Annotated in this window: 51 protein-coding genes (1 of these 51 running past the window's edge); 21 read left to right on the top strand and 30 right to left on the bottom strand. The window is 71.6% G+C overall.

Annotated features, from left to right (window positions below; all coding sequences use genetic code 11):
* Positions 1 to 247: the 3' portion of a (d)CMP kinase gene (gene cmk / locus AB0F88_RS01240; protein WP_362677885.1), read on the top strand. 389 nt of this gene lie to the left of the window's left edge; 247 of the gene's 636 nt are visible here — the last part of the coding sequence; its start codon lies beyond the left edge, outside the window; the stop codon is at positions 245 to 247.
* A complete protein-coding gene (gene der, locus AB0F88_RS01235) occupies positions 244 to 1,671 on the top strand; it encodes a ribosome biogenesis GTPase Der (RefSeq protein ID WP_362676084.1) in 1,428 nt (475 codons plus the stop codon). Before cmk ends, der begins: the two co-directional genes overlap by 4 nt.
* A gap of 142 nt (positions 1,672 to 1,813) precedes the next feature.
* Here der and AB0F88_RS01230 read toward each other — a convergent pair whose 3' ends face one another.
* Positions 1,814 to 2,482: a response regulator transcription factor gene (locus tag AB0F88_RS01230; protein WP_362676082.1), complete on the bottom strand. Its 669-nt coding sequence runs from the start codon at positions 2,480 to 2,482 to the stop codon at positions 1,814 to 1,816.
* 14 nt (positions 2,483 to 2,496) lie between these two features.
* Complete coding sequence (locus AB0F88_RS01225; protein ID WP_362676080.1) at positions 2,497 to 3,498, bottom strand: histidine kinase; 1,002 nt, start codon at positions 3,496 to 3,498, stop codon at positions 2,497 to 2,499.
* A 173-nt stretch (positions 3,499 to 3,671) separates the two neighbouring features.
* Here AB0F88_RS01225 and AB0F88_RS01220 point away from each other — a divergent pair, with 173 nt between their 5' ends.
* The 3 genes from AB0F88_RS01220 to AB0F88_RS01210 all read left to right on the top strand — a co-directional run bounded on the left by AB0F88_RS01220 (position 3,672) and on the right by AB0F88_RS01210 (position 5,939).
* The gene (locus AB0F88_RS01220; protein ID WP_362676078.1) at positions 3,672 to 4,016 is read left to right on the top strand and encodes a hypothetical protein; all 345 of its coding nucleotides are present in this window, start codon (positions 3,672 to 3,674) and stop codon (positions 4,014 to 4,016) included.
* 178 nt (positions 4,017 to 4,194) lie between these two features.
* On the top strand, positions 4,195 to 4,656 hold the full coding sequence (locus tag AB0F88_RS01215; RefSeq protein ID WP_362676076.1) for a CBS domain-containing protein: 462 nt from the start codon (positions 4,195 to 4,197) through the stop codon (positions 4,654 to 4,656).
* Entirely contained in the window at positions 4,653 to 5,939 is a 1,287-nt protein-coding gene (locus AB0F88_RS01210) for an ArsB/NhaD family transporter (RefSeq protein ID WP_362676074.1), read from the top strand. The genes AB0F88_RS01215 and AB0F88_RS01210 overlap by 4 nt, the downstream gene beginning before the upstream one ends.
* Positions 5,940 to 5,975: 36 nt before the next feature.
* On the opposite strand, the gene AB0F88_RS01205 is transcribed toward AB0F88_RS01210, so the two are convergent.
* The 9 genes from AB0F88_RS01205 to AB0F88_RS01165 form a co-directional block, all read right to left on the bottom strand.
* Positions 5,976 to 7,532 (bottom strand): MFS transporter, encoded by a 1,557-nt coding sequence (locus AB0F88_RS01205; RefSeq protein WP_362676072.1) that lies wholly within the window; start codon positions 7,530 to 7,532, stop codon positions 5,976 to 5,978.
* A 4-nt stretch (positions 7,533 to 7,536) separates the two neighbouring features.
* Positions 7,537 to 8,217 carry an LppX_LprAFG lipoprotein gene (locus AB0F88_RS01200; RefSeq protein ID WP_362676070.1) on the bottom strand — a complete coding sequence of 227 codons (681 nt, stop codon included), beginning with the start codon at positions 8,215 to 8,217 and terminating at the stop codon, positions 7,537 to 7,539.
* A gap of 253 nt (positions 8,218 to 8,470) precedes the next feature.
* Complete coding sequence (locus tag AB0F88_RS01195) at positions 8,471 to 8,935, bottom strand: MarR family transcriptional regulator (RefSeq protein WP_362676068.1); 465 nt, start codon at positions 8,933 to 8,935, stop codon at positions 8,471 to 8,473.
* Positions 8,936 to 9,576: 641 nt separating this feature from the next.
* Positions 9,577 to 11,001 carry an aminopeptidase P family protein gene (locus AB0F88_RS01190; RefSeq protein WP_362676066.1) on the bottom strand — a complete coding sequence of 475 codons (1,425 nt, stop codon included), beginning with the start codon at positions 10,999 to 11,001 and terminating at the stop codon, positions 9,577 to 9,579.
* 99 nt (positions 11,002 to 11,100) lie between these two features.
* Positions 11,101 to 12,384, bottom strand: a complete 1,284-nt coding sequence (locus AB0F88_RS01185) for an ABC transporter substrate-binding protein (protein WP_362676064.1) — start codon at positions 12,382 to 12,384, stop codon at positions 11,101 to 11,103.
* Between the two features lie 4 nt (positions 12,385 to 12,388).
* A complete protein-coding gene (locus AB0F88_RS01180) occupies positions 12,389 to 13,531 on the bottom strand; it encodes a branched-chain amino acid ABC transporter permease (RefSeq protein ID WP_362676062.1) in 1,143 nt (380 codons plus the stop codon).
* Positions 13,524 to 14,414: a branched-chain amino acid ABC transporter permease gene (locus tag AB0F88_RS01175; RefSeq protein WP_362676060.1), complete on the bottom strand. Its 891-nt coding sequence runs from the start codon at positions 14,412 to 14,414 to the stop codon at positions 13,524 to 13,526. Before AB0F88_RS01175 ends, AB0F88_RS01180 begins: the two co-directional genes overlap by 8 nt.
* Positions 14,411 to 15,250 (bottom strand): ABC transporter ATP-binding protein, encoded by an 840-nt coding sequence (locus tag AB0F88_RS01170; RefSeq protein ID WP_362676058.1) that lies wholly within the window; start codon positions 15,248 to 15,250, stop codon positions 14,411 to 14,413. The genes AB0F88_RS01175 and AB0F88_RS01170 overlap by 4 nt, the downstream gene beginning before the upstream one ends.
* Complete coding sequence (locus AB0F88_RS01165) at positions 15,247 to 16,080, bottom strand: ABC transporter ATP-binding protein (RefSeq protein WP_362676056.1); 834 nt, start codon at positions 16,078 to 16,080, stop codon at positions 15,247 to 15,249. The genes AB0F88_RS01170 and AB0F88_RS01165 overlap by 4 nt, the downstream gene beginning before the upstream one ends.
* A 183-nt stretch (positions 16,081 to 16,263) precedes the next feature.
* On the opposite strand from AB0F88_RS01165, the gene AB0F88_RS01160 reads away from it, so the two are divergent.
* Positions 16,264 to 17,463, top strand: a complete 1,200-nt coding sequence (locus tag AB0F88_RS01160) for a helix-turn-helix domain-containing protein (protein WP_362676054.1) — start codon at positions 16,264 to 16,266, stop codon at positions 17,461 to 17,463.
* A 96-nt stretch (positions 17,464 to 17,559) separates the two neighbouring features.
* Positions 17,560 to 17,988, top strand: a complete 429-nt coding sequence (locus tag AB0F88_RS01155; RefSeq protein ID WP_362676052.1) for a CBS domain-containing protein — start codon at positions 17,560 to 17,562, stop codon at positions 17,986 to 17,988.
* A 156-nt stretch (positions 17,989 to 18,144) separates the two neighbouring features.
* On the opposite strand, the gene AB0F88_RS01150 is transcribed toward AB0F88_RS01155, so the two are convergent.
* Positions 18,145 to 21,453, bottom strand: coding sequence for a S8 family serine peptidase (locus tag AB0F88_RS01150; RefSeq protein WP_362676050.1), 3,309 nt, complete (start codon positions 21,451 to 21,453; stop codon positions 18,145 to 18,147).
* 460 nt (positions 21,454 to 21,913) lie between these two features.
* Here AB0F88_RS01150 and AB0F88_RS01145 point away from each other — a divergent pair, with 460 nt between their 5' ends.
* Positions 21,914 to 22,168 (top strand): Smr/MutS family protein, encoded by a 255-nt coding sequence (locus AB0F88_RS01145; protein ID WP_329093428.1) that lies wholly within the window; start codon positions 21,914 to 21,916, stop codon positions 22,166 to 22,168.
* Positions 22,169 to 22,282: 114 nt separating this feature from the next.
* On the opposite strand, the gene AB0F88_RS01140 is transcribed toward AB0F88_RS01145, so the two are convergent.
* Genes AB0F88_RS01140 through AB0F88_RS01125 form a run of 4 tightly spaced genes read right to left on the bottom strand, consistent with a single transcriptional unit; the run spans position 22,283 to position 26,925 of the window.
* Positions 22,283 to 23,119, bottom strand: coding sequence for a carbohydrate ABC transporter permease (locus tag AB0F88_RS01140; RefSeq protein ID WP_362676048.1), 837 nt, complete (start codon positions 23,117 to 23,119; stop codon positions 22,283 to 22,285).
* Positions 23,116 to 24,057 (bottom strand): sugar ABC transporter permease, encoded by a 942-nt coding sequence (locus AB0F88_RS01135; protein ID WP_362676046.1) that lies wholly within the window; start codon positions 24,055 to 24,057, stop codon positions 23,116 to 23,118. Before AB0F88_RS01135 ends, AB0F88_RS01140 begins: the two co-directional genes overlap by 4 nt.
* The gene (locus AB0F88_RS01130) at positions 24,054 to 25,394 is read right to left on the bottom strand and encodes an ABC transporter substrate-binding protein (protein WP_362676044.1); all 1,341 of its coding nucleotides are present in this window, start codon (positions 25,392 to 25,394) and stop codon (positions 24,054 to 24,056) included. The genes AB0F88_RS01135 and AB0F88_RS01130 overlap by 4 nt, the downstream gene beginning before the upstream one ends.
* Before the next feature lie 4 nt (positions 25,395 to 25,398).
* Positions 25,399 to 26,925: an alpha-N-arabinofuranosidase gene (locus tag AB0F88_RS01125; RefSeq protein WP_362676042.1), complete on the bottom strand. Its 1,527-nt coding sequence runs from the start codon at positions 26,923 to 26,925 to the stop codon at positions 25,399 to 25,401.
* 208 nt (positions 26,926 to 27,133) lie between these two features.
* Here AB0F88_RS01125 and AB0F88_RS01120 point away from each other — a divergent pair, with 208 nt between their 5' ends.
* Together AB0F88_RS01120 and AB0F88_RS01115 are read left to right on the top strand one after the other, a co-directional pair.
* Positions 27,134 to 28,135 carry a LacI family DNA-binding transcriptional regulator gene (locus AB0F88_RS01120; protein ID WP_362676040.1) on the top strand — a complete coding sequence of 334 codons (1,002 nt, stop codon included), beginning with the start codon at positions 27,134 to 27,136 and terminating at the stop codon, positions 28,133 to 28,135.
* 141 nt (positions 28,136 to 28,276) lie between these two features.
* Complete coding sequence (locus tag AB0F88_RS01115) at positions 28,277 to 29,428, top strand: cellulose binding domain-containing protein (RefSeq protein WP_362676038.1); 1,152 nt, start codon at positions 28,277 to 28,279, stop codon at positions 29,426 to 29,428.
* A gap of 89 nt (positions 29,429 to 29,517) precedes the next feature.
* On the opposite strand, the gene AB0F88_RS01110 is transcribed toward AB0F88_RS01115, so the two are convergent.
* Positions 29,518 to 30,702: a serine hydrolase domain-containing protein gene (locus AB0F88_RS01110; RefSeq protein ID WP_362676036.1), complete on the bottom strand. Its 1,185-nt coding sequence runs from the start codon at positions 30,700 to 30,702 to the stop codon at positions 29,518 to 29,520.
* A gap of 39 nt (positions 30,703 to 30,741) precedes the next feature.
* Complete coding sequence (locus tag AB0F88_RS01105) at positions 30,742 to 31,119, bottom strand: hypothetical protein (RefSeq protein ID WP_362676034.1); 378 nt, start codon at positions 31,117 to 31,119, stop codon at positions 30,742 to 30,744.
* A gap of 279 nt (positions 31,120 to 31,398) precedes the next feature.
* Here AB0F88_RS01105 and AB0F88_RS01100 point away from each other — a divergent pair, with 279 nt between their 5' ends.
* Both AB0F88_RS01100 and AB0F88_RS01095 read left to right on the top strand, forming a co-directional pair.
* Positions 31,399 to 32,766 carry a hypothetical protein gene (locus AB0F88_RS01100; protein WP_362676032.1) on the top strand — a complete coding sequence of 456 codons (1,368 nt, stop codon included), beginning with the start codon at positions 31,399 to 31,401 and terminating at the stop codon, positions 32,764 to 32,766.
* 270 nt (positions 32,767 to 33,036) lie between these two features.
* Positions 33,037 to 33,399, top strand: coding sequence for a hypothetical protein (locus tag AB0F88_RS01095; RefSeq protein WP_362676030.1), 363 nt, complete (start codon positions 33,037 to 33,039; stop codon positions 33,397 to 33,399).
* A 104-nt stretch (positions 33,400 to 33,503) separates the two neighbouring features.
* Here AB0F88_RS01095 and AB0F88_RS01090 read toward each other — a convergent pair whose 3' ends face one another.
* The 3 genes from AB0F88_RS01090 to dhaK all read right to left on the bottom strand — a co-directional run bounded on the left by AB0F88_RS01090 (position 33,504) and on the right by dhaK (position 35,686).
* Complete coding sequence (locus tag AB0F88_RS01090) at positions 33,504 to 33,875, bottom strand: phosphoenolpyruvate--protein phosphotransferase (RefSeq protein WP_362676028.1); 372 nt, start codon at positions 33,873 to 33,875, stop codon at positions 33,504 to 33,506.
* 82 nt (positions 33,876 to 33,957) lie between these two features.
* Positions 33,958 to 34,584 (bottom strand): dihydroxyacetone kinase subunit DhaL, encoded by a 627-nt coding sequence (dhaL, locus tag AB0F88_RS01085; protein ID WP_362676026.1) that lies wholly within the window; start codon positions 34,582 to 34,584, stop codon positions 33,958 to 33,960.
* Positions 34,585 to 34,693: 109 nt separating this feature from the next.
* Positions 34,694 to 35,686, bottom strand: a complete 993-nt coding sequence (gene dhaK / locus AB0F88_RS01080; protein WP_362676024.1) for a dihydroxyacetone kinase subunit DhaK — start codon at positions 35,684 to 35,686, stop codon at positions 34,694 to 34,696.
* Between the two features lie 216 nt (positions 35,687 to 35,902).
* Here dhaK and AB0F88_RS01075 point away from each other — a divergent pair, with 216 nt between their 5' ends.
* The 7 genes from AB0F88_RS01075 to AB0F88_RS01045 all read left to right on the top strand — a co-directional run bounded on the left by AB0F88_RS01075 (position 35,903) and on the right by AB0F88_RS01045 (position 43,258).
* A complete protein-coding gene (locus AB0F88_RS01075) occupies positions 35,903 to 36,676 on the top strand; it encodes a cyclase family protein (protein ID WP_362676022.1) in 774 nt (257 codons plus the stop codon).
* Positions 36,673 to 38,445, top strand: a complete 1,773-nt coding sequence (locus AB0F88_RS01070; protein WP_362676019.1) for a thiamine pyrophosphate-binding protein — start codon at positions 36,673 to 36,675, stop codon at positions 38,443 to 38,445. The genes AB0F88_RS01075 and AB0F88_RS01070 overlap by 4 nt, the downstream gene beginning before the upstream one ends.
* Before the next feature lie 77 nt (positions 38,446 to 38,522).
* Positions 38,523 to 39,275, top strand: coding sequence for a lysophospholipid acyltransferase family protein (locus tag AB0F88_RS01065; protein WP_362676016.1), 753 nt, complete (start codon positions 38,523 to 38,525; stop codon positions 39,273 to 39,275).
* A 38-nt stretch (positions 39,276 to 39,313) separates the two neighbouring features.
* Positions 39,314 to 39,865: a hypothetical protein gene (locus tag AB0F88_RS01060; protein ID WP_362676014.1), complete on the top strand. Its 552-nt coding sequence runs from the start codon at positions 39,314 to 39,316 to the stop codon at positions 39,863 to 39,865.
* Between the two features lie 77 nt (positions 39,866 to 39,942).
* Complete coding sequence (locus AB0F88_RS01055) at positions 39,943 to 40,368, top strand: PPOX class F420-dependent oxidoreductase (protein ID WP_362676011.1); 426 nt, start codon at positions 39,943 to 39,945, stop codon at positions 40,366 to 40,368.
* Between the two features lie 512 nt (positions 40,369 to 40,880).
* Positions 40,881 to 41,930 (top strand): hypothetical protein, encoded by a 1,050-nt coding sequence (locus AB0F88_RS01050; RefSeq protein ID WP_362676008.1) that lies wholly within the window; start codon positions 40,881 to 40,883, stop codon positions 41,928 to 41,930.
* Between the two features lie 356 nt (positions 41,931 to 42,286).
* A complete protein-coding gene (locus AB0F88_RS01045) occupies positions 42,287 to 43,258 on the top strand; it encodes a glutathione S-transferase C-terminal domain-containing protein (protein ID WP_362677883.1) in 972 nt (323 codons plus the stop codon).
* Between the two features lie 101 nt (positions 43,259 to 43,359).
* Here AB0F88_RS01045 and AB0F88_RS01040 read toward each other — a convergent pair whose 3' ends face one another.
* Positions 43,360 to 44,010 carry a response regulator transcription factor gene (locus AB0F88_RS01040; RefSeq protein WP_362676006.1) on the bottom strand — a complete coding sequence of 217 codons (651 nt, stop codon included), beginning with the start codon at positions 44,008 to 44,010 and terminating at the stop codon, positions 43,360 to 43,362.
* A gap of 4 nt (positions 44,011 to 44,014) precedes the next feature.
* On the bottom strand, positions 44,015 to 45,148 hold the full coding sequence (locus tag AB0F88_RS01035; RefSeq protein WP_362676003.1) for a histidine kinase: 1,134 nt from the start codon (positions 45,146 to 45,148) through the stop codon (positions 44,015 to 44,017).
* 130 nt (positions 45,149 to 45,278) lie between these two features.
* Here AB0F88_RS01035 and AB0F88_RS01030 point away from each other — a divergent pair, with 130 nt between their 5' ends.
* Positions 45,279 to 46,376: a hypothetical protein gene (locus AB0F88_RS01030; RefSeq protein WP_362676000.1), complete on the top strand. Its 1,098-nt coding sequence runs from the start codon at positions 45,279 to 45,281 to the stop codon at positions 46,374 to 46,376.
* 404 nt (positions 46,377 to 46,780) lie between these two features.
* Positions 46,781 to 50,332, top strand: a complete 3,552-nt coding sequence (locus tag AB0F88_RS01025) for a S8 family serine peptidase (protein WP_362675998.1) — start codon at positions 46,781 to 46,783, stop codon at positions 50,330 to 50,332.
* A 254-nt stretch (positions 50,333 to 50,586) separates the two neighbouring features.
* On the opposite strand, the gene AB0F88_RS01020 is transcribed toward AB0F88_RS01025, so the two are convergent.
* The 7 genes from AB0F88_RS01020 to AB0F88_RS00990 form a co-directional block, all read right to left on the bottom strand.
* Positions 50,587 to 51,351 (bottom strand): SDR family NAD(P)-dependent oxidoreductase, encoded by a 765-nt coding sequence (locus AB0F88_RS01020; RefSeq protein WP_362675995.1) that lies wholly within the window; start codon positions 51,349 to 51,351, stop codon positions 50,587 to 50,589.
* A 21-nt stretch (positions 51,352 to 51,372) separates the two neighbouring features.
* Positions 51,373 to 51,813 (bottom strand): MarR family transcriptional regulator, encoded by a 441-nt coding sequence (locus AB0F88_RS01015; RefSeq protein WP_362675992.1) that lies wholly within the window; start codon positions 51,811 to 51,813, stop codon positions 51,373 to 51,375.
* Complete coding sequence (locus tag AB0F88_RS01010) at positions 51,810 to 52,379, bottom strand: NAD(P)H-dependent oxidoreductase (protein ID WP_362675989.1); 570 nt, start codon at positions 52,377 to 52,379, stop codon at positions 51,810 to 51,812. Before AB0F88_RS01010 ends, AB0F88_RS01015 begins: the two co-directional genes overlap by 4 nt.
* Before the next feature lie 191 nt (positions 52,380 to 52,570).
* Entirely contained in the window at positions 52,571 to 53,851 is a 1,281-nt protein-coding gene (locus AB0F88_RS01005; RefSeq protein WP_362675986.1) for an MFS transporter, read from the bottom strand.
* A gap of 334 nt (positions 53,852 to 54,185) precedes the next feature.
* Positions 54,186 to 54,710 (bottom strand): nitroreductase/quinone reductase family protein, encoded by a 525-nt coding sequence (locus AB0F88_RS01000; RefSeq protein ID WP_362675983.1) that lies wholly within the window; start codon positions 54,708 to 54,710, stop codon positions 54,186 to 54,188.
* 62 nt (positions 54,711 to 54,772) lie between these two features.
* A complete protein-coding gene (locus AB0F88_RS00995; RefSeq protein WP_362675981.1) occupies positions 54,773 to 56,275 on the bottom strand; it encodes a hypothetical protein in 1,503 nt (500 codons plus the stop codon).
* 51 nt (positions 56,276 to 56,326) lie between these two features.
* Positions 56,327 to 56,494: a hypothetical protein gene (locus tag AB0F88_RS00990; protein WP_362675978.1), complete on the bottom strand. Its 168-nt coding sequence runs from the start codon at positions 56,492 to 56,494 to the stop codon at positions 56,327 to 56,329.
* Positions 56,495 to 56,721: the final 227 nt, after the last annotated feature.

The following is a 56,721-nucleotide window of genomic DNA, read 5'->3' as shown; positions in this document are numbered from 1 at the left end:
CGGCGCCGCGGTCAAGATCTACCTGACCGCGAGCGCGGACGCCAGGGCGCTGCGCCGCACGGCGGAGCTCGCCGGCACCACGGTGGCGGCGCAGCGGGCCGCGATGGCCCGCCGCGACACCCTCGACTCGACCAGGAAGGCAGACCCGCTGGCGAAGGCGGCCGACGCCGTCGAGCTCGACACCACGGCGCTGAACCTCGAAGAGGTCATCGCCGAAATACTGCGTGTGATTAAGGAAAAGGCGTGACCGGGGTATACGAGGACGAAAACGGCTGGATCGACGCGGAGCTCGCCGATTCGGGGACCGACGACAGCTCGCAGCGGGATGTGGGGCCCGACACGGCCCCGCAGCCGGTAGTGGCCGTGGTGGGCCGCCCCAACGTGGGCAAGTCCACCCTGGTCAACCGGATCATCGGCCGCCGGGAGGCGGTCGTGGAGGACGTGCCGGGGGTGACCCGCGACCGGGTCACGTACGACGCCACGTGGCGGGGGCGCCGGTTCACGGTGGTCGACACCGGAGGCTGGGACCCCGACGCGACCGGCATGGCGCTGAAGATCGCCGAGCAGGCCCAGGTCGCGGCCGAGCTGGCCGACGTGATCCTGTTCGTGGTCGACGCCGTCGTGGGCGTGACCGACGCGGACGAGATCGTCGGCCACGTGCTGCGCGGGTCCGGCAAGCCGGTCATCCTCGCCGCCAACAAGGTCGACAACCAGCAGATGGAGCTGGAGGCCGCCGGGCTGTGGGCCCTCGGCCTGGGCGAGCCGCAGCCGGTCTCGGCCCTGCACGGCCGCTCCAGCGGCGACCTGCTGGACGTGATCCTCGAGAAGCTGCCGGAGACGCCCGAGCAGCGTTTCGGCCCCGAGCGCGGCCCGCGCAGGGTCGCCCTGGTCGGCAAGCCCAACGTGGGCAAGTCCTCGCTGCTGAACAAGCTGGCGGGCTCCGAGCGCGTGCTCGTCGACCCGATGGCGGGCACCACCCGTGACCCGGTGGACGAGCTGGTCGAGCTCGGCGGCAAGACCTGGCGCTTCGTCGACACCGCCGGGATCAGGCGGCGTGACCGCGAACTCAAGGGCGCCGACTTCTACGCGAGCATGCGCACCCGGGGAGCCCTGGAGCGCTCGGAGATCGCGGTGGTGCTCATCGACGCCAGCGACGTGCTGACCGAGCAGGACCTGCGGATCATCTCCCTGGTGATCGAGTCCGGCCGGTGCATGGTCGTGGCGTTCAACAAGTGGGACCTGCTCGACGAGGACCGCCGTTACTACCTGGAGAAGGAGATCGACCGCCAGCTCGTCCGCGTGCCGTGGGCGCTGCGGATCAACATCTCCGCCAAGAACGGCTGGCACGTCGACCGGATCGTCCCGGCGATCGAGAAGGCCCTCGACTCCTGGTCGACCCGGGTGCCCACGGCCCGCCTGAACGCCTTCCTGACCGACCTGGTCGCGGCCACCCCGCCACCGGTCCGCAGCGGCAAGCAGCCCAAGATCCTCTTCGCCACGCAGGCGTCGACGGAGCCGCCGAAGTTCGTGCTGTTCACCTCGGGCTTCCTGGAGGAGACCTACCGCCGCTTCATCGAGCGCCGGATCCGCGAGGAGTTCGGCTTCGCCGGGTCGCCCATCGAGGTCACCATGAAGATCCGCGAGAAGCGCCAGGGGCAGAAGAAGAAGTAGCGGCGGCAATCCCGTCCGGGGCGGAGGCCCCACCCCGGATAGGAGCCCCGGACAGGAGCCCTGTCCGGGGCGGTGGCCCCGAACGGCCCGGCCCGCGCCGGGCCGTTCGCGCGTCGTCCGGGTCCTGGTTCTCCCGGGGATCTCAGGGTTCGATCAGGCCCGCCCGGATGGCGTACCGGGTGAGGTCGAGCCGGTCGCGCATGCCGAGCTTCTGCAGGATGTTGGCGCGATGCCGGTCGACGGTCTTCACGCTGATGAACAGGGTCTCGGCGATCCGCTTGGCGGAGTTGCCCTCGGCGATCAGCTTGACGATCTCCTCCTCGCGCGGGGTCAGGATGCTCTCCGGCATGCTCTGTCCGAGCCTGTCGCGCTGCAGGTAGTGCCGGATCAGGGCGGTGACGGCACCCGGGTACAGGAACGGCTCGCCGCGCATCGCCGCCCTGCACGCCTCCAGCAGGTCGCGGTCGGCCACGGACTTCAGCACGTAGCCCGAGGCTCCGGCCTTGAGCGCCTCGAAGAAGTACTGCTCGTTGTCGTACATCGACAGGATCAGCAACCGGATGCCGGGGGCCCGCCGGGAGATCTCGCGGGCCGCCTGCAGGCCGGTCATGCGGGGCATCGCGATGTCCAGGATCGCCAGGTCGACCGCCTCGGGGGCGGCGGCCTCCACCGCTTCGGCGCCGTTGGCGGCCTCGGCCACCACCGTGAGGTCGGGTTCGGCGTCCAGGATCAGCCGCAGCCCGCGGCGGACCAGGGCGTGGTCGTCGGCCAGCAGGATCCTGGTGGGACGCGCGGGGCTCGCGGAACTCACGGGACTCCCAGGGTTCACAGGACTCTCCGCTCGGTGTCGGGCGGTACGGTGAGGCGGACGTCGGTGCCGCCGTCCGGCGGAGAGGTCACGGCCAGCCGGGCGCCGATGAGCAGGGCGCGCTCCCGCATCCCGCGGATCCCGGCCCCCTCGTGGCGTACGCCGCCGCGGCCGTCGTCGGTGATGCGCAGCTCGAGGCCGTCGGGCCCGGTGGTCAGCGAGAGCTCGACGCGGGACGCCCGGGCGTGCCTGGCCGCGTTGGTCAGGCCCTCCTGGGCGATGCGGTAGAGGACCAGCTCGACCTCCTCGCTCAGCGAGGGCAGGTCGGCCTCGACCCTGCGGGTCACGGGAACGCCGCTGCTCTGGGAGAAGTCGCTGCTCAGCGCGTTGAGGGCGCTCTGCAGGCCGAGGTCCTCCAGCACGCCGGGACGCAGGCGGCGGGCGACCTGCCCCACCTCGTCCAGGCTCGCGCGGACGCTCTCCTGCACCCCGTGCAGCTCCTCGCGCAGGTCGCGGGGCGCGCGGTCGGCGGCGTGCTTGAGACTCAGCAGGACCACCGTGAGGCTCTGGCCGATCTCGTCGTGCAGCTCGCGGGCGATGCGGCGCCGCTCGTTCTCCTGGGCGGCGAGGGCGTGGGCGCTGCTGGCGCTGCGCTCGGCCTCCAGCCGGTCGAGCATCGCGTTGAAGGTGTCGATCAGGTGGGCCAGGTCGCGGTTGCCGCCGCTGGGCAGCCGGTCGTGGGGGTGCAGCAGGTCCACGCGCTGCATCAGGGTCGTGAGCGCGTCGAGCGGGGCCAGACTGGTGCGCAGGAGGAGGGCGTTGGCCGCCAGCATCAGCGCCAGGCCGATCGTCAGCACCGGGATCTCGGCCAGGAGCACCGGCGAGGACACGGTGGCGGGGGAAAGGGCGAGCACCAGCGTACCGACCGCGAAGACCAGCCCGTTGATCGCGAACAGCCGTCTGAACAGGATCCGCCCCGGACTGTGCGCTCCTGCTGCCCGGTGGGTGCGCTCGCTCATCTGACCAGCTTCCCCGCTGCGGGACGAGCCTGTCCATGCGGGGTGCCTCCCATTCCCGCGCGCCGCTCCTACATGTTCCGCCCCCGCTCGAATGGGTGCCGGCCCCGATGGCGGCGGAGAGACGACCCCGATGGGATGGAGGAGCGGCGAACACCGGCAGACGGGAGAGGGCGATGGGTACGAGCGATGTCGGCATTCTCTGGCTGGACGCCGTCACTCGTGACGGCGCCACGATCACGGTCAACGCGGCCGCCCGGGTCTTCGTCGCCGACCCCGTGGCGTACGCCGCCTACCCGGGCTCGCCGGGCGACGCCAAGCTGGCCGCCGCCGAAGCGGGGATCCGGCGCTACGTCGGGAAACACGACCTGTCCCGGCTGTCTCGGCGGGTCGACCTCGCCCGCGGAGCCGGCGAGGGGAGCCGCCACTGGGGCGTCGAGGTGGCGCTGGTGGCGATCACCCGCGTCAAGGTGCGGCGCCGGAAGGACCTCATCCGCTGGGCGGAACGGCTCGCGTCGTGACGGCGGCCGTGGACGACAGGCTCGCCGCCCTCGAACGGCGGCCGGCCGGCATCGCGAAAGCCGCGGGCGTCGCCGGAGCCACCGGCATCGCGGGAACCGCACGAACCACAGGAATCACAGGAGGGGTGTCGTGAGCACACCGTCCGCGGTACGCCACCTCACCCGACGGGAAGGTGCCATGCAAGCGCGCGACATCGCGGTGAGCCTCCCGACGGTCACCACGGGTGACTCCGTCGCGAAGGCGGTACGGATCATGGTGATCGGCCGCCTGCCGGGACTCATCATCGTGGACGACCTCTCGCGGCCCCGGCTGGTGCTCCCCGGCACCCAGGTGCTGCGGCTGGCCGTGCCCGGTTCCTACCAGGAGGACCCCGCCCTGGCCAGGACCATCGACGAGGCCTACGCCGACCAGTTCTGGCAGGACCTGGGCAACCGCACCATCGGCGACTGCCTGCCGCGCGATCCCGCCAGGCCGGTGACCGTCCCCACGGACGCGAACCTGCTGGAGGTGGCCGCCCTGATGGCCAGGACCCGCAGCCCGATCGTGGCCGTGGTGGACCGGGACGCCTCGCTGGTCGGGGCGATCACCCTGGAGCGCCTCCTCACCAGCCTGGCCGTCTTCGGCCTCGGTGAGCCTTGAGCGCGCTGCTCGCCCTGGGGATATTTCTGGTCGCGTTCTCCTTCATCGCCACCGAGAAGGCCGACAAGGTCAAGGTGGTCCTGATCGCCGCGGGTGTGATGGCGGTCCTGGGACTGATACCGGGCTCGGAGGTCTTCTTCTCCGAGCACGAGGGCATCGACTGGAACGTCATCTTCCTGCTGCTCGGCATGATGATCATCGTAGGGATCATCAAGCAGACGGGGGTCTTCGACTACCTGGCGATCTGGGCGGCCAAGCGGTCCAAGGGCGACCCGTACCGGCTCATGGTCATGCTGATGGTGATCACCGCCATCGCCTCGCCCTTCCTCGACAACGTCACCACGATCATGCTGGTCGCGCCGGTCACGGTGGTCGTGTGCGACCGGCTGCGGATCCCGGCCCAGCCCTACCTGATCGCGGAGGTGCTGGCCTCCAACATCGGCGGCGCGGCCACTCTCATCGGGGACCCGCCCAACATCATCATCGGCAGCAGGGCGGGGCTGACGTTCAACGACTTCCTGGTGCACATGGCGCCCGTCGTGGTCGTCGTCTTCATCGTGTTCGTCCTGCTGACCAGGGTGCTGTTCAAGGGCTCCTTCCGGTACAACCCCGAGCGCGTCTCCGCGGTGATGGCCCTGCAGGAGCGGCGGGCGATCACCGACCCCCGCCTGCTCGTACGGTGCCTGGCGGTGCTCGCCGTGGTGGTGGTGGGGTTCGGCCTGCACGCGGTGCTGCACATCGAGCCGTCCATCGTGGCCCTCGTGGGAGCGGGGGTGATGCTCCTGCTGTCGCGGATCCCGGTCTCGGAGGTGCTGGCGGAGGTCGAGTGGCCGACGCTGGTGTTCTTCGCGGGACTGTTCGTGATGGTCGCGGGACTGGTCGAGACCGGCGTGATCGCGGCGGTGGGCACGTGGGCGATCGAGGTGGTCGGCGACGACTACTTCCTCGCGGCGACGTCGCTGCTGTTCGGCTCCAGCGTGCTGGGGGCGTTCTTCGACAACATCCCGTACGTCGCGACGATGGCGCCGATCGTCGAGGGGATCGTGGCGCAGGCCCCCGACCCGGCGACCGGGCAGGCGCTGTGGTGGGCGTTCGCGCTGGGCGCCGACTTCGGGGGCAACGGCACGGCGGTGGCGGCCAGCGCGAACGTGGTCGCGCTCGGCATCGCGGCACGGACGGGGCATCCGATCAGCTTCTGGCAGTTCACCAAGTACGGGATCGTGGTGACGGCGCTGAGCACGCTCATGGCGTGGGTGTACGTGTGGCTGCGCTACTTCACCTGACCGCCCCGCGGGCTCCGGCTCCGGCCCGCGTCCGGGTCAGGCCTCTTCCATCCGCCCGGACCCGCGTGGCAGCAGCAGCGCGACCAGCACGCCCACCCCGCACAGGACGGAGGTGATCAGGAAGATCTCGCTGTACTCGGTGTGCAGCGCCTCCTTCACCTTGCGCTGGTACTCGGCGAGCCGCCCGGCGTACACGAGGGGGTCCACGCCGAAGGGCAGCGGCGTGTCCAGGTCGGCGGTGAGCGACTGGAAGCGATGGAAGCCCCACGCCGACAGCCCGGCGACGCCGAGCAGCATGCCCATCATCCGGGCCACGACCACCGCCGCCGAGGCCACCCCGTGCCGGGCGGCGGGTACGGCCCGCAGCACCGCCGAGGAGATCGGGGCGATCACCAGGCCGAGCCCCAGGCCGGCGACGATCAGGTCGGCGTCCATGCGGTATCCGGCCGAGGCCAGGTCCAGGGGCCACTGGCCGATGCGGACGTATCCGGCGGCGGCCACCGCGAGCCCGATCACCGTCACCGCGCGCTCGCCGTAGCGGCGGGCCATGACACCGCCCACCAGCGCGGCCACGGAGAGCGCGACGAGGAAGCGCGACAGCACCAGGGCGCCGTCCAGGCTGTCCAGGCCCAGCAGCGTCTGCGCCGACAGCTGCACGTCGACCAGGGTCACCAGCAGCGCGGCGCCGCTCAGGAAGCTCACCCCGAGCGTGGCGAGGAACGGGCCGCGCGACACCCCCGTCATGTCGATCAGCCGGGTCCTGGCGCGCCACTCCCACGCGACGAACGCGGCACCGGACACGACCCCGGCGACGATCATGGGAATGCCCCACGGGGGAAGGACCGACTCGTCGGGGTCGGGGTTGTAGAGACCGGCCACGAGCAGGCCGAGCGCGAGCGCGAGCAGCAGCCCGCCGACCACGTCGACGCGCTCGGCCGTCCCGCGGGCCCGGTCGCGGGCGGGCGGCGGCACCGACCGCTGCACGGCGATCGCCGCCAGGGCCACCAGCGGGACGTTCAGCCAGAAGATCGACCGCCAGCCGCCGAGCTGCACGCCGCCGACCTGGAGGGTGGCCGGGACCAGGGCGGCGAGGGCCGCGCCGTACAGGGGGCCCAGCACGCTGCCGAGCTCCTGGGCCGACCCCACCGCGCCGAGCGCCACCGGGCGCTCGTCCTCGTCCCACAGGTCCCCGATCAGGGCCATGGTGATGGGCAGCAGCGCGCCGCCCGCGACGCCCTGCACGGTCCGTCCCGCGACCAGCCAGGGCACGGTGTCGCCCAGCGCGGTGACGACCGAGCCCACGGCGAAGCCCGCCAGGCACAGGTGGATGAGCGGGCGCCTGCCGTAGCGGTCGGAGAGCTGGCCGAGCAGCGGCATGGCCGCGATGTAGCCGAGCAGGAAGCCGGTGACGATCGGGGTGGCCCGCTCCAGGTGGTTGAGGGGGACGTCGACGTCCCTCGCGATGTCGACGAGGACGGTGACCACCACATACGCGTCCAGGGCCGCCAGCAGGACCGCCGTGCCGCCGACGCCGAGGGCGGTCCGCCGCCGGGCCGCGAGCGCGCCTTCCGGGGCGGTGCGGTTCGTCGTCACTTCGTCACTCCGCCGGAGCGGTGACCTGAACCGGCACGTCGTAGTCGCTGAAGGCCACGATCACCTTGCCGCCGGTCAGTGGCAGGTCCGCCTTGAGCAGCCGGCTGGTGGCCTTGTCGATCCAGAGTACGGCGTCGACGCTCTGCGTGAGGCCGGGCACCATCGTGGCGAGCACCTGCTGGGAGAGCGTCGCCGAGACCCGGTAGGCGTCGACGCCGTCCAGCTTCTCCGCCGCCTGGGTCTTCGCGTCCAGCGCGTTGGCCAGCAGCTGCACGACGCCCTTGTCCGGGTCGAGGATGGCGGAGGGGTCGTAGATCGCCGCCAGCTGGCTCCGCGACATCCGCTGGAAGCCGCCGGTCACGCCCTTGAAGTGGACGGTCTCCCCGATCAGTACGAAGTTGATCTCCTGGAGACTGCCCATCACGTCGATCTGGAGGGTGCCGTCCGCGTCGCCGGTCCCGCTGAGACGGCCGGAGGCCTTCTTGACCGGTACGGGGGGCGCGCCCTCGGTCTCCATCGAGAAGGCGGCCGACTTCACGGCGCGCGTCGCGTCCGCGGATTTCCTGAGCAGGTCGGCCCCGTCGGGAAGGGCCGCTGTGCCGTCGGAGGCACCACTGCCGCTGCACGCGGTGACCAGGAAGAACGCGGCGATCACCGCGGTGATGAGGATCCGGCGAGCAGACATGGGCGGATCGTAACGACACTCCGGTCTACTAAGGAGTAACGACCGGTATCGGTTTCGCGTCGGCGGGCGTCCTGGCCGGTATCCCCGCCCGGCGTCCTCGCCGGTTTCCCCGCCCGGTTTCGCGTCGGCTGACGTCCTCGCGGACCCCACCGACCGGTCTCGCGCCGGCGGAGGGTTCTGCGGGCCCGCGCCGCCCGGTCTCGCGCCGGCGGAGGGTTCTGTGGCCTTCGCGGGGTTCGCCGTCCGGCACGGGTCAGCGGATGCCCTTGAGGTGGTCCACCACCGGTGCGTACGCCGCTTCCAGCTCGATCAGCTGGTCGTCGGTGAGCAGGTCGATGAAATGCCGGCGCACGCCGGCCACGTGATGTGGCGCGACCTTCTGGATGGTGGCCCAGCCGTGTTCGGTGAGGACGGCGAAGGTGCCGCGCCGGTCGTCGGCGCAGGTCTCCCTGGCGACCAGGCCGGCGGCCTCCATCCGGGAGATCTGGTGGGACAGGCGGCTGCGGGACTGGATCGTGGCGTCCGCCAGGTCGCTCATCCGCATGCGGTGACCGGGGGTCTCCGACAGGTTCACCAGGATCTCGTAGTCGTTGACCGAGAGCCCGAAGGGCTGGAGCTCACGGTCGAGACGGTGGTCGAGGAGCTTGTGCACGGCGAGGTGGGCACGCCACGCCCGCTGCTCGATCGAGGACAGCCAGCGGGGCTCCTGCTCGCTCACCGGTCGCTCACCACTCTCGTTCGCCGCGCGTGTGGTCGCGACTCCGGCGGATCCGTCCCCCGGCCGACCACCCCGCCCGCCCGGCGGAGCCTGCTTCAGGGTCATAGATCAGAACTTACCTCAGAAGATGCCGATCGCTCGTGGTAGGCGATGTGGCAACGTGACGAAACCCGCGGTTTCCCCGCCCGCGGACCCCGTCCCGCCGGCCGGGCAGGACAGGTCGCGTCACCGGTGGGACGCGAGGGACGGGACACACGTAAGGTGACCACACTGCTGGCCTCCCAGCTGACCGGCTCGTCCCTCTGGGACGGGACCGCCTCCGTGGTGATCGGCCTGCTGCTCCTGTGGGTCGCGCTCCACCTCATCCGCGCCAACGCCTCCCCGCTGATCGGCCAGGCCGCGCCCGGGAGGCTGACGGAGCGGATCCGCGAGGAGATCGCCGCCCTGCCCGAGGTCGAGAGCGTGGTGGAACTCCTGACCATGATGCCGGGCCCCGGCGAGATCTGGTCGCCGCCCGCGTCGACTCCGTCGACGACACCACGGGGGCGAGGCTGGAAGAGGCCGCCGACCGGGTGGAACGCGTGCTCAAGGAACGGTTCCCCTCGGTGGCGCAGGTCTTCCTCGACCCCACCCCCGGACGCTCATCCCGCGAGGCCTGAACTCTCCATCCACCTCTCCACCTCGTCGGGGTGGCGGGGCAGCCCGGCCGACATGAGACGGGCGCCGTCGGCGGTGACGACGAGGTCGTCCTCGATGCGCACGCCGATGCCGCGCAGTTCCGGCGGCAGCGTCAGGTCGTCCGGCTGCAGGTAGAGGCCGGGCTCGACGGTCAGCACCTGTCCCTCCTCCAGCACGCCGTCCAGGTAGGCCTCCGAGCGGGCCCTGGCGCAGTCGTGGACGTCCATGCCGAGCATGTGGCCGCTGCTGCACAGCGTGTAGCGGCGGTACAGGCCGCTCCCGGGCTCCATCGCCTCGTCCGCGCCGATCTTCAGCACGCCCCAGTCGTGCAGTCCCTCCGCGATGACGCGCATCGCCGCGCGGTGGAAGTCGCGGAAACGCGCACCGGGGCGCAGGGTGGCGATCGCCGCCTCCTGGGCCTCGTACACCAGCTCGTAGACCTGGCGCTGGACCGGGCTGAAGCGCCCGGACACCGGCAGGGTCCTGGTGATGTCGGCGGTGTAGAGGTGGTCGGTCTCCACGCCCGCGTCGAGGAGCAGCAGCTCGTCGCCGGCCAGCCGCCCGTCGTTGCGGATCCAGTGCAGCACGCACGCGTTGGCGCCGGAGGCCACGATGCTGTCGTAGCCGACCGCGTTGCCCTCCAGGCGGGCGCGGAGGCCGAAGACCCCCTCCAGGTAGCGCTCGCCGCGCCGGTGCCCCAGGGCGGCGGGCAGGGCCCGTGCCACGTCCTCGAACCCGCGCGTGGTCGCGTCGACCGAGAACTGCAGCTCGGCGACCTCCCACTCGTCCTTGATCAGCCGCATCTCGGAGAGGAACGTCTCCAGCTCCTCGTCACCGCCGCCGGGCGAGACCCGCCCGTCCACGGACGCGTCCACCCCGCGCAGCACCCGCGCGGGCCCGGCGAGCACGCCGTCCAGCCTGTCGATCGGCGCGCAGGCGATCTGGTGGATCGCCTCCGCCTCGGCCAGGTCGGGGCGGCGGCCCACCCAGAACTCGCCGTAGCGGCGGTCGCGGTAGAACTCCTGCCCCGCCTGGCCCGGTGCCGACCGCGGCGAGCGGGGGCGCAGGAACAGCGTGGCCTCCCCGGAGGGCTCGACGACGAGCACGTCGTCGGGCTCCTGGTCACCGGTGAGGTAGGCGAAGGCGCTGTGCGCCCGGAACCGGTAGTCGCTGTCGTTGCTGCGGGCCTTGAGCGTGCCGGACGGGATCACCAGCCGCTCGCCGGGGAAGCGGGCGGCGAGCGCGGCGCGGCGCTTGGCGGTGTAGGCGGCCTGCGGCAGCGGTGCGAGGTCGTCGCGGTGCGTGTCGGCCCAGCCGGTGGTCATGAACGCGGCGAGGGCGTCGGAGACCGGCAGGTCGTGGCTGCCGGTGTTGAGCTTTTGGGTCATTTTGTCCCCGGGCGCGAAGGTCTCTGGTCACCCACACGCTAGTCCGGAGCGGTGCGGCCCGCACCCCCGGCAGGTACGGAGCCGCACCGCGCACACGGGTCAGCCCACCGGGACCTGGTACTCCTTGGCCAGGTCGGACGTGGCGGCCTCCTTGAAGACGACGGCGCCGCCCAGGGCGGCCTTGTCCGGCTTGGCCACGTACGACAGCAGCGAGGCGGGCTTGTCGAACGTGGTGAAGTCCATGACCGTGCCGAACTCCGCACCCCAGGACGACTGGCCGCGGTGCGCGGCGACCACCGCGGCCCGGGTCAGGTCCTTGCCCTCGCAGGCCTTCTTGAGCGCGTCGACGACGATCGCCGCCGCCGAGTAGCCCGAGGGGACGCCGCTGTCGATGGCCGTGTCCGGGTACTTCGCCGCGTAGTCGGCGGCCAGCTTCTTCATGGCGGGCATGTCGGCGCTGATCGGCGTGCCCGCGGTCATGTAGTAGAAGTCCTTCAGCAGCGCGGGCCCGGCCGGGGTGGGCAGCAGCTGGGGGGAGTAGGCCGAGTTGCTGCCGACGAACGGCACGTCCATGCCCTTGGCGAGCGAGACGCCGACGAGCGAGGCGGTCTGCTTGGGGCCGACGGAGACCAGGATGGCCTTGACGCCCTCCGCCTTGAACGCGGCGACCTGGGCGCTCATGTCCTGGTCGGTGGCCTTGATCTTCTGCTCCACGAGCGTGAGGCCGAGCTTCTCCGACGCGTACTTGGAGCCGTTCAGCGCGCTCTCGCCGTAGTCGCCCTCGAAGTACAGGTGACCGATCTTGTCCCCGGACTTGATGCCCTTCTCCTTGGCCAGGAAGTCCACCCCGTTGATCATGTCGATGTCGTAGGTCGTCCCGGTGACCTGGATGGACTTGCTGCCGAGCAGCCCGGTCGCCCAGGCCTGCGGGATGGTGAGCATCTGGTCGGTCTCGATGCGCTGCTTGAGCGCGTTGACCATGGGCGAGCCGACGAAGTGGGCGATCGCCACCACCTTCGGGGCGATCTCGGTGTAGGAGGCGATCGCCTTCTGCGCGTCGTAGCCGTGGTCGCGCACCAGGGCCTCCAGCTGCCGCCCGCACACGCCCCCGGCCGCGTTCGTCTGCTCGAAGTACAGCTGCTGCGCCTGGGTCAGGCTCTTGCCGAACGACGCGTACGGGCCGGTGAGGTCGGTCATCAGGCCGATCGTGATCTTGTCGGCGCTGACGCCGGGGCCCGTCTTCACGCCGTCCCCCCCGACGGCGGAGGGAGCGGCGGCGTCCCCGCTGCCACCGGTGGCCTTCTCGCTGGCGCACGCGGTGACGGCCAGGGCGAGGGCGGCGAGTACCGCGATGCGTCGGACCGGGGTTCTTGGGATTCCCATTTCATCAGTTCCTTGTGTCGGGGGAGGGGGACAGCGGGGTCTTCGTCGTCGCGGAGGTCGCGGAGGTCGCGGAAGCGGGAGGAGCGGAGGTGAGCCGCCGGTCGACGGCCAGGCGCAGGCGCCCGGCGAGGCCGAGCAGCCCGCCGGGCAGGAAGAGGACGACGGCGACGACGGCGGCGCCGTACAGGATGCGGGCCGCCTCGGCGGGCGACACCCCGCCCGAGCCCGGCTCCGCCACCAGCGGCAGGGCGTCGCTGTAGCGGCTGAGCAGCTGGGGGAGCATCGAGATGAAGATCGCGCCGATCACCGCGCCGGCGACGGAGCCGAGCCCGCCGATGATGATCATCGCGAGGTAGTCGAGGGAGAGAAGCAGGCCGAAGTAGTCGGGCACGGTGCGCTGGAAGACCAGCGCGATCAGGACCCCGGCCAGGCCGCCGTACATCGACGACAGCACGAACACCCCGGCGCGGTAGCGGGCCACCGGCACGCCCATGACCCCGGCCGCGATCTCGTGGTCGCGGATGGTGTTCATGGCCCGCCCGGGACGGCCGCGCAGCACCCCGCGGGCGAACAGCGCCGCGCCGGTCAGCAGGACCAGCCCCAGGAACCAGAGCCGCTCCAGCGACCCGAACGGCACCTGCGCCACCACCAGCTCGGGGGTGTCGGCGAACGCGAACCCGAACAGCTCCATCGGCGGCACCGTCCGCCCGTTGTACCCGCCCGTCACGGGTTCGGCGTTGAACAGCACGTGCTGGCCGACGAAGATCAGCGCGAGGGTGGCGATACCGAGGTAGGCGCCCTTCAGGCGACCCGCGATGGGGCTGAACACCCCGCCCGCGACACCCGCCGTGAGCACCGCGAGCAGCGCCGCGACGGGCGTGGGCAGGCCCAGGCCGCCGAGGGCGTGCGCGCCGCCCTCAGGCTCGGAGCCGAAGTAGACGTAGGCGTACGCGCCGACCGCCAGGAAGAACGCGTGGCCCATGGACAGCTGGCCGGTGGCGCCGGTCAGCAGGTTGATGCCGATCGCCCCGATCGCCGCCGACATCGCGAAGAGCCCGGCCTGCAGCCAGAAGCCCTCCAGGTAGAACGGTACGGCGATCGCCACCGCGACCAGCACGACGCAGGAGAGGATGACCTTCTTAGACACGTGCCAGCTCCCTCGTCCCGAACAGCCCCGCGGGGCGGATGAGCAGGACAATGATCATCACGAGGAACGGGGCGACGTCGCCGATGCCCCGGCCGAGGAAGGCCAGGTCGTTCTGGTAGCCGCTCATCATGGCCTCGGTGACGCCGATGATCAGCCCTCCGGCCAGCGCCCCCGTGGTGGAGTCGAGGCCGCCGAGGATCGCCGCGGGGAACGCCTTCATCGCCGCGAACGTGGTGCTGCGGTCCAGCCCCGGGGTGGGGAAGACGCACAGGAAGAGCGCGGCGACGGCGGCGAGCGCCCCGGCGACCGCCCAGGCCCCCATCGAGACCCGCCCGCGCCGCACGCCCATCAGCGCGGCGGTCTCCGCGTCCTCCGCGGTGGCGCGCATGGCGATGCCCCAGTTCGTGTACTTGAACGCCAGCAGGAACGCGGCGATCAAAGCCGCCGCGACGGCGAACGCGACCACCCGGGTCTGGGCGACGCTGACGGCTCCCAGATGCAGCACCCGGTCGTGCCACGGATCGCCCAGCGCGAGCACGTCGGTACCGATCTGCCTGGTCAGCTCGGTCGTCAGCACGATGTCGACGCCGATCGTCACGATCGCCAGCACGCTGTGCGAGGCGACGTTCGCCCTGCGGATGATCAGGAACTCGATCAGGGCGCCCACGACGGCCGCCCCGGCGACGCCCAGCAGCAGGGCGGTCCAGAAGCCGACCGACGGGTGCGTCTTGGCCACGATGAAGCCGCCGACCAGCAGCAGCGAGGCGTGCGCGAAGTTCACCACCTCGGTCGCCTTGAAGATGATGACGAAGCCCAGGGCGATCAGCGCGTACACGGCTCCGACGGAGATCCCGTTCACCAGGAGTTCGAGAAAAGTGATCACGAAGAGACCTCCTCGTCCTTGGCCGGGGTGCTCTCCGCCGCCGCGCCCAGGTAGGCGCGGACCACCTCGGGGTCGTTCTGCACCTCGCCGGGGGACCCGTCCGCGATGCGCCTGCCGAAGTCCAGGACCGTCACCGCGTCGGCGAGCCGCATGACGATCCCCATGTCGTGCTCGACCAGCAGGATCGAGATGCCGAGGCTCTCCCGCACCGCGACGATCAGCTCGGCCATGTCACGGCGCTCACCGCCGTTCATGCCGGCGACCGGCTCGTCCAGCAGCAGCAGCCGGGGCTCCATGCACAGCGCCCGCGCCAGCTCCACACGCTTCTGCACGCCGTACGGCAGCAGCCCGACAGGCGTGGCCAGCCGTTCGGAGAGCCCGACGAACGCGGCGATCTCGGTCACCCGCTCGCCGTGCGCGGCCGCCTCTCGCCGGGCCGACGGCAGCCGCAGCCCGGCCGAGACGAACCCGGCGCGGGTCAGCCGGTGGCGGCCGAGCATCAGGTTGTCCCGCACCGACAGGCGCGGCGACAGGGCGATGTTCTGGAAGGTGCGCGCCACCCCCAGGGCGGCGATGCGGTGCGGGGCCAGGGAGGTCAGTTCCGCGTCGCCGAACCGCACGCTGCCCGAGGTGGCCCGGTAGACGCCCGACAGGACGTTGAAGCAGGTCGACTTGCCCGCCCCGTTGGGCCCGATCACCGCGTGGACGCTGCCGGGCTCGACGCTGAAGCCGACCGCGTCCAGCGCGGTGAGCCCGGCGAAGCGCACGGTCACGTCACGCACGTCGAGCCGGGGAATGGAAGTATCCGTACCGTCCGGTTGGTATGTGTCACTCACGCGGACCACCTCGCCAGCGCCGGGCGGGCGGCCGCGGCCTTCCCCGCGGATCCCGGGACGACCGGAACCGGGTCCTCGATGCCCAGGTAGCGGCGGCGCACCTCGTCGCTTGCGGCGAGCTCGGCGGCCGGTCCCGACAGCACCACCTCGCCGACCTCCAGCACGTAGGCGTGCGAGGCCAGGGACAGGGCCATGGCGGCGTTCTGCTCCACCAGGAGCACCGTGGTGCCCCGCGCGTTGATCTCGCGAACGGTGTCGGCGATCCTGGCGGCCATCATCGGGGCGAGACCGAGGGTGGGCTCGTCCAGCAACAGCATCCTCGGCCTGGCCATCAGCGCCCGGCCGATGGCGAGCATCTGCTGCTCGCCGCCGGACAGCAGGCCCGCGCGCTGCCCGGCGCGCTCGGCGAGCACGGGGAAGAGCGCGAGCACGCTCTCCCGCGCCTCGGCCGCCGAGCGCCGGTCGGGCGCGCCGAGGGCGCCGGCCCTCAGGTTCTCCTCCACCGTCATCCGCGCGAAGACCCTGCGCCCCTCGGGCACCTGGACGACGCCCCTCGCCACCACGGCCGAGGTGGCGGCACCGGACAGCCGCGTACCGCCGAACCCGACCTCGCCCGCGGTGATCCCGCCCCGGTGGAACCTGAGGGTGCCCGACACGGCGCGCAGCAGGGTCGACTTCCCCGCGCCGTTGCCGCCGAGCACCGCGACGACCGAACCGCGCGGGACGTCCAGCGAGACACCCCGCAGGGCCAGGACCGGGCCGTAACTCACCGCCAGATCCCTGACGACCAGCCCGGAATCTCCGGGCGGGCGAGGGTCGTGCACGTCCATGTGTGCCTCCTGACAGCCGATGAACGCACCCAACCGAGGCGCTTCACCGGCGTCCAGAGGGCGGGGTGAAGTCGGGGCGGGCGCCCATGCGGGACGGGTACCGGTTGTGCGCGCGCACAACCCCGCATCACGAAACAGAACAGAACCTTGTTCGGCTAGGTGCCTTGCTGTCACGATCCCCAGATGGGGACCCGCCCGGTTACGGACGAAGAAGTACGCAGGATCATGCGCCTGGCCGCCCGCAGGCTGCTGCTGAGGCTTCCCGAGCTCACCGACGAACTCGTCGCCAAGATCCGCGACACCGACGAGGCGTACCGGCGGATGGTCCCCACCGACGACCACTGGCAGAGCGTCTACGAGGCGATGCGGGACGGTATCGGCGCCATCCTGCTGCCCCGCTCCGAACGGTGTGACCTGCCGCAGGCGGAGAAGACCGCCCGGCGCAGGGCGGAACAGGGACTGCCCATGGACTCACTGCTGCGCAGCTACCGGCTCTCCGCACAGGTGATGTGGGACGGCCTCATCGACGTGGTCGCCGAAGAGGAATCAGACAGCCTGCCGGTCCTGCTCCGCAGCGCCACCAAGGTGTGGCACGCCATCGACAGGCAGGCGATCGCCGCCGCCGAGGCCTACCGAAGACGGGAGGCCGAGATGTTCGGCCGCACAGCCGAGAGGGTCCAGGCCCTGCTCGACGCGCTCCTGGAGGACCGGGTCGACGCCGCCCTCGTCCGCAGCGCCGCCGCCGGGCTCGACCTGCCCGAACTGGGCCGGTACGCCGTCGTCATCACCCGGCTGCCCGGCCGCCACGACCACGGGGACGACGCCCCCCGGCCGACCGCCCTGGGCGTGATGCGCCTGCTGTGGCGGATGCGCCCTGATTACGAGGTGTCCGTCGTGCTGCTGCGCGACGCGAACATGGACGACCTGGCCGAGGAGCTCCGCCCGCACATCACCGGGTGCGCGGGCATCAGCCCGGTCGTCGAGGGACTGGCGGAACTGGGCCGCGCCAGGCGGCTCGCCGAGCTGGCCCTGCGGACCTGTGTGGGCGAGGGCCCGGAGATCGCCAGGCTGGAGGACAGGCTGCCCGCCGCGCTGGTGGTCAGCCAGCCCGAGCTCGCCGGTCACCTCAGCGGCGCTGTGCTGCGGCCCATCCTCGCCCTCGACCAGGCCGACCGGGAGGTGCTCCTCGGCACCCTGGAGGCGTGGCTGCGGTGCGAGGGCTCGGCCATGCGCGCCGCGGGGCAGCTGTACTGCCACCGCAACACGGTCTTCAACCGCATCCGCCGCATCGAGCAGCTCACCGGCCGGTCGCTCGCGCGCCCGCTCGACATCGTGGAGCTCACCCTGGCGCTCGACGCGGTACGGCTGCTGCCCGTCACCTGATAATCACCCGCACTTTGCCCGTTTCAGCGCTTAGCGTGTGACACAAAGGGGCAAAGGAAAGGGATACCCGCGCCAGGCTGAACCGAGGTGGTGTCAATGCTGATCGGTACGATTCTGCAAGGCAAGGGGGCGGAGGTGGAGACCGTCCGCCCGGACGCGACGGTCGCCGCGCTGCTGGCCGTTCTGGCCGGGAAGAACATCGGTGCCGTGGTGGTGTCCGAGGACGGCTCGTCCATCGCGGGCATCGTCTCCGAGCGCGACGTCGTACGGCGGCTGCACGACCGCGGTGCCGGCGTGCTGGACGAGCCGGTGTCGTCGATCATGACGACCGAGGTCCGCACCTGCCCGCCGGACGCCGACGTCGACGACCTCCGCCAGACCATGACCACGCATCGCATCCGGCACGTGCCGGTCGTGAGCGCCGGCCGGCTGGCCGGGATCGTGAGCATCGGCGACGTGGTCAAGAGTTCCATCGAGGCGCTGGAGACCGAGAAGGCCCACCTGGTCGACTATCTCCACCGCTGAGCCCGGGCCCGCGAGCCCGGACGGGCCCGAGGTCGTGAGCCCGGGTGGGTTCGGGGTCGCGAGCACGGACGGGTCCGAGTTCACGAGTCCGGGTGGGTTCGAGGTCGTGAGCACGGATGGGCCCGGCGCGCCGCGCCGGGCCCATCACGTTTTCCTTTATTGCACGGTTATCCTGTCCACCTCGATCGTCAGGCCCTTGACCTGCGGCGTCGACGTGCCCGTGGTCACCGTGCCGACCCCGGGGCTGACGCCCTTGATCTTCATCGTGTAGCTCAGGCTGCCTCCCGGGGCGCCGGGCGTGCTGGACACCCGCAGGTCCTCGGCCGGCGGGCCGCTGATCTGGCCGCCCGCGGTGCCGTCGGCGTTCTCGGCGCCCACGGTCAGGCCGTAGCCCGCCGGAGGATCGCCGGGCAGGTTGTCCGGGTCGTAGGTGTAGGTGATGTCCTCGGTCCCGTTCAGGCCGATCCACTGCTGGAAGACCTTGAGATCGCTCGTGCCGTAGAGGTTGACCCGCCACTCGATGACGAGCCAGTCACTGACGCCGTCGGTCAGCGTGCCGGCGTAGACGCCCGGCGTGCCGGTGCCGTCCAGGTCGGTCCAGTAGGGGGCGAGCACGTTGTTCGGGGCCGCGGGGTCGGGCAGGTTCTGCGGCTGGAAGGAGACGTCGGCCGAGCCCGAGCTTCCCCCGGCGATCGTGTAGCCGTTGGAGACGATGCCGAGCCTGGTGTAGGTGTTGCCCGCGTACTGGAACGGGGGCACGGTGAAGTTGATCGCCTGCTCGTCGCCGATCGGCGTCGGCGCGATGCCGAAGGCGTCGAGCGGCAGGTACGGGGCCGGACCGGTGCCCGGGGCGATACCCGGCCTGTCCGGCTGCCTGGCGGCGAGGGTGGTCTTCGTCGTCGCGATCTGGGAGCCGACCTTGGTGGCGCCGGTCACCGAGTTCAGGCGCAGCCTGCCGTCGAGCGTGCTGACCGCCGTGACCTCGGCGTTCTCCAGGGTGTCGTTCTGCACGGTGACGGTGCAGGTGGACTCGCCGGTGTCGCGCGGGATGGTGGCCGGTGCGCAGGTCTGGTCCACCGGGATGGCGCCCTCCTTGCGGACGAACGCGACCGGCAGGTGCAGGTTGCGCGAGCCGCCGACCTGCTTGAGGTTCACCTGGCCGAAGTACTGGCCCTCCGGCAGGTCCGGCGCGGTGATCACCACGCTGAGCTTGACGCTCTTGCCCGCCTTCACGCTGAACAGCGGCGGCAGCACCGTGATGTTCGCGCCGCTCACGGTCGTGCCCGTGGCGGTGAAGGTGAGCGTCTTGTTCGTGACGTTGGTGAACGTCCGCTTGGCGGTGATGAGACCCGGCATGATCGGGGCGTTCACCGACGGCAGGTTCAGGTCGATGCGGTTCAGCGGGTCGTCGGCCGAGGCGGTGAAGTTCTCGCCCGTCTCGTCCAGGGTCAGTCCGGGGTCGCCGGCCTTGGTCAGGTCGACGCGCCCGCCGCCGGTGTCGAACGGGTCGGCCGGGGTGACGCGGTCCTGCTTGGTGACCGAGGTCTTGGCCGTCGTCTCCAGCGCGGACTTCACCTGGCCCGGCGTCCAGGTCGGGTTCAGCGCGAACAGCAGGGCCGCGGAGCCCGCGACGTGCGGCGACGACATCGAGGTGCCCGAGATGGCCTGGTAGAGGTTGCCCTGCGGGCCACCGGCCGGACCCTCGAGCAGCGGTGTCTGACCGGCCAGAATGTGCAGGCCGGGGGCGGTGACGTCCGGCTTGAGGAAGTCGCCGCCGGGGCCGCGCGAGGAGAACGTGGTGATCGCGTCGCCCTGCCAGGTGGCCTTGGTGCCCTGGGTGAACGAGGCCGTCGCGCCGGGGTTGGCCGACAGGAACGCCAGCAGGGCGTCCCCCTCGGGCTTGTCGATGTGGACGGAGGGGATCCAGTGGTTGTCCGTCATCACGTCGAGCGGGGTGGCGTTGTACAGGATCATCCCGGCCGCGCCGCCCTGCCGGACGTTGAAGCCCTTCAGAACCCGGTCGGGACCGCGCTCACAGACGACGATCTTCCCGGTGAACAGGCCCGGGGGCGCGGGCGCGGTGCAGAGCGGGTTGGAGTACGGCGGGGCCGAGGCCCGCACCACCGGCAGCGGGGAGGCGACGCCCGGGGTGATGGAGGCGCCCTTCACCGTGGCCGTCGCGCCGCCGGAACCGGACAGCGTGACCGTCGACTGGAAGGTCCTGGTCTGCGTGGAGGCCGCCACCGTGGTCACCCACGGGCTGACGTGGTTGACGGTCGCCGCGCCGGGACCGGCGTTGCCCGCCGAGGCCGAGACGAGCACGCCCGCCGAGTACGCGTCGAGGAAGGCCAGCTCCACCGGGTCGCTGTAGGGGGAGGTGCCGCCGGAGATCGAGAAGTTGATCACACGGACGCCGTCGAGGATGGCCCGGCCGACCGCCTGGGCGGAGTCTGAGGGGTAGCAGCCCGTGAGGCCGCAGACCTTGTAGACCGACACGTGCGCCGCCGGGGCGATGCCGTGGATCGGTCCCCGGCTGATGCCGAGCGGGTTCGCGTCGGCCACCGGGCCGCCCGCGGAGGTCGTCGCGGTGTGGGTGCCGTGGCCGTTGGAGTCGCGGGCGCTGTCCGGGAAGACCTCGCCGCCGACGTTCGCGTTGTAGGTCTCCAGGAACGGGGCGCCGCCGATGACCTTCCGGTTGCAGACGAACGGGTCGGCCGCCGGGGTGAGCGGGTTGTCGCCGAAGTCGCAGACGCGCGGCGTGCCGTCCTTGGTCGCCGGTACGGCGGGCAGCGTGCCGGGGTCGGCGAACTGGGGGTGCTCGGGCCAGGCACCGGAGTCCAGGATGCCGACGATGACGCCCTTGCCCGACGAGGAGCTGCCGCCCAGCTTGTTGTAGATCGTCGGCGCTCCGATGAACGCGGGGCTGGAGTCGGTCAGCAGCTGCTCGGGCCTGTCCTCCTGGACGGCGGCGACACCGGGCAGTTTCAGCAGCGCGGCCGCCTTGTTCGCGGGGACGCGCAGCGCGATGCCGCCGTAGACGGTCCGCAGTTTCTGGCCCGCCTTGGCGCCTGGCACGTTCCTGGCCAGCTCGGCGAGGAAGGTGTTCTCGACGTCCTCGATGTGCCGCTGGTACTTCTGCGCGTCGCCGCTCTTGATGTCAAGAGCCTTTCCGGTCTTCGCCGGGCTCGTCGCGGGAAGTCCGTCGAGACCGCCCTGGTAGGCGGCGAAAGAGTCGTAGTCGAGCTTGACCATCACGTTGACCGTGGCGCCCGAGGTCGACTTCAGCAGCCCCTCGTCACTCCGGGCGAGTTTGCCGGTGGGGGACTTCGCGCCCTGGACCGGCTCACCCCCGGTCAGGGGGGTCGCCGTCCACTTGGCGGACGGCGTGGGGGTGGGGGTGGGATCCGCGCTCGCCGGCGGCGCCATCGCCGCGACGAGCCCGACGCCGGCGGCGAGCACCGCCACGCGTCTGATCCTCGGTGAGTAGGGCTTCCTGGCCAACGAGACCTCCCTGTAGGCACGCGTGAACCGCCACGCCACAGGAAGGGAGGCCACCCGCGGGCCCGGGGCAGGGCATGCCGAAGAGGCCGTGACCCTCCCCGGTGGGTGACACGCGATCGGCCACCCGGTAAAGGCGGCCGATCATGACAGGGAGCCTAACTAGAGGTCATTTGTTTGCCTAGATCGTTAAATTGACACAATAATCATGGGAATTGGTCAAATTTGATTGCAGACTGGGCCGATGTTCCGGTCTCCCCGAGGTCGGCGGCGTCGGGCTTTTCTCCGCACCGGCGCGATGTGAGATCGCGGGCGGCTGTGACCGTAGGGCGTGATCGCTGGGGCCCACCGCGAAGGTGAGACGGCCGAGAAGGCGGGGCGGCCCGCCCCGCGTAAACTGGCCCCACCTGACACGCGGGAGGCTCGGTTGAAGCTCAAGCTTGATCTACACCCCCTCTACAACAAGGGCGGAGAGATCGACAAGGCGCTGCGGGGCATCATCGACGAGGCCATCAGGAAGAAGGCCACCGAGGTCGAGATCATCCCCGGCAAGGGCTCGGGCCAGCTGAAGAAGAAGGTCCTGCGCTTCCTGGAGCAGAAGGAGATCAAGGCCCTCTACCACCGCATCGACAAGGACGCCAAGAACCACGGCCGCCTCTTCGTCTACTTTCGCTACAAGTAGGTCGACGACCGTTCCAAGGCGGGTGTCCCGGCATGAGTACGGCGCCGGTCGTGGTGGGCTCGTGCTCCGGGTGGGTGGCCGGCGGCGGCGGGAGCCCACCGCCGGCCCGTCCGCTCACCCCTTCAGGCCCGAGCGGGAGATGCCCTCGATGACCCAGCGCTGGGCGACGAGGTAGAGCACGATCACCGGCAGGCTGGCGATCACCGCCCCGGCCATCAGCAGGTCGTAGCGGATGCTGTTGGCGCTCTGGAAGTTGCCCAGGCCTGCCGGCAGGGTCAGGGACTCGGGGCTGAGCAGCACGAAGATCGGCCACAGGAAGTCGTTCCAGTTGGTCAGGAACGACAGCAAAAACAGCGTGACCAGCGCCGGGCGGGCCAGCGGGAGCGCGATGGTGGTGAAGATCTGCCACCGGTTGCAGCCGTCGAGCTCGGCGGCCTCCTCCAGCTCGCCGGGCAGGGTGACGAAGAACTGCCGCAGGAAGAACACGCCGAACGCCCCGGCCGCCGCAGGGACGATCACCGCCGGCAGGCTGTCCACCCAGGCGAGCTCGTTGACGATGAGGAAGTTGGGGATCAGCAGCACCACCGGCGGCACGAACAGCGTCGCCACGACCGTCGCGAAGATCGTGTTCCGGCCGCGGAAGCGGAGCCGGGCGAGCGCGTACGCGGCCGGCGCGGCGGTCACCAGGACCAGGGCCGCGTGGCCGGTGGCGGCGGCGAGGCTGTTGAGGAACCAGGTCATGATCGGGCTGTCGGCGCTGCCGAGCAGCTCCCGGTAGGCGTCCAGCGAGATCGGGTCGGGGATCCACTGCGGCTCGGTGGAACCGGCCGCCTCGCGGGTCTTGAACGAGGTGACGAACATGTAGAGCAGCGGGCTCAGGTAGAGCGCCGCGATCACCGCCAGGACGAGGTGCAGCAGGGAGCGCCGCAGCCGCCGGGTGTCGAGGGTCATCGCCCGCTCCTGTCTCTGAAGGCGCCGAAGACCAGGGCGCTGGCCGCCATCAGGAACGCGGCGAGGATGAAGCTCATCGCGGACGCGGTGCCCATGTCGAACTGGCGCAGGCCGGTCTCGGCGATGAGGTAGATCGCCGTCTTCGTCTGGTCGGCGGGGGCGCCGCGGGTGATCAGGTAGGACTGGCCGAACATGTTGGCCGAGGCCAGGATCGTGGCGTTGACCACGAACACCGTGACGGGCCGCAGCCCCGGCAGGGTCACCGCCCGGAACCGTTGCCAGGCGGAGGCGCCGTCGACCATCGCGGCCTCGTGCAGCTCGCGCGGGATGTCCTGGAGCCCGGCGAGGAAGATGACCGAGTTCAGGCCGAGCGTCCACCAGACCGTCACGCCCACGAGGGCGACCCAGGCGGGCGGCACGTCGGTGGTCCACTGCACGTCCAGGCCGAGGTAGTGGTTGACCAGGCCGATGTTGCCGTCCAGCAGGAACTGCCAGACGAACCCGACGACCGCCACGCCCAGCACGTACGGCGCGAAGTAGACGGCGCGGTAGACGTTGCGCCCCGCGAAGCGGCCGTTCATCAGCAGCGCGACCAGCAGGGGCAGCACGATGAGCAGCGGCACCGACGCGACGGTGAAGACGCCGGTGGCCCGCATGGCCGTCCAGAACCGAGAGCCGTCCACGCTGGCCGGGTCGAACAGCTCGGCGTAGTTCTCCAGCCCGACGAACGGCTTGTCCGGGAGGTTGATGTCCCACTCGTGCAGGCTGGTCCAGAACCCGAAGCCGATCGGCAGCAGCATGAAGACGGCGAACAGCGCGAGGTAGGGGGCGAGGAAGGCGTACGGCGTCCAGGGCCGCATCCTGGGCGTGACCCCGTTGGCGGGGTGCCGGTCCCCCGCGGCGGGGGACCGGCCCTTCCGCTCGGCGAGCAGGCTCACTTCTCGTACTTCCGCTTGTTGGCGGCGAGAAGCTTGTCGGCGGAGGCCACGCCCTCCTTCAGCGCGTCGGCCGGGGACGCCTGCTTCAGCACGGCCTTGGCCACCGCGAGCTCCAGCGCCTTGGACTGCACGTCGCCGACACCGGGCAGCGGCGGCAGGAAGCGGAAGATGTTCACGTCGGAGGCCATCTTGATCTGCGGCAGGTCGGCGATGGCGGGGTCCTGGCGGGCGGAGTTGCGCGCCGGGATCATCCCGGCCTTGGCCCACTCGGTGGACTGGCGGCTGATGTGGTCGATGAAGAACTTGGCCGCCTGGACCTTGTTGGGGTCCTTGCCCGCCTGGGAGGTCATCACGAAGTTGTGCGAGGAGGCCCAGGCCGCGGCCGTGCCGCCGATGTTCGGGATCGGGGACATGCCCCACTTCAGTGACTTCGCGTTGGTCTTCAGGTCGTTGATCTGCCAGATGCCGTCCCAGGTGAAGCTGACCTTGTCGTTCTTGAAGGCGGCGTACTGGCTGTCCTGGGCGACCTTGGCCGGGCTGAGGCCCTTGTCGATCTGCTCGACCATCCAGCCCAGGGCCTTGGCGCCCGCCTCGGAGCCCCAGAGCGCGTTCGCGCCGTCCTCGCTGTAGAGCTCGCCGCCGAACTGCCAGAGCAGGCTCATGAACATCAGGTGGGCCGGCCACTTGCTGGGCATCCAGAACGGGTTCTCGATCCCGGCTTCCTTCAGCCTGCCCAGGGCGTCCTCGTAGGAGGCCCTGTCGGCCGGGGCGTCGTCGAGGTCGATCTTCTCCAGGTGGGAGGCGTTCCAGTAGTCGGCCAGGCTGTGCACGTCCAGCGGGACGCTGTAGCGCTTGCCCTCGTAGATCCCGGCGTTCCACACGGCGGGGATGAAGTCGGACTCGCTGAGCTTCAGCGCGCCGACCACGTCGTCCAGCGGGATCAGCGTCTTGCGGGTGGCGAAGGTGCCGATCCAGTCGTTGTGGATGACCGCCACGTCCGGGCCCTTGCCCGCGGTGATGGCCGTCGGCATGGCCGGGTAGAGGTCCTCCCAGCGCCGGGTGACGTTGCGGACCTCGATGCGGCCGGCGTACTCCTTGTTGAACGCCTCCAGCATGGTCCGCATGTGCGGGCCGTCGCCGCCGGTGAAACCGTTCCAGTAGTCCAGGGTCACCTTGGGGCCGGAGTACTCCCCGCCGGAGAAGGTCGGCGCGGCCGGGGCCGGGGAGGAGGCGCCGGCTCCGAGCTTGGTGCCGCCGCCGCAGGCGGCCAGCGCGGCGGTGAGACCGGCGGCGCCGGTCAGGCCCATGAACGAGCGGCGGGACAGGGGACTGGTCATGTTCCTACTCCTGGGGGGAATTCTGGGGGGAAAGGGGAGCGAAGCGGACGATGTTCCACGAGACGGGTGAGAGGTTCAGGAAGGCGCGGCGGCCCTCCATGCGCGGGCCGTCGCCCGGCCGGGGGACGACACGGTCGGGCGCGTCGGCGGAGTTGACCGCCGACAGGTCGTCGTCGGTGAGCTCCAGGTGCTCCACGGGCCGCAGGCCCTCCGGCAACGCGAGCTCCAGCGCGCACGGACCGTGCCGGTCGCGGTTGACCACGAACAGCGTCAGCTCGCCGGTCGCCTCGTCGTGCGTGGCGGTCGCCCAGATCGCGGGCGCCTCCCCGTACTTGGCGGTCGGGATCACCTCGCACTCCGGCTCCACCCGCAGCACCTGGCCGCGGGCGTGCCGCGCGGTCAGCGCGAACGGGTGGAAGATGCTCTGCCGCCACGCCGGGCCGCCCGGCTCGGTCCTGATCGGGGCGATCACGTTGGCCAGCTGCGCCTGGCAGGCGACGCCGACCCGGTCGGTGTTGCGCAGCAGCGTGATGAGCAGGCTGCCGACCACCACCGCGTCGGTCACGTCGTAGGTGTCCTCGATCAGCCGCGGGCGCTCCTGCCAGTCCAGCGAGGACTCGCCGGAGAAGCGGCTCTGGTACCAGACGTTCCACTCGTCGAAGGAGAGCCTGATCCGCTTCCCGCTGCGCAGCTTCGCGCCCACGTGGTCGGCGGTGGCCGTGATCGAGCGGATCATGTGCTCCATGTCGGCGCCGCTGGCGAGGAAGGAGTCGGCGTCGCCGTCGGAGGGGTCGTAGTAGGCGTGCAGCGAGATGTAGTCGACCATCTCGTACGTCGCCTCCAGCACCTCGGCCTCCCAGGCGCCGAACGTCGGCATGCCGCTGTTGGAGCTGCCGCAGGCCACCAGTGACAGGCCGTCGTCGAAGCGCTTGAGGGCCCGCGCGGTCTCGGCGGCGAGCCGGCCGTACTCGGCGGCGGTCTTGTGGCCCATCTGCCACGGGCCGTCCAGCTCGTTGCCCAGGCACCACAGCCGCACGTCGTGCGGCTTGTCGACGCCGTGCGAGCGGCGCAGGTCCGACAGGCGCGTGCCGCCGGGGTAGTTGGTGTACTCGACCAGCTCCAGCGCCTCGGCCACCCCTCTGGTGCCGAGGTTGAGCGCCATCATCGGCTCGACCCCGGCCTTGGCGGCCCAGGCCATGAACTCGTTGAGCCCGAAGGCGTTGCCCTCCAGGCTCCGCCAGGCGAGGTCCAGCCGTGCCGGCCGCTCCTCGGCCGGGCCGACGCCGTCCTCCCAGCGGTAGTTGGAGACGAAGTTGCCCCCCGGGTAGCGGACCAGCGTCACCCCGAGCTCGCGGGTCAGCTCCAGCACGTCGGTGCGCAGGCCGTCGGCGTCGGCCAGCGGGTGGCCGGGCTCGAAGACGCCGGTGTAGACGCAGCGGCCCATGTGCTCGACGAAGGAACCGAAGAGCCGGGGCTCCACCGGGCCGATCCGGAAGGCGGGGTCCAGGGTGAGACGGGCGGTGGTCGCCAAGACACGACCTCTCTGTTAACGCGACATTTCGTGGTAGGGGGTTTCTACAACGTTGTTTCAACGTTGTAAACAGTCGCTTCGGAAGTCGATACCGGGGCGTTACGATCGTCGCAATCGGATCTCGTACGCTCCGTGGAGCGCCGGCCGGGCCGGGCGGCGGAGGGCGCGGCGTCGGGCGGCGGAGGCCGCGGCGGGAATGGGGGAGCGGGTGGGAGCGAGCCTGCGCGACATCGCGCGCCTGGCGGGGGTGTCGGTGAAGACCGTCTCCAACGTCGTCAACGGGTACGCCCACGTGTCGCCCGTGACACGGGCCAAGGTCGAGGAGGCGCTCTCCCAGCTGGAGTACCGGCCCAACCTGTCTGCCAGGAGCCTGCGTCAGGGACGCACCGGCGTGATCGCCCTGGCGCTGCCCGAGCTCGACGCCCCCTACTTCGCCGAGCTGTCCAGGTTCGTCATCGACGCCGCGGCCGAGCTGAGGTGGCTGGTGGTCATCGAGCAGACCGACGGCCGCCTGGAGCGGGAGCGGCGCATCCTCGACGGGGTCCGCGACCACCGGGTGGACGGGGTGATCCTCAGCCCCATCGCCATCGGCGCCGACGAGCTCGCGGCGCGCACCGACGCCACCGCGCTCGTGCTGCTGGGCGAGCGGATCCACGACGGCCCCGCCGACCACGTGGCCATCGACAACGTACGGGCGGCGCGCGACGTCACCGAGCACCTGATCGGGCTCGGCCGCACCCGCGTCGCCGCGCTGGGCGCCGAGGACAACGCCGCCAGCGGCACCGCCCCGCTCCGGCTCGCCGGGTACCGCGAGGCGATGGCCGCCCACGGGCTGCCCGAGACGGTCGCCACGGTCGAGCGCTACCGCAGGGACCAGGGGGCGGCGGCGATGGCCGCGCTGCTGGCGCGCGCCGAGCCGCCCGACGCGGTCTTCTGCTTCAACGACCTGCTGGCGCTGGGCGCCATGCGGACCATTCTCTCCGCCGGCCTGCGGGTGCCCGAGGACGTCGCGCTGGCCGGCCTCGACGACATCGAGGACGGCCGTTTCAGCACCCCGACCCTGACCACGGTCGCCCCCGACAAGGCCCAGCTGGCCCGGACCGCGGTCGACCTGCTCAAGCAGCGGATCGACGGCCCCGCCGACCGCCCCCCGAAGGAGGTGGGCGCGGGCTACCGGCTCATGGTCAGGGAGAGCACCCTCGGGCGGTGACCGGCGCGCCCCCTCCGGGGGCCGGTCGTCCTCGCCGCCTGGGCTTTCACCGGCCGGTGAAATCGCGGCTTTACGGGGTGCCGCAGATGATTCACAATTCCTGCGGGGGGTCACACGCCGATGCGGTTCGATAGGGGCATCATGCAACTCGGTAGGCGATCCCTGGTGGCGGTCCTCCTCACCCTCGGATTTCTCTCGCTGGCGTTACTCATCGCCGCACTGGCGATCGGCCCGGCCGGAGAGACGGCCCTGGCCGCCGCTCCGGCGAGGGGCGCCCCGTACGCGGTCGTTCCGGCGGGGGCGGGCGACGACACCACCCCGCCCACGCGTCCCGCGGGGACGCGGCCCTGTCCGGTGCCGGCCGCCTCCACCCCGACCGGCTACGCCTCCATCTGCTGGGACCCCTCGTCGGACGACACGGGGGTCGTCGGCTACGACCTGTACCGCCTGGACGCCGGCGGTTTCGTCCTCGCCTCCACCACGACCGGCACGGTCGGCGGCTTCTCGGGCGAGCTGAACCGCTCGTACACGATGTACGTCGTGGCCAGGGACGCGGCGGGGAACGTCAGCCCGCCCTCCACCCTGATCACGGTGTCCGCGACGGTCGGCATGACGCCGACCGCCTCGCCGACCCCGCAGCCGGGCGACCGCGTGCCCCCGTCCAAGCCGGCCGGTCTGAGCGAGCCCTGCCTGTGGGACTTCCGGGGCATCGCGTTCTGCTGGCAGGCGTCGAGCGACAACGTGGCGGTGACGGGGTACGACGTCTACCGCGAGACCGCGACGGGTTACGCCAAGGTCGGCACGACCACCTATCCCTCGTACCAGAACTCCAGGGAACCCGGCGTGGTCATCGGGCAGCGCTACACCTACGTCGTGGTCGCCAGGGACGCGGCCGGCAACCTCAGCGCGCCCTCCGACCCGCTGTCCGTCCTGGCCAGGGAAGGTCTTCCCTCGCCGACGCCGACGCCCGGCCCGTCGTGCGCGGTGTCGTACCGCGCGACGACATGGGGTTCGGGGCTGACCGCGGAGATCACCGTGCGCAACACCGGCACGACCGCGATCGACGGCTGGACGCTGACGGTCGACTACTCGACGTCGGCCGTACGCCTCACCACGGGCTGGTCGGCGGACTGGACCCAGGCCGGCTCACGGCTCACCGGCACGAGCAAGCACTGGAACAAGGTCATCCCCGTCGGCTCGTCGGTGCAGGCCGGGTTCGTCCTCTCCTACAGCGGCCCCCCGCCCGTTCTCGTGGGCTTCGCCCTCAACGGAAAGTCCTGCACCACCGGCTGACCGCGTCCTGGCGGTGCCGCGCCGGCACCGCCAGGACCCGCCAGAACCCGCCGGTCCGGACCCGGCCGAGGCCGGCCGTACGGCCTGTGTCATCGGGCCTGGGCCTTGACGGCACCGTGGACCGCGTCGAGGAGGTCGGCGGCCCTGCGGTCGGGCACGCCCTCCTGGATGTGGTTCATGACGTAGCCGAAGGCGAGGCCGGTCGCCGGGTCGGCGAAACCGAGCGATCCGCCGTAGCCGGGGAACCCGAAGGCGGTCGGGCTGTACCAGAAGGCGTCGGGGGTCGGCAGGCCGAAACCGGTGCCGATCCGGACCGGAACCCGCAGGACGCGGTCGACGCCGCCGGCCTGTTCCGCGGTCGCCGCGGCCAGGGTGGCGGGTGTGAGGACGCGATGCCCGTCGACCTCGCCGATGAGCGCGGCGTAGAAGCGGGCCAGCGCGCGGGCCGTGCAGATGCCGTTTGTGGAGGGCATCTCGGCGACCTGCTCGGCGGGGTCGTCGTGGTTCGGCATCGGCGTGATGACGCTCGTCGCCCGCCTGGTCAGCGAGGTGGGATCGGCGTAGGCCCGCATCACCTCGCGCGCGGCCTCGGGGAGGGAGTCCAGGTCGATCCGGGCGAACGCGTCCAGGTCGACGGGGGCGGCGACGATCCGGCTGACCCGGGGCAGTTCGGCTTCCGGCAGCCCGATCCACAGGTCCAGGCCGAGCGGCGCGGCGATCTCCTCGGCGAGGAACGTGCCGAGGCTGCGGCCGGTCACCCGGCGGACGACCTCCCCGACCAGCCAGCCGTAGGTGTGCGCGTGGTAGCCGTGCGCGGTGCCCGGCTCCCAGAGGGGGCGCTGGGCGGCCAGGGCGGTCACCATCGGTTCCCAGGCGATCGCCTCCGCGGGGGTGATCGGGTGGTCGATCGCGGGCAGCCCGGCCTGGTGGGTGAGCAGCCAGCGGACCGGGACGCGCTCCTTGCCGTTCGCCGCGAACTCCGGCCAGTACTCGGCGACGGGCGCGTCGAGGTCCAGCTCGCCCCGCTGGGCCAGCAGGTGCGCGCAGGCGGCGGTGACGCCCTTGGTGGTGGAGAACACGACCTGCAGCGTGTCGCGTTCCCAGCGGCGGCCGGTCACGGGGTCGGCGATCCCGCCCCACAGGTCGACGACCTTCCGGCCGTGCAGGTAGACGCCGACCGCGGCGCCCACCTCCTGCCCGCCGGCCAGGTTGGCCGCGAACGCCTCGCGTACTCCTTCGAACCCCGGCGCGGTGCTTCCTCCGATTTCGGGCATGCGTCATGGCCTTCCGTTTGGTGTGTGTCGCGGGAGGTGCTACCCGCGCCATTTCTCGATGAGCCAGGCGCAGATCTCCGGCTCGGTCATCTCGGGGAACTCCTCGGCGAACGTGACGAGTGCGCGTACCGCCTCGTCCCGGTCCAGGCCGCGCGCCGTCGCCGCGCTCAGATACTCCTGGCGTGCGGCGGAAGGGCGGCCTCCGCCCGCGCCGCGGCCCGGCAGGCCGTCGCGCCACCGCGCGATCTCCTCCAGGCGGTCGGCCCGCCAGCCGGGGGCTCCGTCGACCTCGACGTCGGGCTCGGGGAAGGGGTGCCGCGAATCGCGCGGATGGCGGGAGCGCCACTTGTGCACCGCGTGCCGGCTCACCCCCAGCGCCTCACCGATGCCGAGAACGCCGAGGAAGTGCTCGGTCATGGCGCACCAACTTGTCTGTCCGGCCTCCTCCGTGGGTCCCAATTACTACCACGCCCGAGGCGAGGCCCCGTGTCCACAGGACACGTCCAACCTTGTCTCTGTCAGAGACGACATTAGGATGGACTTTTCAACATCGTCAATAGGAGAGACGACGTTATCCTGGGGGTTGGAACTTTACGGGCGCTTTATACGTCGTTCGAGGAAAGCGGGGGCATCGCCAGGGGAAGGGCGGGGGTAGCGATAGGGGTGACACGATCGCTCGCCGGGGGCGGGTGTGAGATGCGTGTGGACGGGGACTGTCTCGTCGTCGACGTGCCGGGGCGCCATCCGATCCGGTTGCCGCTCACCGGCGGGGAACGCGCGGCCCGCCTGGTCATGTACCGCCTTCCCCGCGAGAGCGGGATCGTCCACGGGATCGCGATCCTGAACGCCGGGGGAAGGGGCGTGCTCGACTCCCCGGGGGCCAGGCCCCGTCATCTGGTGGAGGCGTTCGCCGTGCACGCCGGGCTGCTCTTCGAGTATCGGCCCCATGTTTCGGAGCGGGAGGGGTACGCCGACATCGAGACCCGGGCGCGGGGGTGGCGCAACACGGCGGACGTGGGGCTGCCGGTGCGCGGCGCCCACTCTCCCCACGAGGTGGCGCTCCGGCTCCGGCCGTACGACCAGGTGTCCGGCGAGCTCCGGCCGTGCGAGGGGGCGCTGGAGGGCACGCCCTGCCCGGCGACCACGCTCAGCTGGGACGGCCGGATGCTGGTCGCGACGGATCCGGTGGCGGGGCGCTCGCTGCGGCACATGCCCGCCGCCCTGTACCACTACCGGTACGAGCGCCGGGTGCTCGTCTCCGGCAAGGAGGAGACGCGCTTCCTCACCGGGCTCGCCCTGCTCGACGCCGACGGGCTGGTGCTCGCCGACCTTCCCGGCGAGTGGCCGGCCCATGAGGTGGCCGCCTTCGCGGCCGGGCGGAGACTTCCCGTGCACGACGCCCTGGTGGCGCCGTCGAAGGAGGTGCGCACCATGCTGAGCAGGCGGGCTCCCAGCTGGACGCGCCTCACCGGGCTGGAGGTCCCCCGGCTGTCCAGGGCCAAGAAGACCGTCGCGGTCTGCGCCGGGGCCGCGGGGTTGTTCGCGATGGCCTATGTCGTCACGACGGGCGGCTGGTTCGCGTGGCGGGGGCTGTCCGCGCTGGGCGGGATGCTGCTGGACCTGCTGGACGCCAAGTGGCTGGCGGTCTTCTTCTCCCCCCTGCTCGTCGTCCTGAAGCCCGTGCGGCAGGCGTGGCACACCTGGCGCATCCGGCGCGGCACCGCGCTCGGGCCACCCGGGGGGCCGTACCTCTCCGTCACGCGCGGGGGGACGCCCGGGGGGACGCTGCGCGTCCGGCTCGGCGCGCGGATGGTCCCCGACGACGTGGAGATCGGGCCTGACCTGGGCCGCGCGGCCGGCCTGATGGCCTACCGCCACGAGAGGCTGTCCGGGCTCTTCGTGGTGGACGGCGAGGGCAGGCCCGTGCGCCACCTGCCCGGCCCCTGGCCGCTGGAGGACGCGCACCGCTTCGCCGCGCGGCGCGGGCTCGGCTTCGAGGTCCGGACGCTGGGCCGTGAGGAGTACCTCGACCTCACCGCCCGCGCTCACGACGCCGTACCCTGACCCGCACGACGACACCGGGGGACGTCTCGATGCCGGATGCCTCTGAGCGGTGATGATTCCACAAGACGGATCGACGCCAGGTGGGCTCGTACGGCACCATTATGTGACGCATGACGGCAATGTCCTCTCTGGCGATCGGCGAAGCCTCCGGCAGCTCGCGGATCGCGGCGAGGTTCTGCCCGGGTGGAGGCCCGATCCTCTCGTGAACGACCTCTCCATAGATCGCGCCGCTCCCACCCGCATACCTCTCACCTCCCTGAAAGGCCCCCTATGAGCGACATCAACGCACTCCTCGCCCAGCGCGCCGAGCTGGACCGCCAGATCGAGGAACTCCAGTCCGGAGACCTGAAGGAGCGCGAGAACACGCTCGGCGACATCCTCGCGGCCGTCGCCGAGTGGGCCACCGTCCGCGGTCACGAGGCGCTCAGGAGGGAACTCAAGAACTGGGAGTACGTCACCTTCGCCGGTATCGAGGTCGGCGTGGGTCACGACGGCGGTGAGCGCTGGGGGCTGCCGCAGAGCTCGGTCAGCGTGATGGACTCCGTCAGCGGGACCGACGTGGAGTTCGGCACCACGCCCCCTCCGGTCCAGGCCGTCCTCGGCCTGCTTGAGGGCCTGCTGGCCACGCGCTAGCCCCGTCCCGCGCGTCCGCCGGAACCAGGACGGTCTCCGCACCACCGCGCCGGCCTCGCGCGCACGCCGGAACCCCCGCCCCCCGGAGGGCGGGGGTTCGCGCGTCAGAGCTTGCGGAAGGTCCTCGCCTCCTCCGCCGCCGCGAGCACGGCCCGCAGCGCGCAGCCGGTGCCCGCCGACACGACGGCCGAGATCGCCCCCTCGACGAACGGCACGTCGGCGATGACCACGCGCTCGTCCGCGAAGAGCCGGGCGGTGAGCACCGAGCTTCCCAGGTCGGGGATGAGGATCACCCCGTCTCCCCGGTCCACCTCCTCGATCGCCGCCGCCACCAGGTCGGGGCTGGTCCCGAGGCCGCCGTCCTCGGTGCCGCCCGCGGCGGCCAGCGGGACGTTCCCGCCGCCGATCTGCGAGGCCAGCAGCGCCACCTCGGCCGCGAGCGGGCCGCTGTGCGAGATGAGGACGATGCCTACCACGGGCTCACCACCGGTCCGCCGGCCGGTCCGCGACCGGGTGCGAGCCGGCGGCCGCTCGCCTTTGGCCGGAGCGGGGAGCGGGTCATCGCGCCGCCACCGTGTGCAGGGCGGAGAGGACGAGCGCGGTGGAGGCGGCGCCGGGGTCCTCGTGGCCCACGCTGCGCGGCCCGAGATAGCTGGCCCGGCCCTTGCGGGCCTGCATCGGGATCGTCGCCTCGGCCCCGGTACGGGCCGCGGCCGCCGCGGCGCCGATCGCCTCCGCCGGGGCCTTCCCGTCCTGTACGGCCGCCTCCAGTGCCCGCACGGCCGGGGCGAGGGCGTCCACCATGGTCTTGTCGCCCTCGGCCGCGGACCCCAGCTTGCGCACCCCGGCGAGCCCGGCCTCCAGGGCGGCGTGGAGCTGCGCGACGGACACCTCGGGGGTATCGCCCAGCGTCTTGCCCGCCTCGCGGAACGCCGTGCCGTACAGGGGGCCGGACGCCCCGCCGACCTTGCGGATCAGGGTGTTGCCCACCAGCACCAGCAGCGATCCCGGGGTGCCGGGTGCTCTGTCGGCCAGGGCCGTGGTGACCGCGGTGAAACCCCGATCGAGGTTGGCGCCGTGGTCGGCGTCGCCGATCGCGGCGTCCAGGCCGGTCAGCCGCTCCCTTTCCGCGGCGACGGTCCTGGCGGTCTCCTCGATCCAGGCGGCGAAAAGGGCGGTGTCCATCGCGGTGTTCATCTCAGCGTCCGGTGTCGGTGTCTGTCGGTGTCTGTCGGTGTCTGTCGGTGTCTGTCGGTGTCGGTTCCGTGCCTGTCGGCGTCGGTGTCGGAGGCCATCAGCGGCCCCAGCGCAGCGCGGGGGTCTCGACGGGGGCGTCCCACAACCGGGTGAGCTCCTCGTTCAACCGGCAGACCGTGATCGAGAATCCCTGCATGTCGAGGCTCGTCACGTAGTTGCCGACAAGGTTACGCGCCGCCCGCGCCCCCTTCTCCGCCAGGTGCTCCACGACGGCCGCGTAGGCGATGTACAGCTCGATCAGCGGGGTGCCGCCCATGCCGTTCACCATCACGAGGGTGTCGCCGGAGATCGGCAGGTCCTCGTGGATCGCGTCCATCGCCAGGTGGACCAGCTCGCGGGCCGGGCGCATGGCCGAGCGCGTCCGGCCGGGCTCGCCGTGGATGCCGATGCCCAGCTCGATCTCGGTGTCGGCGAGATCGAAGGTGGGCATGCCCGCCGCGGGTGTGGTGCAGGGGCTCAGCGCGACCCCGAAGGAGCGGCTGCGGGCGTTGACCTCCCTGGCCACCCGCGCGACCTCGGCCAGCGGCGCGCCGGTCTCGGCCATCGCCCCGGCGATCTTCTCGACGAACAGCGTGGCACCGGTGCCCCTGCGTCCCGCCGTGTAGAGGGAGTCGCGCACGGCCACGTCGTCGTCGACCAGCACGCTCTCCACCCGCACCCCCTCCTCGCCGCTCAGCTCGGCGGCCATCTGGAAGTTCAGCACGTCGCCCGTGTAGTTCTTCACGATGTGCAGGACGCCCGCCCCGTCGTCCACCGCCGCGGTGGCCTCGATCATCTGGTCGGGTACCGGGGAGGTGAAGATCTCACCGGCGCAGGCCGCGTCGAGCATGCCGTACCCCACGAACCCGGCGTGCAGCGGCTCATGCCCCGACCCGCCGCCGGACACCAGACCCACCTTGCCGGGGCGCGGCCCCGAGGCCCGGAACACGATCTGGTTGTCCACGTCCACCCGCAGCCCGGGATGGGCCGCCGCGACGCCGCGCAGCGCATCGGGAACGACGGACTCGACATCGTTGATGAGCTTTTTCACAGTTCCCAAACTCGCCCTGTTCGCGAGCGATGGCAAGCATCGGCCGCGGAAGCCTCTTCCCGGTTCCGATCCTCGCCCGGACCGGGGCGGGCGGGATCGGCGCGCGGCCGTCGCCGGGCAGGGAGAACCGGCGGGTACGCGAAGGTGGCGGGCAGAGGTGGCGCTGTAGGAGGATCTGCCGAGGTCCTGTCCCGTTGGAGTCCCGTTGGAGGCGTCATGTCGGTGTTGCGGAACCTGGTGGAGAGCATCCGGAACGGCGGGATCGAGGTGATCGACCTGACGGCGCCGCTGTCGTCGGAGACGCCGATCCTGCGGCTGCCTGAGCCGTTCGGCAACACCGTCCCGTTCGCGCTCAAGGAGATCAGCCGCTACGACGACCGCGGCCCCGCCTGGTACTGGAACGACATCGTGACGGGTGAGCACACCGGCACCCATTTCGACGCGCCCGTCCACTGGGTCACCGGCAAGGACGGCGAGGACGTCTCGCAGGTGCCGCTCGAGCGGCTGATCGCCCCGGCCGTGGTCCTCGACTTCGCCGCCGAGGCGGCCGAGAACCCCGACTTCCTGCTGGAGATCGCGCACGTCAAGGCATGGGAGCAGGCCAACGGGCCGCTGCCGGAGGGCGGGTGGCTGCTCTACCGCACCGGCTGGGACGCCCGCTCCCACGACCAGGAGCGCTTCCTGAACGCGAACGAGACGGGCCCGCACACGCCCGGCGTCTCGGTCGAGTGCGCCCGGTGGCTGGCCGAGGAGACCCCGATCGCCGGGCTGGGCGTGGAGACCGTCGGCACCGACGCGGGCGCCGCGCACGGCTTCGACCCCGCCTTCCCGTGCCACTCGTTCCTGCTGGGCGCGGGGAAGTACGGCCTGACCCAGCTGCGCAACCTCGACCGGCTCCCGGTGACCGGCGCCGTGGTCGTCGCTCCGCCGCTGCCCATCGCCGGAGGCTCGGGCAGCCCGCTGCGGGTGCTGGCCCTGGTCGAGAGGTGAACGTCGCCGAGGTCGTGGGGCGGACCCTCGCCTCGCTCGGCGTGGGCACCGCCTTCGGGGTGGTGGGCAGCGGCAACTTCCACGTGACCAACGCCCTGGTCGCGTACGGCGCGCGCTACGTCGCCGCGCGCCACGAGGGCGGCGCGGCGACCATGGCCGACGCCTACGCCCGCCTCAGCGGCGAGGTCGCCGTGCTCAGCGTCCACCAGGGGCCGGGGCTCACCAACGCGATGACCGGCATCGCCGAGGCTGCCAAGAGCCGCACCCCGCTCGTCGTGCTGGCCGGAGAGGTGACCGAGCCCCGCTCGAACTTCTTCGTCGACCAGGCCGCGCTGGCGGAGGCGGTGGGTGCCGTCCCGATGCGGATCGGGTCGGCGGAGACCGCCGCCGCCGACACGGCCGAGGCGTTCCGCACCGCCCGCGACGGGCGCCGTACGGTCCTGCTCAACCTTCCGCTGGAGGTCCAGGGACTGGCCGTCCCGGACGCGGGCCGGGAGGCCCCGGCGGCCGCCGCGGAGGGGGAGGGGCCGGGAGCGACCGTACCGGAATCCGGGGAGGTCGTCCCGCCGCGGGAACCCGGGGCCGAGCAGGTCGCCCGGCTGGCGGAGATCCTCGCGGCGGCACGCCGTCCCGTCTTCGTGGCCGGGCGGGGCGCACGCGGGGCCCGGCGCGAGATCGAGGAACTCGCCGAGCGGACCGGGGCGCTGCTGGCCACCTCCGCCGTGGCGAAGGGGCTCTTCCGGGGCAGCCCGTGGGACCTGGACGTGAGCGGCGGGTTCGCCTCGCCGCTCACGGTCGAGCTCGTCCGCGACGCCGACGTGCTCGTGGGCTGGGGCTGCGCCCTGAACATGTGGACCATGCGCCACGGCACGCTGATCGGCCGCGACGCCACCGTCGTCCAGGTCGACCTGGACGACGCCGCGCTCGGTGCTCACCGGCCCGTCCACCTCGGCGTGGCCGGCGACGCCGCCCTCACCGCGCGGGCCGCCACCCGTCTGCTCGGCGACGGCGGTGGCGACGGCGGCGGTAATGGCGGTGGTGATGGCGCATCGCGTGGTGAGGCGAAAGCCCCGGGCGGTACGAGCACCGGTGTGCCGGGCACCGGCGGCGCCGGGTACCGCTCGGCGGGGCTGGCCGCGCGGATCGCCGGGGAGAACCGCTGGCGGGACGTTCCCTACACCGATGAGAGCGGCGACGGCAGGATCGACCCCCGGACGCTGACGATCGCGCTGGACGACCTGCTCCCCGCGGAACGCGTGGTCTCCATCGACTCCGGAAATTTCATGGGATATCCGTCGATGTTTCTCGATGTCCCTGATGAGCGGGGTTTCTGCTTCACGCAGGCGTTCCAGTCGATCGGCCTCGGCCTCGCCACCGCGATCGGCGCGGCCCTGGCCCGGCCGGACCGGCTCCCGGTGGCGGCGCTGGGCGACGGCGGCGCGCTGATGGGCGTCGCCGAGCTGGAGACGGTCGTACGGCTCGGCCTGCCGATGGTGATCGTCGTGTACGACGACGACGGCTACGGCGCCGAGGTGCACCACTTCGGCCCGGACGGGCACCCCCTGGAGACCGTGACCTTCCCGCCCGCCGACATCGCCGCCGTCGCCCGCGGCTTCGGCTGCGAGGCGGTCACCGTACGGGCCCGGGAGGATCTGGTCGCGGTGGCCCGGTGGCTGGAGGGGGACCGTGACCGGCCCCTGCTGGTCCACGCCAGGGTCAGCCGCGCGCGCGGATCGTGGTGGCTGGAGGAGGCGTTCCGGGGGCACTGAGGTCCGGCCTTGCGAGGGCGTCCGGAAGAGGATCGGGGGAGGTCGGGCCGGGGGGAGAGCTGAGGTACGGTTCAGCCATGGCTGAGATCGTGTACCCCCCGGTCATCGGGGCGGCGTTGACCTTGTTCCGTGCGCTGGACCTCAAAATCCGCATCGAGGGCGCGGAGCGCATCCCGCGGACCGGCGGGGCCGTGCTGGTCAGCAACCACATCAGCTACCTCGACTTCATCTTCGCCGGTCTGGCCGCGCGTCCCTCCGGGCGCCTGGTGCGTTTCATGGCGAAGAAGGAGGTGTTCGACCACCGGATCTCCGGGCCGCTGATGCGCGGCATGCACCACATCCCGGTCGACCGCGCGGCCGGGGCCGCCGCGTTCGGCGCGGCGCTGAAGTCGCTCAAGGGCGGTGAGGTCGTCGGCGTGTTCGCCGAGGCCACGATCAGCCGGTCCTTCACGGTCAAGGAGATCAAGAACGGCGCGGTCCGGATGGCCGTCAGCGCCAAGGTGCCGATGATCCCGGTCTCCCTGTGGGGCACCCAGCGGCTGTGGACCAAGGGGCACCCCAAGAAGCTGCTGCAGCGGCACGTGCCGATCACGATCCAGGTCGGCGAGCCGATGTACCCCCAGCGCGGCGACGACTACGACGCCGTCACCGCGGACCTGCGCGAGCGCATGGCCGAGATGCTCGACAAGGCGCAGCGGAGCTACCCGGAGATCCCGCAGGGCGTCTGGTGGCAACCCCGCCACCTCGGCGGTACCGCGCCCACTCCCGAGGAGGCCGCCAAGCTGGACGCCGCCGAGGCGGAGGCCAGGGCGATCCGCGACAAGCCATGAACAGGTAGTTCACAAGTGGCGTGTCCCATCCTTTCCCCATGAGCAGCGCATTCGACGACATCGCGAACGCCTTCCAGCCGGTGCCGGCACCCGGCCCGGGACGCACACCGGGGAAGGCAGGCATGGCCGTTCTGCTGGTCCTCTGGACGGGGCTGGGCGTGCTGCCCCTCGTGGTCGCGGTGCCCGGCCTCAGGCTCGCGACGGGCTCCGTCGGCGTCCCCGGCACGCTCACGGTGGTCTCGTGCGAGGACCTGGGCCGGGGCCGCTACGACTGCGGGGGCGTTTTCGCGCCCGACGGCGGCGGCGACGCGATCCCGGTCGACGCCTCACCCGACTCCACCGCCGGTGACGTCAGGCGGGCCCGGCTCACCCCCGAGGGCGACCGTGCCGTACCGACCGGCACCTCCGGTGTGCTGGCCGCGCTGACCATGCCCTTCCTCGGCGTCGGCGTGCTGGGCTTCCTGCCGTACGTCCTCCTCCACGTCTCCGGGGCACGGCGGGGCCGCCGGGCCGCCGTGGTCCTTGGATGCCTCCTCACGCTCGTCTCGCTCGCCGGTGTGGTCGCCGGGACGGTCGCCGCCTACGCCTGAGCACGCCGAGGTGCGCGCGCACGCCCGGCGGCGTGTCCCGGCGCTCGTCAGGGAGACGGGCTGACGACAATCGTCGGATGGAGAAGATGACGGACGCCGAATGGCGTGAGTTCGTGATGACGGGGACGCGTACCGGCAAGCTCGGGGTGGTCAGGGCCGACGGCAGGCCGCACGTGACGCCGGTCTGGTTCGTGCTCGACGGGGACGACGTGGTGTTCACCACCCACGAGAGCAGCGTCAAGGGCAGGAGCCTGCGGCGCGACCCCAGAGTGGTCCTGTGCGTGGACGACGAGACCCCGCCGTTCTCCTACGTCATGCTCGAGGGCCTCGTCACCCTCTCCGCGGACACGGACGAGCTGGTGAGGTGGGCCACCGAGATCGGCGGCCGGTACATGGGCCGCGAGCGCGCCCACGAGTTCGGCCGGCGCAACGGCGTCCCGGGGGAGTGGCTGGTCAGGCTCCGCGTCGGCAGGGTCGTCGCCGGCCGCGACGTGGCGGACTGAGGATCCCGCCGGACATCTCGTACGGGATGCGGGTGCCGGCCCGACCGGCACCCGCGATCCTTCGGCCATCCGCGGTCCTTCGGCCATCCGCGGTCCTTCGGCCATCCGCGGTCCTTCGGCCATCCGCGGTCCTTCGGCCATCCGCGGTCCTTCGGCTATCCACGACCCTTCGGCCATCCGCGGTCCTTAAGCCACCCGCGGGCCGGCGGGGCGGCACGCTCTCGGGCACCCGAGGGCCTCTCCCATCCCCGCTCGGAACGGGGGAGCGGGCTCGTCGGGAACGAATCTGTACGAAGTTCGAATTTTTAAACACGGTGGTGAGCTGCTGGAAAGCCCGATTTAGGGTGTCATGCACTTATTTGGCTTGCATGGGTTCGCTTGAAGCGGGCACTGTTCCCCGCGCCCTGGACGGAGGATCACGACCGGGCGGTGGTCCTCGGTCTCGGCGGCGGGCGTAGGCACCCCCTCGACGCCCCCGCTGGTTTCGGATCAAACCAGATGGAGGAGACAAGGTGACGCGAACAAACCCCGGCAGGTCCAACGAGGTGTCGTCGAGCGGATCGGGCAGAACACCCTGGCGCATTCCACGCCCCATGGTCTTCGCCACCGCCGTCGTGCTGGCGGCCTCGGGCGGCGTCGGGGTGTCCTCGGCGTCAGCGGCGTCGCCGCCGCCCGCTCCCACGCCGCCGGAGGCGCCGACCCCCAGCGTGACGGTGACGGTGACACCCATCCCGGGTCCCACGCTGACCCCGACCCCGACGCCCACCACCACGACGCGGCCGCCCCGGATACCCCCGGTGGCGTTCCCCGGCACGCTGCACGGCGAGTTCGTCCTGCCGGCGAAGGACGGCTGCGGCTTCACGGTGTTCGCCCAGACCGGTGAGGCGACCGCTGTGGCGGAGGACTCGATCACGGTGCGAAGCCAGGACGGCTTCGAGAGGGTGTACACGATCACCGATTCCACCAAGTCCCTCTCGGGACGGCGGGGCAACGTGATCAGGCAGGGCGACTGGGTCTCGGTGACCGCCACGACGACAGACGCCACGACGCCGGTCGAGCCGACGCCGGGCGAGCCGACCCCGGGTGAGCCGACGCCGACCACCACGACCCCGGTCGAGCCGACCCCGACCACCACGACCCCGGTCGAGCCGACGCCGGGTGAGCCGACGCCGACCACCACGACCCCGGTCGAGCCGACCCCGACCACCACAGCCCCGGATGATGGGTCGGCACCGACCACCACGATCCCGGAGGAGCCGACCACGGGCGAGACGGCGACGGCCGCCTACGTCTTCGACCTGACGCGGCCCAACAGGAAGTTCTGGCGCGGCGGTGACTGGTGGTCCCTCAGCAAGTGGCGGATCGGCAAGTGGCGCGAGCCCAGCATCTGTCCCACGCCGCCCGTCGCGACCCCCACGGTGCCGCCTCCCGCGGAGACCCCGTTCCCGCCTACGGAGACCCCGCTGCCTCCCACGGAGACGCCGACCGTCCCCACCCCCGAGCCGACCCCCACCGTGACGGAAACCCCGACCCCGACTCCCACCCCCACCCCGACTCCCTGAGCGTCCGGGGACCGGACGCGGCCGTCGCGCGGCCCTGACCCGTGGGCCGCGCCGAGGATCCCGAGGCCGTCCGGCGCGAGGTGAGGGGCCCCGGGGGCCGATGACGCGCGGCTCGCAACGGCGCCGCCCGGGTCTCCGACCGGAGACCCGGGCGGCGCCGTTCCACGTCGCGGCCGCCACGGTGCTCCGAACCCGGCCGCGGTCGCGGAACACCCCGGCGGCCACGAATCCGGTCTCCGCGGACTCCTCGAAGTCGTCATGCCTCCGGCCGTACGGGGAAGTTCGCAACGAGGAGACCGCTCACGATCCCTGGAGGCGAATTGACCGCGAAGTCCGAAGCAGAGTCCGAATCCGTGATGTCCCCCAGCCGCTTCGACGCCCGGATCACCGCGGATCCGGACTCGGCCTGGCCGGCGCAAGCGCATCGCTACCGGCTGGTCGCGAGCCGCGCGTGCCCGTTCGCGAGCAGGGCCGTGGTGAGCCGCAGGCTGCTCGGCCTGGAGGACGCGATCTCGCTGGCCGTCGTCGACCCGATCCAGGACGACCGCGGCTGGAGATTCGCCCTCGGCCCCGGCGGCAGGGACCCCGTCCTCGGCTACCGCCACCTCAGCGAGGCGTACCTGGCCGCCGATCCGGACTACGACGGCGGGTTCAGCGTTCCCGCGATGGTCGACACGGTCACCGGGCACCTGGTCACCAACGACTTCGACCCGATGACCCTGGACCTGGCGACCCAGTGGACGGCCCTCGCCCGCCCCGGCGCCCCGGACCTGTACCCCGAGCCGCTGCGCGCGGAGATCGACGAGCTGAACGAGCAGATCTTCCAGGACGTCAACATCGGGGTGTACGAGGCGGGCATGGCCACCACCCAGGAGGCGTACTCGCGGGCCTACGACGCGCTGTTCGCCCGCCTGGACGCGCTGGAGGAGCGGTTGCGGACCCGCCGCTACCTGGTCGGCGACACGATCACCGAGGCCGACATCCGGCTGTTCACCTCGCTGGTGCGCTTCGACGTGGTCTACCACGGGCACTTCCGGTGCAACCGCTCCAAGCTGACGGAGATGCCGGCGCTGTGGGCGTACGCGCGTGACCTGTTCCAGACCCCCGGCTTCGGTGACACGGTCGACTTCGACCACATCAAGCGTCACTACCACCTCGTTCTGGACGAGAGCAATCCCCACCACATCGTGCCCGGCGGCCCGGACCTGTCCGGGTGGCTCGTCCCGCACGGCCGCGAGGGGCTCGGCGGCAGGCCGTTCGGGGACGGCACCCCGCCGGGCCCGCCGCCCGCCGCGGAGGTCGTGCCGCCGCGGGGGCGGGCGGCCTGACGCCACCCCCGCCGCGCCTCAGGGCATCCTGAGGCGCGGCCGTGTGCGGGGGCGGCGACCGGGCCGCACGGCGCCGCCGGACGGGTGGCGCCCGGCGCCGTTCAGCCTCGGTGCGGCCAGGCGCGGGTTCTGCCGGTGCTCCAGGCCCACGAGGCGATACCGACGCGGTTCCGCACCCCCAGCTTGCGCTGGATGCCGGCGATGTGGTTCTTGACCGTGCCGGGCGACAGGAACAGCTCCGCGGCGATCTCGGCGTTGGTCTTGCCCTGGGCGACGAGCAGGGCGACGTCGTCCTCGCGTTCGGTCAGCGCCGTGCCCCGGGGGACGTCCTCGGGCGACGGGCCGATCCGGCTGAGGAGCCGTACGGTGAGTTGCGGGCTGATGAGCACATCGCCGTTCACGGCCGCGCGTACGGCCTCGACCAACAGGGCCGGGCCCGAGCGCTTGAGGACGAACCCGGCCGCGCCGTGGCTCAGCGCGGCGTACAGGTACTCGTCCAGTCCGAACGTGGTGACGACGACGACGCGGACGCCGGTGCCGGCCAGCGCGCGGGTCACCTCGATGCCGTCGGCGTGGGGCATCCGGATGTCGGCGAGCACCACGTCGGGGCGCAGGTGCCGGGCCGACTCGATGGCGGTGACGCCGTCGGCGGCTTCGGCGATGACGGCCATGTCCGGCTGGGCGTCGAGGATGAGGCGGAAGGCGGTGCGAATACCCTCCTGGTCGTCGGCGACGAGGATGCGGATCGACATGTCGCTATCGTGCCAAGGGGATGCGGGCCGTGAGCGACCATCCCCCGTGTACGGGGGCCGCGTGCAGGAGGCCGCCCATCGATCGGAGGTGCCGCGCCAGGACCGGCAGGCCGAAGCCGCCGCGTCCGCTCTCGCCCGATCCGGTCACCCCGTCGTTCGTCACCGTGACCACGAGTGTGGCGGACTCCACCGTGACGGTGACGTCCACCACGGTGGCCTCGGGGGCGTGACGGCGCACGTTGGTCAGTGATTCGGCCACGACCCGGAACGCGGTGGCGGACGTCTCCCGTGACACCGTCTCGCCCGTACCCGGGTCCATGTCCACGCGGACGCGTGCCCGCCCGGCCGCGGTGAACCGGTCGGCGAGTTCGGGCAGCTCGGCCAGGCCGGGGAGCGGTGACGTGGTCGCGAGCCCGTCCTCCCGCAGGATGAGGACGGTCCTGTCCAGCGCCGACATGGCCCGCTGACCGGCCTTCTCGACACGTTCGAGGGCGAGGAGCGCCTGTCCGGGATCGCCGGGACCGACCACCTGGCCGGCCTGCGCGTGCGCCACCATCTCGCTGATGTCATGGGCGACGAAGTCGTGCAGGTCTCCGGCCACCTGCAGCCGCAGAGCGGTGCGGCCGTCGGTCACCGCGCGGACCCGCCGGGTGTCCAGGGAGCGCAGGTACGTCCCCGAACCGGCCGCGACCAGCACGCCGACCGACCAGAACGCGCAGGCTCCCACCCCCTCCAGCACGGACGAGGGCGTGATGAACCGCAGCAGGCAGACGGACGAGGCGAGGCCCGCGAGCGCGCCGGCGACCGCCGCCCGCCGTACCGGCGACCACCGGGCGTTCAGCGCGACCAGCAACATGAGCGCCGCGCTCTCCGCCATTCCCGATATGCCGGCCTCCCATACGAGGGGAAGCCCCATCAGGCGTGCCAGGGTGACGGCGAGGGACACGGCCGCGGCCACGCAGGTCACCGTGGCCAGGTGTGCCGACGTCCGCGACCGGCCGCCGGCCACCCAGACCAGGGCGGCCGTCACCGTCGTCGCCGCCGCCATGGCCGCCGCCCCGAAGACGGGCGAGGCGCCGATCCCGGCCAGGACCACGGCGGCGACGGCGATCGCTCGGGCACGCCCACGAAGACTCACCGGACCGACGATACGCAGGCGCCGGCTCCCGCCGCACCTGCCGTACGGCACGGTCACCGGGCGCGGGGACCACCATCACCTGCCGAACGGCACATGGCCTGTCACCCGCCGGGAGCACGATGCTGACCTCATGGCAACGACCATCGCTCCACCTTCGCCCATCCACCGGTCCGCCTGGCCGGGCTACGCGGCGGCCCTGTGGTCGCTCGGTTACGGCGCGCTCGGCCTGTCATGGGCGCTCGGCGCGCCCGGCTTCCCCTGGGGGAGGTCCGATCCCGACGGGGCACTGTCCATCCTCGCTCGCGCCACCCCGGATACCGGCGGTTGGTGGATCGTCGCCTTCTGCGTGACGGCCATGTTCACCTCGCTGGCCCTGGCACGGACGGACGGACGCGGGCGTGCCGGCCGGGTGCCCCTGCTCCTCGCCTGGCCGATGGCCGTGCTGTTGATCCTGGTGATCCCCGACTCCAGGCCGATGATGGGGGTGGCCTACACCCCGCTGTTGCTGGTGGCACCCCTTTTCGACCTGGAGCTGGGCGGCAGCACTTTGGCCGACCTCTGGCCGTGGCCGGTGGTCAACCAGGTGCTGTGCGTCGCCGGAGGGCTGCTGCTGGCCGCGGCGGCGCTGAACCACCGACGCCGTCGCCGGGAGGCCTGCGCCGCCTGCGGGCGCACCGGCCACGACGGGTGGACCGCCCCCGCCGCGGCGGCCCGCTGGGGCCGCACCGCCGTCCACATCGCCGTCGCCGTACCCCTGGTGTACTGCGTGACCCGGTGGAGCTGGGCCCTCGGCATTCCGCTGGGGGTGCGCGGGGAGTTCCTGGAGGAGGGGACGAGGGACACCCCGGGCATCTGGCTGGCCGGCGCCTACCTGGCGACGTTCGGCGCCTGCGGAGGCCTGCTCACGCTGGGGCTGGTCCAGCGCTGGGGGGAGATCTTCCCCCGCTGGATCCCCGGCCTGCGCGGCAGGCGTGTCCCTCCGCTCCTCGCCGTCATTCCGGCCGGCCTCGTCGCGATCACCGTCACGGTCGCGGGACTGACCTACATCCGCTGGACCGTGGCCGGCCGTTTCGCCCTGGACGAATGGGGGGCCTGGCTCCCGGAGACCTTCTGGCCGATCTGGGGAGGGGCACTGGCCGCCGCCGCTCTCGCCTACCACCTGCGCAGGCGCGAAGGATGCCGTCACTGCGGGCGGGGCCCGGTCCGGGCCGATGCCGTTCCCGCCTGAACGCGACCCCAGGGTCCCGAACCCGGGACCCTGGGGTACGGCCGGGCGAGCGGGCTGGTCTCGCCCACGCCCCTCAGCGCATCGTCGAGACGCTTCTCGTGCTCCATCGTGTCGTGTTCCGTCAGATGGCGGAAACACGCCACCCCGGAGAAGGCTCCCCGCCTCCAGGCCACCGCCCCCGGGCGGAACGGTTGAAGCCCCAGGTCATCGTCTGTTTCGCCGAGCCGGGACCGCGCGGATTCCCTCGCCTCACGCGGGCGCGAATTAAACCCTTGTAAATTTTTCTGTCCCTTATTACAGGCAAATGCAACATTTATTCATTACCCTCCCCGGAGGTTAGGGAGATCCCTTATCGCCCATTTTGCTTCCCCCCGCGGGCATCCCCTGCCCGTGAAGGAGATCGTGTGTTCACAGCCCGCCCCTGGCGAGTGGTCCTGATCGGGACCATCACCCTCGCCTCACTGATCCAGCAGAGTGTGGCGTACAGCGCCACACAGGCCGCACCCGAATCCGACAAGATCGACCGGGTGGTCCAGGCCGACCTGTCCAAGGACGACAAGGCCACCTTCTGGGTGCGCCTGAAGGACGACGCCGACCTGCGGGCGGCGCGTACGGCGAAGACCAAGGCCGAGAAGGGCAAGGAGGTCTACCGGGCGAAGACGGAGACCGCCGCCGCCTCGCAGACGAACCTGCGCAAGCTCCTCAAGGCCGCACGCGCCGACTTCACCCCGTTCTGGATCGTCAACACCGTCAAGGTGACCGGCGACGCGAAACTGGCGGACGAGATCGCCAAGCTCCCCGAGGTGACGGCGATCGAGCCGCCCCAGGTCGTCCAGCTGCCCGACCCGGAGCCGGCCAAGGAGGTCAAGGCCACCGCGGCCTCCGTCGAGTGGAACATCGACCGTATCAACGCCACCAAGGTGTGGGACGAACTCGGAGACCACGGCGAGGGCATCGTCGTCGGGAGCATCGACAGCGGCGCGCAGTGGGACCACCCGGCGCTGGTCTCCGCCTATCGCGGCACGAAGGCCGGCGGCGGCGTCGACCACAGCTACAACTGGGTCGACACGGTAGGCGTGTGCTCGGCCGGCGTGCCCTGTGACGACCTCGGCCACGGCACCCACACGATGGGCACCATGGTCGGTGGCGACGGCGGCGCCAACAACATCGGTGTCGCCCCCGGCGCCAAGTGGATCACCGCGAAGGCCTGCACGGTGAAGCCGAGGAGCTGCCCGAACGACGCGCTGCTCGCCGCCGGCCAGTGGATGCTCGCGCCCACCGATCTGAACCACCAGAACCCGCGTCCCGACCTCGCGCCCGACGTCATCAACAACTCCTGGGGAGGCGGCGGCCTCGACCTCTGGTACGACGAGATGGTCCGCGCCTGGGTCGCCGCCGGCATCTTCCCCACCTTCTCCAACGGGAACGAGGCCCTGAGGGCGCCCGTCACCTGTGAGAGCACCGGAAACCCCGGCGGGAACATCGCCGCCTACAGCGCCGGAGCGTTCGGCTTCGACGGGCGCATCGGGGAGTTCTCCTCGCGCGGTCCCGGCGAGAACGGCGAGATCAAGCCGAACATCACCGCACCGGGCGTGAACATCCGCTCGTCCTGGAACGACGGCGGCTACCGCCCCAACTCCGGCACGTCGATGGCCAGCCCGCACGTCGCCGCCACGGTGGCGCTGATGTGGTCGATGTCGCCCAGCCTGAAGAACGACGTCGAGAACACCCGCGCCCTGCTCGACGGGACCGCGGCCGACGTCGACGACACGAGCTGCGGCGGCACCGCCGCCGACAACTATGTCTGGGGCGAGGGCATGCTCGACGCCTACGCCGCGGTCAAGTCGACCCCGCTCGGGGAACTGGGCACGCTGACCGGCACGGTCACCTCGGGCGGGTCCCCCCTGGCCGGCGCGACCATCAGCGTCTCCGGACCGGTGAGCCGTACGGTCACCACCGCGCAGGACGGGTCCTACACGCTGCCCCGTCTCCTGAGCGGCGACTACGAGATCACCTTCAGGAAGTTCACCTACGACGATGTCACCGCGACCGTCACCGTCACGACCGACCAGACGATCACCCGGGACGCGTCGCTGGTGGCGCAGGCCCTGAGCACGGTGTCCGGGACGGTCACCAGCGTCGGCCTGCCCCAGGCCGGCGCCACGGTCGCCGCGGCGGGCACGCCTGCCGGCGCGGTCACCGACGCCCAGGGCCACTACGAGCTCACACTGCCCCGCCGGGGCTTCGACCTGAAGGTCACCGCGGGCTCGCGGTGCACGCAGGACGCCGCCGTGCCCGTCACGGTGACCGGCGACCTGGTCAAGGACATCGAGCTGGCGAGCCACACCGACTCCTTCGGCTACACCTGCAGGAGCGGCACCGAGCCGTACATCGAGGGCACCACCAAGGAGCAGCTCGGCGGCGACGACGAGAGCCAGATGATCACGCTGCCGTTCGCCTTCCCGTTCTACGGCAAGACCTACACCCGCGGCGCGGTCGCCACCAACGGGTTCCTGACCTTCGGTGCCAACACCTACGCCTTCCCGAGCAACACCTCCCTGCCCACCACCGGCGATTCCAACGCCTCCATCTACCCGTACTGGGAAGACCTGGCGATGTGGGACGACAGCGGGCTCTACACCGCCACCGTCGGCACCGCACCGCACCGCACCTTCGTCGTGGAGTGGCGCAACGTGCAGTTCTACGACAGCGACGACCACTTCTCGTTCGAGGCGTTGCTCGGTGAGGACGGCTCGATCGGGTTCCGCTACCGCGGAATCGACGCCCCCATCGAGGCGGGCACGACCGCGACGATCGGCGTCGAGAACGCGGAGGGCACCGACGCCCTGCAGTACTCCTTCAAGACCGATCCTCTCCCCGCCGTCGCCGACGGCCAGAGCCTGTCCTTCGCCGCCCGGCGGCACGGGCTGGTGACCGGCACCGTCACCGACGCCAACGACGGCAAGCCGCTGGCGGACGCGACGGTGAAGGTGGGCGACGTGGCCACCTTCACCACCGGAACCGACGGCACCTTCCTCGGGCAGGCTCCCGCCGGTGACCACCAGGTCGAGGTCTCCGAGGAGAACTACGGCACTCTCACCAAGCAGGTCACCGTCAAGGCCGGTGAGCGCAACCTGCTCGACACGGCCCTGGCCACCGGCCGGGTGACGGCGTCGACCGACGAGGTCACTCTCGTGATGCCGGCCTCCTCCACCAGGAAGGGCGCGGTCGAGCTGTCCAACCTGGGGGCCGACGCGGCGTACACCGTCGAGATCGCCTCCGGCCAGACCTGGCTGGGCGTGACCCCGGCCAGTGGGCAGATCGCGGCCGGCGGGTCCGTGACGCTGCAGGTCACCGCGTCCAGCGCGGATGTCCAGCCCGGCAGCGTCCGCACCGGCGTGCTGGTCGTGCGCTCGGCGAGCGGCCGCAACCCGGCGTTCCCGATCAGCGTGTCCGTCGTGGTGCCGAAGTTCCAGGTCGCCATCGAGGCCGGCGGCTCCAAGAAGGTCGTCGACGCCGTCGGTGACGTCTGGGCGGCCGACCGGAAGTACACGCCGGGCGGCTACGGCTACGTGGGCAACGGCGACAAGACGAGCACCTCGAGCAAGACCGTCAGGGGCACCACCGAGCAGGCGCTCTACAGGAGCGCCCGCGAGGACATGCGGGAGTACCGGTTCGACAAGGTGCCCGCAGGGGTCTACACCATCGAACTGGGCTTCGCCGAGACCCGGAACAAGCGTCCGGGCAAGCGGGTCTTCGACGTCGGCATCGAGGGCGAGCTCGCGATCTCGGCGCTCGACCTCGCCCGGGAGGCGGGGGAGAACACCGCGGTCAGCCGCCAGTACACGGTGAAGGTCACCGACGGCCAGATCAACGTGGGCTTCACCGGGCGGACCGGCGATCCCATCGTCAACTCCATCCGTGTCAGCGAGCGTCCCGACAGGGCCGCCCGGTAGGCGCGATCCACACCCTCGACCGGCCCGTCCCACTCGGCGGGACGGGCCGGTTCCATGATCGCCGGCGCGACCGGGCACCGGGCGGAGATCCACCGCTATCTGCCGCCGCCGGTGTGGATCCTCCGGTGACGCGTTGGCCCCCGGACGGTCCGCGATGGGTTCCACCGGGTTCTCCATGAGCTCGATCACCATGGTCTGACCGGGCCTGACGCGTCGAGGACGGATCGTGGACGAGCGGCGCCGGGGGCGAAGGGTCAGGCCGGGGTGAGGAAGTGGCCGTCGGTCCTGATGGCCTCGCCGGTGGTGTTGGTGTTGGCGGCCGAGCACAAATAGACGATCATGCGTGCGGCGTCGTCGGGATGGCTGACGCGCTTGGTCGCGGCGGCCTCGCCCGCCTTGTCGAGCAGGTGCTGCGGCATGGGTTTGCCCGCGGGGGTGAAGCCGGGCATGACGACGTTGGTGAGGATGCCGGCGGAGGCGAGTTCCCTGGACATCACCCGGGTCAGGCCGTGCAGGCCCGCCTTGGCGGCCACGTAGGAGACGTTGCCGGGGAAGCCGTCCTCGACCAGTCCTGTGGAGACGTTGACGATGCGGCCCCATCCGCTCGCCCGCATGTCGGCCAGCACGGCGCGGGCGAGCAGGTAGGGGCCGACCAGGTTCGCGGTCACCGACGTGGTGAACCGCTCGGGCGGCGCGGTCTCGAACAGCTCGCCCGGCTCCGGCCAGTCCGGCCAGCGGACGGCGTTGTTGACCAGGACGTCGACCGGCCCGAGCCGGTCGCGGGCGTGCTCGACCGCCGACGGCAGTGAGTCGGGGCGGCCGAGGTCGAGCCGCCAGGCGATCGCCTGGGCTCCGCGCCGTTCGGCCATGGCGACGGTCTCCTCCGCGGCCTGGAGGTTGGTGTGGTAGCCGACGGCGATGTGTGCCTTCTCCTCGGCGAAGGCCAGCGCGGTGGCCCTGCCGATGGCCGTGCTCGCGCCGGTCACCAGGACGACTTTTCCTGCGAGTCCGAGTTCCATGCGTTCTCCTGCGGGTGGTGGTCAGGTGAGGTTGTCGCGGACGGTGTGCAGCAGCCGGATGAGACGCGCGGCGTCGGCCTCGCCGAGCCCGGCGCTCGCCCGGCTTTCCACCTGCGCCCACGCGGCCACGACGGCGTCGACCACGGCCTCGCCGCGTTCGGTCAGCCGCAACCGGGTCACCCGGCGGTCGCCGGGGTCCGGGGCGCGCTCGACGAACCCGGCCCGTTCCATGCGGGTGATCGCTTTGGCGATGGTGGGCTGCTCGATGCCGATGCGCTGGACGAGGTCCGCCTGGGTGGTCTCGGGATTGTGGTGAAGGTCGACGATGAGCAGCTCCTGGCCCAGGTGCAGGCCGAGCTCGGCCATCCGGCGCTGCATCTCGGCGCGGTGCGCCCTGGTGACCTCGGCGAGGGCGTAGCCGATCGGCCCCTGTTCGGCCGCGACCTGCCGCCCGGCGGTCACGCCGGCACCGCCGGCCGGTCGTCCGCGACGCGGGCCAGGACGCGCTGCCACAGCCGGGTGATGTCGTGTCGCGCCTCCTCCCCCGTCAGAACTCCGTCGGCGTCGATGTGACGGTGGGCGAAGCCGACCGCCACATCGAAGTCGGAGAGCACCTCGGCGCCGACCCGCCGCAGCATGTCGCCGAGCTGCAACTGGGCGAAGACTCCGCCGAACCGGTTGGGTGAGGCGCTCATCAGCGCCACCGGCTTGCCCGCCAGCGGGCGCGGGGGCGCGAGGATCGACAGCCAGTCGACGAGGTCCTTCAGCTGCCCCGGGATGCCGCGGCTCAGCTCCGGCGTCACCACCAGCAGCACGTCGGCCGCCGCCACGCGCTCGCGCAGAGCGCCGACGGCCTGGGGGAAGGGGCGGCCGCGGGTGGCGTCCAGGCGGGGGACCCGGGCGTGGTCGTCCCACACCTCCACCCTCAGCGGGGCGCCCGCCAGCTGCTGCGCGGCGCGAAGGAGCGACCGGTTGTGCGATCCCTCCCGGGTGCTCCCGCAGATCGCCAGTACGTCGACTATTTCCATAGTCGGCTATCTTATAGTCGGCTATATAAGTGCCGCAAACCTGGGGCGCGCCGGTAGCCGGCGAACTCGAAGTCGACGAGCCGCTCGTCGGCGTAGGCCGTCTCGCGAGGGGGCAGGCGACCGCGGCCCGATCGTCGGAGCGACCGGAATCACGCCGATCGCGAAGACCGTTCCGGCGCCGAACGCCCGGGTCAGCCCTTGACGTTCTCCTCCGTGCCCCGGCCGGGAGTGTTCCTTCGCAGCACTCCCGGGAGGGTCAGCGCGACGAGTACGGTGGCGAGCGTGCCCCCGCCGCCCGCGATGATGAGGGTCACCGGCGCGGAGGTGGCGTCGAGCAGAAGACCACCGGCGACGTAGGACAGTGCGGCGGCCACCCCGACGGCTCCGTAGAGGTTGCCGAAGACCCTGCCGAGCATCCTCGGCGGGACCAGCCGCTGCAGCATGGTGTTGGTGGCCACGTCCATCGCCGCGATGCCGAATCCACGGACGAACTGGGCGGCGAACGCGGCCGCGACGGCCCAGGCCAGCCCGGTGAGCAGGTTGCCCACGCTGCTCACCGCGAAGCCGGCGATCAGCAGGACCACCAGCGGCACGCGGGTGCTGTAACGGGTCATCAGGGCGTACCCGAGGAGCAGCCCTGTGCCGACCGCCCCCAGAAGCAATCCCACCGCCGAGTCGCCGGCGGCGAAGGTCACCTTGGCCAGGAGCACCAGCGCGACGTCGTCGACTCCGTTGAACGCGACGACGGCACAGAAACCCAGGGCGATGATCCGCACCACCTTGGCCGACCAGATGTAACCCAGCCCGGACTTCGCGTCCTGCAGGAGCGAGGACTTCTCGCCGCCCTCGGCGGGGATCGGGGGGAGAGACTTCAGCCGGAGCAGGAGGGCTCCCGCCAGCAGGAAGGAGGCTGCGTCGACCAGGAGAACGCCGCGGACGCCGATGAAGGGGAACAGCACCGCCGCGATCAGTGGCCCGAGAGCCTCGGCGGCGTTGGTCCCGAATCCGAGCGTGGAGTTGGCGGTCTCCAAGTCCCGGTCTCGCACCAGACCCGGTATCGCCGCCCGCGAGGCCGGCAGGAACACCTGCCCCGCGATCGCGCGGAGACCCACCAGTACCAGCAACAGAGGCAGCGGCGGCAGCGAGAGCGCGATGAGCAGAAGGACCACGCCCTGGGCGACCTCACAGACGATCATCACCCGCTTGAGGTCGAAGCGGTCGCTGATCGCGCCGGCGATCGGGCTGAGCAGGGAAGGAACGAAATCCCCGACGAGCAGGAGCAAGGAGACCGCGATCGCCTGCCCTGTCGTGTCGGCCACGTGGAGCATCAGCGCGACGAGGCTGAGCGCGTCACCGCCGACGGAGACGACTCGCGACGACCACAGCGACAGGAACCTCGGGTTGTCGCGCAGCATGCTCAGCGCGCCCGTCCCTTCAGCCTCGGTTCCCGCGCCGGCATCAGAGGCTGACATGGTCTCTTCTCTCCTCCGCTCGGGGGGCACGTCCCTTCCGGTCGCTCGTCTCCGGTGACGTGCTCGGCCGGTTCGGTGAACCGGCGCGGGCTCATCATCTCGAAACAGGAGGTGCCGTTGCAGTGGTGGACGGTCTCCGCTGGGGGATCATCTGCGCGTCGCCGAAGGTTCGGCCCTCACCAGAGGCGGTGATCGGTGACGGTAGGGCGGCGGGCACGGTTCCTCCAAGGATCGAACGGCGTCGGCTACCGCTGATCTTCAGGAACCGTGTCCTTCCTCGTGCATCGATCGAATCGGTCATTACCCGGCCCGCGCGTCGAGGTGGGTCAGCGGGTCAGGCGTGTTCGGCCGTGCGCGATGAGCCGATCCGGAAGACGGGATGCGCTTCGGCGATCGCCGCGAAGGCCTCCAGCGGGGAATCTCGGGTGACCGGCAGGTGCGGCCGGGCGCCGGGCGCCAACGCCAGGTAACGGCGCAGGATCGGGGCACGCGCACCGGGATCGACCTCCTGGAGTACGACCGGTCGGCGTCGGCCTCGGTGCAGGACCGCCCGGCCGCCGGCGGCGCGGACGTTGCGGACCCAGTTGGCGTCGTCGCCGAGCATGGACACGAGGTACTCCTGGCCTTCGTGGTCGGCCACCACCACCGGGACCGCGATCGTCCGGCCGCTGGAGCGGCCGCGTACCTCGAGCGTGACCGCCCGGCGGGGCGCGAGCAGCCCGGTCGAGTACTGCAGGGCGGCCAGGTGGTTCAGCGCCCGTGCCGCCAGACCGGGGCGGCCGCCGCGGTACATCCACCGTTTGACCGCGTACAGTCGGCCAAGGATGCCCGACCTCGGGTGGTTCGGCTTGGCTGCCATCGTTTCCCTCTTGTCATCATCAGGAGCGTTTTCGTGGTGTCCTCGCGAAAGGCGAGGCATTTTCAGGGCCGGCGCGTCTCGAGCAGTACGTTCGGATAGCCCGGCGCGGGGCCGTCCAGCAGAGGTGCCGGGAGGTCTCTCAGATGCCGGTCGAAGAACGCCAGGCTGTAGGCGTTGAGGATGGCGTGCGCCCGCTCCGCGGGGACCGAGCCGGTGAGCCCGAAACGGGACAGCACCGGTGACCAGGAGGAGATGTCGGTGAAGTCGGCGTGGAACATGCCGGGTACGCGCACGAGGTAGCCGTCCGCGGGCCGCTTGTCGAAGACCGCCCGCATGCTGTTCTGATGCTGGTCGATGTCATCGGCGGACCAGCCCTCCCGCCGCATGGTGGCGGCGTCCCGGGTGATCCACATGCTCGGCTGGTCCAGGCCCTCGCGCACCACGCCTGGGGTCATGCGGGTGTCCATCATCAGGCAGGCGCGCAGGCGCGGCTCCGTCCGGCAGGCCTCACCGGTGACGATGCCGCCCAGCGAGATGCCGAAGGCGCCGATGCTGCGCAGGTCCAGCCGCCCGGTCAGGACGCCGGCCGGATCCGCCCGGTCCAGGGCGGCCAGGTGGTCCAGGGTGAAGGTGACGTCGCGCGCGAGGTAGGGGACGAGGCCGCCGTCGAGTACGCGGCCGTTGAGCGCCGGGGCCTCGCCGGTCCGCTCGTCGGCCGGGTCGAAGCTCCGGTCGATCAGAGCCCTGAGCCGGTCCGCGGGCAGCCCGGCGGTACGGCGCCCGTCGGGAAAACGCACCGAGGCGGCGGCATACGGATGATCGACGGCCGCGACGACGTAGCCGTGTGAGACCAGGTTCTCGATCTGGAAGGTGTTCATCTGGCGAAAGCCCATCGCCCCCTCCAAAAAGACCAGCACCGGATAGCGGGACCGTTCCGCGGCCACGGGTGCGGACGCGACGGCGTTCGTCGTCACGTGACGCAGATGTCCGAAGGTGAAGTCCGGCACCCGCGCCAGGCGCGCCATGGCCACGAAGACGTCGTCGTCCTGCACGTAGGCGGCGCGGGGAGCGGACGGCGCGCCGGCCGCGGGATACCAGATCTGCACCATCAGCTCGCGGCGGGCACGTGGATCCGCGGCGAGGACGTCGGGACGCCCGCCATCGGTCCAGTGATGGGTCACGGTGCCGATCCGGTGAGGGCCGGTGGGCTGTGCGAAGGAGAACACGGGCAACAGGACCGGTAGCGCCGTCGAGGCGACCAGCCCCATCGCGCCCAGTACCGCGGTGGCGGCGGTGGCGAACCGCCGAAGCCGTGGGCGCCGGACCGGCCAGCGTGCCGGTGCGAGGACACCGAGAAGCCACACCGCGGTGATGGCCGCCGCCAGCGCGTAGGCGGGGATCAACTGCCAGCGCGGCCCTTCCAGCAGCGCCTGTGCCGCCGCCGCTGCCGCGGGTGTGGCAGGTGCCACCTGCCGGAGCCGGCGCAGTGCGGGCGGCATCGGGATCACCAGGGCGAGGAAGGCCAGCAGGTCGGCGATCACCAGCACCGTTTCCAGGACTCTCACCTCGCCCGCCCCGCGATGCGACGGCGTGCGATGCGGACGTCGATCACCGGTTCAGCCCTGCCGGACCGGGGCCATGTTCACTACGCCGGTGGCGACGAGGGGATGCGCGATCGGTGACGGGCCGCCGACCGCCAGGGCACAGGTGAGGGCCAGCAAAGCGGCCGGCGGGGTGGCGGCGAGAACCTGGTGCCCTGCGAGGGCGTGGGCGGGCATTGTCATCCTCAATTCCTCGGACGGTGTCCGCACCCGGGAGGGGCGGGCCACCGCGTTCGTACGGCGAAGATCGGATGCCGCGCGGGGAGACGACCGCGCGCCGGCGCGGGACGGGTGCCGGACCGGTGCCGTTCGGTAGCCGGGGCGGGACGGGGACGGCGGCTCGCTGCCTGGTGGTGGGGGACGGCCCCATCCTGCAGCAAATGGCATTTGGTGTCAAGATGGCACGTACT

The organism is Streptosporangium sp. NPDC023963 (assembly GCF_040639135.1).
Classification (GTDB): Bacteria; Actinomycetota; Actinomycetes; order Streptosporangiales; family Streptosporangiaceae; genus Streptosporangium.
The sequence above is the reverse complement of the archived record's forward strand: the minus strand, read 5'-3'. Positions and strand labels throughout refer to the sequence as shown.

What these genes read in the sequence shown, in the direction of transcription:
- AB0F88_RS01225 (WP_362676080.1), bottom strand. Translation starts at nt 3,498, where the DNA reads ATGAGCGAGCGCACCCACCGGGCAGCAGGAGCGCACAGTCCGGGGCGG.
- AB0F88_RS01220 (WP_362676078.1), top strand. Translation starts at nt 3,672, where the DNA reads ATGGGTACGAGCGATGTCGGCATTCTCTGGCTGGACGCCGTCACTCGT.
- AB0F88_RS01215 (WP_362676076.1), top strand. Translation starts at nt 4,195, where the DNA reads ATGCAAGCGCGCGACATCGCGGTGAGCCTCCCGACGGTCACCACGGGT.
- AB0F88_RS01200 (WP_362676070.1), bottom strand. Translation starts at nt 8,217, where the DNA reads ATGTCTGCTCGCCGGATCCTCATCACCGCGGTGATCGCCGCGTTCTTC.
- AB0F88_RS01190 (WP_362676066.1), bottom strand. Translation starts at nt 11,001, where the DNA reads ATGACCCAAAAGCTCAACACCGGCAGCCACGACCTGCCGGTCTCCGAC.
- AB0F88_RS01185 (WP_362676064.1), bottom strand. Translation starts at nt 12,384, where the DNA reads ATGGGAATCCCAAGAACCCCGGTCCGACGCATCGCGGTACTCGCCGCC.
- AB0F88_RS01165 (WP_362676056.1), bottom strand. Translation starts at nt 16,080, where the DNA reads ATGGACGTGCACGACCCTCGCCCGCCCGGAGATTCCGGGCTGGTCGTC.
- AB0F88_RS01160 (WP_362676054.1), top strand. Translation starts at nt 16,264, where the DNA reads ATGGGGACCCGCCCGGTTACGGACGAAGAAGTACGCAGGATCATGCGC.
- AB0F88_RS01155 (WP_362676052.1), top strand. Translation starts at nt 17,560, where the DNA reads ATGCTGATCGGTACGATTCTGCAAGGCAAGGGGGCGGAGGTGGAGACC.
- AB0F88_RS01140 (WP_362676048.1), bottom strand. Translation starts at nt 23,119, where the DNA reads ATGACCCTCGACACCCGGCGGCTGCGGCGCTCCCTGCTGCACCTCGTC.
- AB0F88_RS01130 (WP_362676044.1), bottom strand. Translation starts at nt 25,394, where the DNA reads ATGACCAGTCCCCTGTCCCGCCGCTCGTTCATGGGCCTGACCGGCGCC.
- AB0F88_RS01115 (WP_362676038.1), top strand. Translation starts at nt 28,277, where the DNA reads ATGCAACTCGGTAGGCGATCCCTGGTGGCGGTCCTCCTCACCCTCGGA.
- AB0F88_RS01110 (WP_362676036.1), bottom strand. Translation starts at nt 30,702, where the DNA reads ATGCCCGAAATCGGAGGAAGCACCGCGCCGGGGTTCGAAGGAGTACGC.
- AB0F88_RS01105 (WP_362676034.1), bottom strand. Translation starts at nt 31,119, where the DNA reads ATGACCGAGCACTTCCTCGGCGTTCTCGGCATCGGTGAGGCGCTGGGG.
- AB0F88_RS01100 (WP_362676032.1), top strand. Translation starts at nt 31,399, where the DNA reads ATGCGTGTGGACGGGGACTGTCTCGTCGTCGACGTGCCGGGGCGCCAT.
- AB0F88_RS01095 (WP_362676030.1), top strand. Translation starts at nt 33,037, where the DNA reads ATGAGCGACATCAACGCACTCCTCGCCCAGCGCGCCGAGCTGGACCGC.
- dhaL (WP_362676026.1), bottom strand. Translation starts at nt 34,584, where the DNA reads ATGGACACCGCCCTTTTCGCCGCCTGGATCGAGGAGACCGCCAGGACC.
- AB0F88_RS01075 (WP_362676022.1), top strand. Translation starts at nt 35,903, where the DNA reads ATGTCGGTGTTGCGGAACCTGGTGGAGAGCATCCGGAACGGCGGGATC.
- AB0F88_RS01065 (WP_362676016.1), top strand. Translation starts at nt 38,523, where the DNA reads ATGGCTGAGATCGTGTACCCCCCGGTCATCGGGGCGGCGTTGACCTTG.
- AB0F88_RS01060 (WP_362676014.1), top strand. Translation starts at nt 39,314, where the DNA reads ATGAGCAGCGCATTCGACGACATCGCGAACGCCTTCCAGCCGGTGCCG.
- AB0F88_RS01055 (WP_362676011.1), top strand. Translation starts at nt 39,943, where the DNA reads ATGGAGAAGATGACGGACGCCGAATGGCGTGAGTTCGTGATGACGGGG.
- AB0F88_RS01045 (WP_362677883.1), top strand. Translation starts at nt 42,287, where the DNA reads ATGTCCCCCAGCCGCTTCGACGCCCGGATCACCGCGGATCCGGACTCG.
- AB0F88_RS01040 (WP_362676006.1), bottom strand. Translation starts at nt 44,010, where the DNA reads ATGTCGATCCGCATCCTCGTCGCCGACGACCAGGAGGGTATTCGCACC.
- AB0F88_RS01030 (WP_362676000.1), top strand. Translation starts at nt 45,279, where the DNA reads ATGGCAACGACCATCGCTCCACCTTCGCCCATCCACCGGTCCGCCTGG.
- AB0F88_RS01020 (WP_362675995.1), bottom strand. Translation starts at nt 51,351, where the DNA reads ATGGAACTCGGACTCGCAGGAAAAGTCGTCCTGGTGACCGGCGCGAGC.
- AB0F88_RS01010 (WP_362675989.1), bottom strand. Translation starts at nt 52,379, where the DNA reads ATGGAAATAGTCGACGTACTGGCGATCTGCGGGAGCACCCGGGAGGGA.
- AB0F88_RS01005 (WP_362675986.1), bottom strand. Translation starts at nt 53,851, where the DNA reads ATGTCAGCCTCTGATGCCGGCGCGGGAACCGAGGCTGAAGGGACGGGC.
- AB0F88_RS01000 (WP_362675983.1), bottom strand. Translation starts at nt 54,710, where the DNA reads ATGGCAGCCAAGCCGAACCACCCGAGGTCGGGCATCCTTGGCCGACTG.
- AB0F88_RS00990 (WP_362675978.1), bottom strand. Translation starts at nt 56,494, where the DNA reads ATGACAATGCCCGCCCACGCCCTCGCAGGGCACCAGGTTCTCGCCGCC.